At 67.0% G+C, this 57,039-nt stretch carries 51 protein-coding genes and 1 tRNA gene (2 of these 52 only partly in view); 30 read left to right on the top strand and 22 right to left on the bottom strand.

All coding sequences use genetic code 11. The annotated features are described in order from the left end of the window. The 5 genes from ACPXCG_RS02770 to ACPXCG_RS02750 all read right to left on the bottom strand — a co-directional run. On the bottom strand, positions 1–148 hold the 5' portion of the coding sequence (locus tag ACPXCG_RS02770) for a 2-aminoethylphosphonate ABC transporter permease subunit (RefSeq protein WP_425788857.1). It extends 746 nt beyond the left edge of the window; 148 of the gene's 894 nt are visible here — the first part of the coding sequence; the start codon lies at positions 146–148; its stop codon lies beyond the left edge, outside the window. Beyond that, positions 145–1,302: an ABC transporter ATP-binding protein gene (locus ACPXCG_RS02765; protein WP_425788855.1), complete on the bottom strand. Its 1,158-nt coding sequence runs from the start codon at positions 1,300–1,302 to the stop codon at positions 145–147. The genes ACPXCG_RS02770 and ACPXCG_RS02765 overlap by 4 nt, the downstream gene beginning before the upstream one ends. Position 1,303: 1 nt before the next feature. Further along, positions 1,304–2,365 carry a 2-aminoethylphosphonate ABC transporter substrate-binding protein gene (locus ACPXCG_RS02760; protein ID WP_425788853.1) on the bottom strand — a complete coding sequence of 354 codons (1,062 nt, stop codon included), beginning with the start codon at positions 2,363–2,365 and terminating at the stop codon, positions 1,304–1,306. A 77-nt stretch (positions 2,366–2,442) separates the two neighbouring features. After that, entirely contained in the window at positions 2,443–3,126 is a 684-nt protein-coding gene (locus ACPXCG_RS02755; protein ID WP_425788851.1) for a phosphonatase-like hydrolase, read from the bottom strand. A 22-nt stretch (positions 3,127–3,148) separates the two neighbouring features. After that, complete coding sequence (locus tag ACPXCG_RS02750; RefSeq protein WP_425788849.1) at positions 3,149–4,285, bottom strand: TIGR03364 family FAD-dependent oxidoreductase; 1,137 nt, start codon at positions 4,283–4,285, stop codon at positions 3,149–3,151. A gap of 99 nt (positions 4,286–4,384) precedes the next feature. On the opposite strand from ACPXCG_RS02750, the gene ACPXCG_RS02745 reads away from it, so the two are divergent. The 4 genes from ACPXCG_RS02745 to ACPXCG_RS02730 all read left to right on the top strand — a co-directional run bounded on the left by ACPXCG_RS02745 (position 4,385) and on the right by ACPXCG_RS02730 (position 7,721). After that, entirely contained in the window at positions 4,385–4,945 is a 561-nt protein-coding gene (locus ACPXCG_RS02745) for an HD family phosphohydrolase (RefSeq protein ID WP_425788847.1), read from the top strand. Then, the gene (locus ACPXCG_RS02740; protein WP_425788845.1) at positions 4,939–5,643 is read left to right on the top strand and encodes a GntR family transcriptional regulator; all 705 of its coding nucleotides are present in this window, start codon (positions 4,939–4,941) and stop codon (positions 5,641–5,643) included. Before ACPXCG_RS02745 ends, ACPXCG_RS02740 begins: the two co-directional genes overlap by 7 nt. A 65-nt stretch (positions 5,644–5,708) precedes the next feature. Next, positions 5,709–7,343: a PucR family transcriptional regulator gene (locus tag ACPXCG_RS02735; RefSeq protein ID WP_425788843.1), complete on the top strand. Its 1,635-nt coding sequence runs from the start codon at positions 5,709–5,711 to the stop codon at positions 7,341–7,343. A 9-nt stretch (positions 7,344–7,352) separates the two neighbouring features. Further along, a complete protein-coding gene (locus ACPXCG_RS02730; protein WP_425788841.1) occupies positions 7,353–7,721 on the top strand; it encodes a TraR/DksA family transcriptional regulator in 369 nt (122 codons plus the stop codon). A gap of 318 nt (positions 7,722–8,039) precedes the next feature. Here the strand turns inward: ACPXCG_RS02730 and ACPXCG_RS02725 are convergent, their stop codons facing one another. Together ACPXCG_RS02725 and ACPXCG_RS02720 are read right to left on the bottom strand one after the other, a co-directional pair. Further along, entirely contained in the window at positions 8,040–10,211 is a 2,172-nt protein-coding gene (locus ACPXCG_RS02725) for a glutamine synthetase III (protein ID WP_425788839.1), read from the bottom strand. Between the two features lie 206 nt (positions 10,212–10,417). Next, positions 10,418–11,449: an NAD(P)-dependent alcohol dehydrogenase gene (locus ACPXCG_RS02720; protein WP_425788837.1), complete on the bottom strand. Its 1,032-nt coding sequence runs from the start codon at positions 11,447–11,449 to the stop codon at positions 10,418–10,420. A gap of 101 nt (positions 11,450–11,550) precedes the next feature. Here ACPXCG_RS02720 and ACPXCG_RS02715 point away from each other — a divergent pair, with 101 nt between their 5' ends. Next, a complete protein-coding gene (locus tag ACPXCG_RS02715) occupies positions 11,551–12,147 on the top strand; it encodes a TetR family transcriptional regulator (RefSeq protein WP_425788835.1) in 597 nt (198 codons plus the stop codon). A gap of 87 nt (positions 12,148–12,234) precedes the next feature. Here ACPXCG_RS02715 and ACPXCG_RS02710 read toward each other — a convergent pair whose 3' ends face one another. Beyond that, a complete protein-coding gene (locus tag ACPXCG_RS02710) occupies positions 12,235–13,389 on the bottom strand; it encodes an FUSC family protein (RefSeq protein ID WP_425788834.1) in 1,155 nt (384 codons plus the stop codon). Between the two features lie 61 nt (positions 13,390–13,450). On the opposite strand from ACPXCG_RS02710, the gene ACPXCG_RS02705 reads away from it, so the two are divergent. Further along, the gene (locus ACPXCG_RS02705) at positions 13,451–13,984 is read left to right on the top strand and encodes a MarR family winged helix-turn-helix transcriptional regulator (protein ID WP_425788832.1); all 534 of its coding nucleotides are present in this window, start codon (positions 13,451–13,453) and stop codon (positions 13,982–13,984) included. A gap of 44 nt (positions 13,985–14,028) precedes the next feature. Continuing rightward, on the top strand, positions 14,029–14,694 hold the full coding sequence (locus tag ACPXCG_RS02700; RefSeq protein WP_425788830.1) for a nitroreductase family protein: 666 nt from the start codon (positions 14,029–14,031) through the stop codon (positions 14,692–14,694). Positions 14,695–14,702: 8 nt separating this feature from the next. Here ACPXCG_RS02700 and ACPXCG_RS02695 read toward each other — a convergent pair whose 3' ends face one another. From ACPXCG_RS02695 to ACPXCG_RS02685, 3 genes are all read right to left on the bottom strand, one after another. Continuing rightward, positions 14,703–16,202 carry an MFS transporter gene (locus tag ACPXCG_RS02695; protein WP_425788828.1) on the bottom strand — a complete coding sequence of 500 codons (1,500 nt, stop codon included), beginning with the start codon at positions 16,200–16,202 and terminating at the stop codon, positions 14,703–14,705. A 63-nt stretch (positions 16,203–16,265) separates the two neighbouring features. Continuing rightward, positions 16,266–16,892 carry a vitamin K epoxide reductase family protein gene (locus ACPXCG_RS02690; protein WP_425788826.1) on the bottom strand — a complete coding sequence of 209 codons (627 nt, stop codon included), beginning with the start codon at positions 16,890–16,892 and terminating at the stop codon, positions 16,266–16,268. A 4-nt stretch (positions 16,893–16,896) separates the two neighbouring features. Then, entirely contained in the window at positions 16,897–17,634 is a 738-nt protein-coding gene (locus ACPXCG_RS02685; protein ID WP_425788824.1) for a DsbA family protein, read from the bottom strand. Between the two features lie 414 nt (positions 17,635–18,048). On the opposite strand from ACPXCG_RS02685, the gene ACPXCG_RS02680 reads away from it, so the two are divergent. From ACPXCG_RS02680 to cobF, 4 genes are all read left to right on the top strand, one after another. Next, positions 18,049–18,121: transfer RNA gene (locus ACPXCG_RS02680), tRNA-Arg, on the top strand. A 414-nt stretch (positions 18,122–18,535) separates the two neighbouring features. Next, complete coding sequence (locus tag ACPXCG_RS02675; RefSeq protein WP_425788822.1) at positions 18,536–20,023, top strand: hypothetical protein; 1,488 nt, start codon at positions 18,536–18,538, stop codon at positions 20,021–20,023. 37 nt (positions 20,024–20,060) lie between these two features. Beyond that, positions 20,061–20,882 carry an SDR family oxidoreductase gene (locus ACPXCG_RS02670; protein ID WP_425788820.1) on the top strand — a complete coding sequence of 274 codons (822 nt, stop codon included), beginning with the start codon at positions 20,061–20,063 and terminating at the stop codon, positions 20,880–20,882. A gap of 7 nt (positions 20,883–20,889) precedes the next feature. Further along, entirely contained in the window at positions 20,890–21,645 is a 756-nt protein-coding gene (cobF, locus tag ACPXCG_RS02665) for a precorrin-6A synthase (deacetylating) (protein WP_425788818.1), read from the top strand. Positions 21,646–21,861: 216 nt separating this feature from the next. Here the strand turns inward: cobF and ACPXCG_RS02660 are convergent, their stop codons facing one another. Next, positions 21,862–22,602 carry a 3'(2'),5'-bisphosphate nucleotidase CysQ gene (locus ACPXCG_RS02660; RefSeq protein ID WP_425788816.1) on the bottom strand — a complete coding sequence of 247 codons (741 nt, stop codon included), beginning with the start codon at positions 22,600–22,602 and terminating at the stop codon, positions 21,862–21,864. A gap of 25 nt (positions 22,603–22,627) precedes the next feature. On the opposite strand from ACPXCG_RS02660, the gene ACPXCG_RS02655 reads away from it, so the two are divergent. Then, a complete protein-coding gene (locus ACPXCG_RS02655) occupies positions 22,628–23,530 on the top strand; it encodes a DNA-formamidopyrimidine glycosylase family protein (RefSeq protein ID WP_425788814.1) in 903 nt (300 codons plus the stop codon). Positions 23,531–23,532: 2 nt separating this feature from the next. On the opposite strand, the gene ACPXCG_RS02650 is transcribed toward ACPXCG_RS02655, so the two are convergent. Beyond that, positions 23,533–24,849 (bottom strand): cytochrome P450, encoded by a 1,317-nt coding sequence (locus ACPXCG_RS02650; protein ID WP_425788812.1) that lies wholly within the window; start codon positions 24,847–24,849, stop codon positions 23,533–23,535. 99 nt (positions 24,850–24,948) lie between these two features. Here ACPXCG_RS02650 and ACPXCG_RS02645 point away from each other — a divergent pair, with 99 nt between their 5' ends. Then, positions 24,949–25,620 (top strand): response regulator transcription factor, encoded by a 672-nt coding sequence (locus ACPXCG_RS02645; RefSeq protein WP_425788809.1) that lies wholly within the window; start codon positions 24,949–24,951, stop codon positions 25,618–25,620. On the opposite strand, the gene ACPXCG_RS02640 is transcribed toward ACPXCG_RS02645, so the two are convergent. Beyond that, on the bottom strand, positions 25,599–27,071 hold the full coding sequence (locus tag ACPXCG_RS02640) for an ATP-binding protein (RefSeq protein ID WP_425788807.1): 1,473 nt from the start codon (positions 27,069–27,071) through the stop codon (positions 25,599–25,601). The genes ACPXCG_RS02645 and ACPXCG_RS02640 overlap by 22 nt on opposite strands. 115 nt (positions 27,072–27,186) lie before the next feature. Between ACPXCG_RS02640 and ACPXCG_RS02635 the strand changes: the two genes are divergently transcribed. The 5 genes from ACPXCG_RS02635 to ACPXCG_RS02615 all read left to right on the top strand — a co-directional run bounded on the left by ACPXCG_RS02635 (position 27,187) and on the right by ACPXCG_RS02615 (position 32,413). Then, a complete protein-coding gene (locus ACPXCG_RS02635; RefSeq protein WP_425788805.1) occupies positions 27,187–28,851 on the top strand; it encodes a thiamine pyrophosphate-binding protein in 1,665 nt (554 codons plus the stop codon). Between the two features lie 11 nt (positions 28,852–28,862). After that, positions 28,863–29,525 (top strand): SRPBCC family protein, encoded by a 663-nt coding sequence (locus ACPXCG_RS02630; RefSeq protein ID WP_425788803.1) that lies wholly within the window; start codon positions 28,863–28,865, stop codon positions 29,523–29,525. Further along, the gene (locus tag ACPXCG_RS02625) at positions 29,522–30,553 is read left to right on the top strand and encodes a 3-oxoacyl-ACP synthase III family protein (RefSeq protein ID WP_425788801.1); all 1,032 of its coding nucleotides are present in this window, start codon (positions 29,522–29,524) and stop codon (positions 30,551–30,553) included. Before ACPXCG_RS02630 ends, ACPXCG_RS02625 begins: the two co-directional genes overlap by 4 nt. Beyond that, positions 30,550–31,590 (top strand): pyridoxal phosphate-dependent aminotransferase, encoded by a 1,041-nt coding sequence (locus ACPXCG_RS02620; RefSeq protein ID WP_425788799.1) that lies wholly within the window; start codon positions 30,550–30,552, stop codon positions 31,588–31,590. The genes ACPXCG_RS02625 and ACPXCG_RS02620 overlap by 4 nt, the downstream gene beginning before the upstream one ends. A 73-nt stretch (positions 31,591–31,663) precedes the next feature. Continuing rightward, positions 31,664–32,413, top strand: a complete 750-nt coding sequence (locus ACPXCG_RS02615) for an SDR family oxidoreductase (RefSeq protein ID WP_425788797.1) — start codon at positions 31,664–31,666, stop codon at positions 32,411–32,413. A gap of 39 nt (positions 32,414–32,452) precedes the next feature. Here the strand turns inward: ACPXCG_RS02615 and ACPXCG_RS02610 are convergent, their stop codons facing one another. Further along, entirely contained in the window at positions 32,453–33,127 is a 675-nt protein-coding gene (locus ACPXCG_RS02610) for a hypothetical protein (RefSeq protein ID WP_425788795.1), read from the bottom strand. A gap of 19 nt (positions 33,128–33,146) precedes the next feature. On the opposite strand from ACPXCG_RS02610, the gene ACPXCG_RS02605 reads away from it, so the two are divergent. Next, positions 33,147–33,680: a hypothetical protein gene (locus tag ACPXCG_RS02605; protein ID WP_425790461.1), complete on the top strand. Its 534-nt coding sequence runs from the start codon at positions 33,147–33,149 to the stop codon at positions 33,678–33,680. Between the two features lie 3 nt (positions 33,681–33,683). Here the strand turns inward: ACPXCG_RS02605 and pgi are convergent, their stop codons facing one another. The 3 genes from pgi to ACPXCG_RS02590 all read right to left on the bottom strand — a co-directional run bounded on the left by pgi (position 33,684) and on the right by ACPXCG_RS02590 (position 36,588). After that, positions 33,684–35,375, bottom strand: a complete 1,692-nt coding sequence (pgi, locus tag ACPXCG_RS02600; RefSeq protein WP_425788793.1) for a glucose-6-phosphate isomerase — start codon at positions 35,373–35,375, stop codon at positions 33,684–33,686. Between the two features lie 43 nt (positions 35,376–35,418). Further along, entirely contained in the window at positions 35,419–36,198 is a 780-nt protein-coding gene (locus ACPXCG_RS02595; protein ID WP_425788791.1) for a class I SAM-dependent methyltransferase, read from the bottom strand. A 108-nt stretch (positions 36,199–36,306) separates the two neighbouring features. Continuing rightward, positions 36,307–36,588, bottom strand: coding sequence for a chorismate mutase (locus tag ACPXCG_RS02590; RefSeq protein WP_425790459.1), 282 nt, complete (start codon positions 36,586–36,588; stop codon positions 36,307–36,309). Between the two features lie 111 nt (positions 36,589–36,699). Between ACPXCG_RS02590 and ACPXCG_RS02585 the strand changes: the two genes are divergently transcribed. Beyond that, positions 36,700–38,571 (top strand): hypothetical protein, encoded by a 1,872-nt coding sequence (locus ACPXCG_RS02585; RefSeq protein WP_425788789.1) that lies wholly within the window; start codon positions 36,700–36,702, stop codon positions 38,569–38,571. Between the two features lie 6 nt (positions 38,572–38,577). On the opposite strand, the gene ACPXCG_RS02580 is transcribed toward ACPXCG_RS02585, so the two are convergent. Continuing rightward, positions 38,578–40,176, bottom strand: coding sequence for a hypothetical protein (locus ACPXCG_RS02580; protein WP_425788787.1), 1,599 nt, complete (start codon positions 40,174–40,176; stop codon positions 38,578–38,580). 238 nt (positions 40,177–40,414) lie between these two features. On the opposite strand from ACPXCG_RS02580, the gene ACPXCG_RS02575 reads away from it, so the two are divergent. Continuing rightward, complete coding sequence (locus ACPXCG_RS02575) at positions 40,415–42,928, top strand: UvrD-helicase domain-containing protein (protein ID WP_425788785.1); 2,514 nt, start codon at positions 40,415–40,417, stop codon at positions 42,926–42,928. Positions 42,929–42,999: 71 nt separating this feature from the next. Here the strand turns inward: ACPXCG_RS02575 and ACPXCG_RS02570 are convergent, their stop codons facing one another. Beyond that, a complete protein-coding gene (locus ACPXCG_RS02570; protein WP_425788783.1) occupies positions 43,000–44,097 on the bottom strand; it encodes a M23 family metallopeptidase in 1,098 nt (365 codons plus the stop codon). Between the two features lie 424 nt (positions 44,098–44,521). Between ACPXCG_RS02570 and sucC the strand changes: the two genes are divergently transcribed. The 4 genes from sucC (at position 44,522) to ACPXCG_RS02550 (ending at position 47,814) form a co-directional block, all read left to right on the top strand. Then, complete coding sequence (sucC, locus tag ACPXCG_RS02565; protein ID WP_425788781.1) at positions 44,522–45,685, top strand: ADP-forming succinate--CoA ligase subunit beta; 1,164 nt, start codon at positions 44,522–44,524, stop codon at positions 45,683–45,685. 11 nt (positions 45,686–45,696) lie between these two features. Further along, entirely contained in the window at positions 45,697–46,587 is an 891-nt protein-coding gene (gene sucD / locus ACPXCG_RS02560; protein ID WP_164306437.1) for a succinate--CoA ligase subunit alpha, read from the top strand. A gap of 83 nt (positions 46,588–46,670) precedes the next feature. After that, entirely contained in the window at positions 46,671–47,357 is a 687-nt protein-coding gene (locus tag ACPXCG_RS02555) for a hypothetical protein (protein ID WP_425788779.1), read from the top strand. Beyond that, a complete protein-coding gene (locus ACPXCG_RS02550) occupies positions 47,350–47,814 on the top strand; it encodes an RDD family protein (RefSeq protein ID WP_425788777.1) in 465 nt (154 codons plus the stop codon). Before ACPXCG_RS02555 ends, ACPXCG_RS02550 begins: the two co-directional genes overlap by 8 nt. On the opposite strand, the gene ACPXCG_RS02545 is transcribed toward ACPXCG_RS02550, so the two are convergent. Next, positions 47,802–48,278: an SRPBCC family protein gene (locus ACPXCG_RS02545; protein WP_425788775.1), complete on the bottom strand. Its 477-nt coding sequence runs from the start codon at positions 48,276–48,278 to the stop codon at positions 47,802–47,804. The two genes, ACPXCG_RS02550 and ACPXCG_RS02545, sit on opposite strands and share 13 nt — an antisense overlap. Before the next feature lie 124 nt (positions 48,279–48,402). Here ACPXCG_RS02545 and ACPXCG_RS02540 point away from each other — a divergent pair, with 124 nt between their 5' ends. The 4 genes from ACPXCG_RS02540 (at position 48,403) to ACPXCG_RS02525 (ending at position 51,664) form a co-directional block, all read left to right on the top strand. Beyond that, positions 48,403–49,854, top strand: a complete 1,452-nt coding sequence (locus ACPXCG_RS02540) for a carboxyl transferase domain-containing protein (RefSeq protein WP_425788773.1) — start codon at positions 48,403–48,405, stop codon at positions 49,852–49,854. Beyond that, positions 49,851–50,249, top strand: a complete 399-nt coding sequence (locus ACPXCG_RS02535) for an NUDIX domain-containing protein (protein WP_425788771.1) — start codon at positions 49,851–49,853, stop codon at positions 50,247–50,249. Before ACPXCG_RS02540 ends, ACPXCG_RS02535 begins: the two co-directional genes overlap by 4 nt. Before the next feature lie 124 nt (positions 50,250–50,373). Continuing rightward, complete coding sequence (locus ACPXCG_RS02530; RefSeq protein ID WP_425788769.1) at positions 50,374–50,994, top strand: nitroreductase family protein; 621 nt, start codon at positions 50,374–50,376, stop codon at positions 50,992–50,994. Between the two features lie 43 nt (positions 50,995–51,037). Beyond that, positions 51,038–51,664 carry a TetR/AcrR family transcriptional regulator gene (locus tag ACPXCG_RS02525; protein ID WP_425788767.1) on the top strand — a complete coding sequence of 209 codons (627 nt, stop codon included), beginning with the start codon at positions 51,038–51,040 and terminating at the stop codon, positions 51,662–51,664. A gap of 168 nt (positions 51,665–51,832) precedes the next feature. On the opposite strand, the gene ACPXCG_RS02520 is transcribed toward ACPXCG_RS02525, so the two are convergent. Beyond that, the gene (locus ACPXCG_RS02520; protein WP_425788765.1) at positions 51,833–55,408 is read right to left on the bottom strand and encodes an indolepyruvate ferredoxin oxidoreductase family protein; all 3,576 of its coding nucleotides are present in this window, start codon (positions 55,406–55,408) and stop codon (positions 51,833–51,835) included. 231 nt (positions 55,409–55,639) lie between these two features. On the opposite strand from ACPXCG_RS02520, the gene ACPXCG_RS02515 reads away from it, so the two are divergent. Further along, positions 55,640–57,039, top strand: partial view of a carboxyl transferase domain-containing protein gene (locus ACPXCG_RS02515; protein ID WP_425788763.1) — the 5' portion only. Its footprint extends 217 nt past the window's final position; 1,400 of the gene's 1,617 nt are visible here — the first part of the coding sequence; it begins with the start codon at positions 55,640–55,642; the stop codon falls past the right edge of the window.

Below are 57,039 nucleotides of genomic sequence, written 5' to 3'. Positions count from 1 at the left end.
GGACCAGCGGGTAGACCGCGATCAGGAGGACGATCAGCAGGGGCGGCGCGACCCAGGCCGCCGGACGCCACCGGTTCGGAGACGTATTCGGCTGCAGATCAGCCTGTTCGATCGGCGGCGTCCGCGCCAGAACATGACTCGTGCTCATCGTGCCGTCCCCGCGGCCTCCACCAGCACGCCGGTGGGGCTCGGAAACCTGACACCGACACGCGATTCGGTCGGATGGTCCGCCCGACCGGTCACATCGGCCTCGAGGAGCTGATCGGGCAGCCCGTCGACGGCGAGCGTGAGCCGTGTCGTCGCGCCACGCCACACGGACCCGGTCACCCGGGCGGCCAGTGAGCCGGCGGCCCACAAGGCGGTCACCTCCAATTCGTGTGGACGGATGCACAGCGATGCACTGGTCCCGGGCGCCCAACGCCGCGCAGGCGCCGGTGCGCTCGCGGTGAACATCTTGTCGCCCACCGAGACCAGCGCCGTGGTACCCGACACCCGGCCCACGGTGCAGCCGATGAGGTTCGCACCGCCGAGGAAAGCCGCCGTGAAGCTGCTGGGAGGGCGCGACCACAACTCATCCGCGGTACCGATGTCGACGAGTTGCGCGTCCCGCATCACCGCAACCCGGGACGCGAGCGCCAGCGCCTCGGACTGGTCGTGCGTCACGTACAGCATCGTCGTGTCGGGCAGCGCATCCCGCAGTCGTTGCAGCTCGATCACCATGGACTGGCGCAACGCCGCGTCGAGTGCGGCGAGCGGTTCGTCGAGAAGCAGCACATCGGGCCGGATCGCCAGCGCCCTGGCGATCGCCACTCGCTGCTGTTGTCCGCCGGAGAGCTCACGGGGCAGTCGGGACGCGTAATCCGACATGCTGACCATCGCGAGGGCGTCCGAGACCCGTTCGGTGATCCGCGCTTTGGGCATCCGGCGCGCCTTCAGGCCGAACGCGACATTGTCACGTACCCGCATATGCGGGAACAACGCGTATGACTGCACCACGACACCGATGCCGCGTTTGGCGGGTGGCAGATCGGTCACGTCCCGGCCCGACAGCCGGACCCGTCCGGCGCTGGGCCGCACGAATCCGGCCAGCGCCTTGAGCGCCGTCGACTTACCCGATCCGCTCGGCCCGAGCAGAGCGATCGTCTCACCGCGCTCGACCCGCAAGGTGAAGTCGAGCAGGGCGTCGGTGGACTTCTCACCGCGCCCGTAGGTGACGGTCACGCGGTCGAAGGCGATGCTCGGCTGCGCCGGGGCGACAGTGACGGACGCGCGTGCGGTCGGGGTCGTCAACGGGTTGGACATCTCAACTCCCGGTGGACTTCTGGTACGCGGAGACGTCGGCATCGAGCGACGTGAGTACCGAGTTCCAATCGGGGTTCCACACGGTGACCCCCTTGATCACCTCGGACGGGGTCGGGGTGGTGCCGTCGGGAGCCGGCGGCGTCACGTCGGTGCGCACCGAGACACCGAGCGCCTGGGTGCCCACGGTCTGTTGGACGTCCTTCGAGAGCAGGAACTCGAGGAGCTTCTGGGCGTTGTCGGCGTGCGGCGCTCCCTTGGTGATGCCCGCGAAGTAGGGCAGTGACACGGTGGTCCGCGACCCGTCGGGCATGGCGGGGAAGAACAGGTTGAACTTCGACCCGTCGTCGCGGATCGATGCCAGGTTCATCTGCACGTCGCCGTTGGCGACCATCAGTTCACCATTGCTGACCTTGGGCTGGAGCTTACCGGTCGAGCTCGACGGACCGACGTTGTTGACCTGCAATTTCGCGAGGTAGTCGAGGGCGGCCTGATCGCCCATGAGGTGTTGCAGCAGGAGCAGAACCGCGGTGCCGTCACCGGCTTGGCCGGGTGTGGAGTACTGGATCTTGTCCGTGAATCGCGGTGCGAGGAGGTCGTCCCAGGTCTTCGGCGCGGGCGTCGCCGACGGATTCGCGATGAACGACAGGTAGTTGTCGACGATGGCGACATACTTGCCGCCGGCGTCCTTGTCGGCCTTGTCCACCGCCGTGGTGTCCACTCCGCTGTCGGCGAGTAGGCCCTCGCCCGCCGCCTTCTGGATGAACGGCGGCAAGGTGACCAGCAGGTCTGCCTGCGGATTGGACTGCTCCTTCTGGACGCGCGACACCACCTCTCCCGAACCGGCTTCCACGATGTTGACCGAGATCCCGGTCTGCTGCCGGAAGGTGTCGAACTCGGTCTTGTACCAGCTTCCGAGCCCGTCGGCGGTGTAAACGGTGATGCTCTTGTCGCCGGACTCGGAGGTTCCGGTACCGCCACAGGCGGCGGTGACGGCGACGGTGGCCGTGGTCAGGGCGAGAACCGCGGCACGCCAGGTGCCACGTCGAAAGACGGAGAGGCGCATGCTGTTTCCTTCATTCGGGTGATGAGGTTGAGGTGATCGGGGGCCGACGCGCCGTTGCGTGCGGTCCCGGGGCTGGATCAATGGGTGAGCAGCTCGCCGAACTGGCTCACGGAGTCGACGATGTGGGTGGCGCCGGCCGCGTTCAGGCGCGTTTCGTCGTGGGCGCCGGTGAGGGCGCCTGCCACGATCTCGGCGCCTGCTCGGATGCCGCACGTGATGTCGTTGGCGGTGTCGCCGAGGACCGCGACCTGGCGGACATCGTCGATCCGCAGGTCGATCACCGCGGACAGGATCATGTCCGGGAACGGGCGGCCGCGGAGGGTGGCCGACGGTGCGACCGCGAGGTCCGCGAGGTCTACCCAGCCGAGCGCGGTCAGCAGCCGCCGCTGTGTCTCGGCACTGAAGCCGGTGGTCAGTGCGACCTTGATCCCGGCGGTACGCAACGATTCGATGGTGTCGGCGGCTCCGCCGATCTCCCGCACGCCGCCATCGGAAAGCGATGAGGCGTAGGCATTCTCGAATGCCGTGTTGGCGAGTTGGGCACGCACTTCGTCACCGCCGACCAGATGGCGGAAGACGACGATCTTGGACTGGCCCATCGTGTCGACCACGTACTGGCGCGCCCGTTGGTGGCCAGGGCCCTCCGCGGGGAGCCCGGCGGCCTCGGCCGCCGCATCGAAGGCGGCCAGCACGAGGCCGTCGTCGGCGACTGTGGTGCCTGCCATGTCGACTGCGGCCAGGCGGATCTTCAGGTCGGACAAGGGAATACCTTTCGAGTCGGGCTCAGAGGTTCATCAGGTCGGCGGTCTGCTCGCCGATGGCGGGGCCGAGCGTCATCCCACGGCCGCCGGGACCGGTGACCACCCAGACGCCGGGCGACACCTGCTCCCGGAATGCGATCGCGGCCGGGTCGAGGCATTGTGAATAGACGCCCGACCACCGGCGGGCGATGCCGGGCAGCGGCCGTCCGAGCAGGGATTCGACGACCTGCCGGAGATGCTCGTAAGGCCCCTCGTCGACATCGAATCCGAACACGGCGTCGTCGTCGTACTCGTGGGTGTCGCCGATCGTCAGACCGCCGTCGAGCCGTTGCACGCAGAGCAACTGCATGTGGTGCTCGGCCGCGACCGGAACCTGGGATTGGTTTGCGGTGAGCACCTCGAGTGCGTCGCCGGCGAAACCCGGGTAGTACCGGAAACTGTCGGCGTCGGCGATGGCGGTGGTCAGTTCCTCGCCGAGTGGAGCGGTCTGCATCATCTGCAGGCGGACGCGTCGGACCGGCGGCGCCGAACCGAGCAGTTCACGGGTGAGGCCACCGTGTGACGCGCCCGGACAGTGGATGACCGCGTCGCCACGATGAGTCGTGCCGTGGTCGTCGCGCACCGACACGCCGGACTCTGCCGATTCGACCGACCGGACCTCGCGTCCGGGCACGAAATCGTATCGACCGGTACCGGCCAGATGGGATCGGAGAGCGGGTAGCGCGATGCGGGACTCGACTGCACCGTCACGAGAACAGTGCAGCCCGGCGCGGAAGTCGCCACGCAGCGCGGGATTGATCCGTCGCACGGCTTCCGGGTCGAGCAGGGTGAAGCTGCGATCGGCGGCGTCGGGCCGGGTGGACACGTCTTCGGCCACGGCGAGCTCCGCGGCGCTCCGGACCAGCGTGAGTGACCCACACGGTCGGAACCCGATCCCGGGTACCTCGGTCCCGATCTTCTCCCAGAGATCGCGGGACCGTTGCGCCGCAGCGAGTTCGCCCGGTGCGCGCCCGGAGACCCACACGAGACCGAAGTTGCGGACCGTGGCGCCACGCGCCTCGCGTTCGCGTTCGATCTGCACCACCCGGTGCCCGCGAACGACCGCCGACCAGGCGTGGGCGGTGCCCAGGATTCCGCCGCCGATGACGATGATCTTCATGCGGACCAGTGTGCAATCTTTGGTCTAGACCAAACAGGATCCTCCGTGGAAACACTCGGTGAACTTTTGGTCTAGACCAGAAACGCTATGCTCGGGTACATGTCGTCTTCCTCCGAGGCCGCTGCTGAGGTGACCGCTGTGCTCCGATCCCTGCGTGGCGTCTGGGATGAGCCGACCGTCGACGAGTTCGACCACGCGATGCAGGCCGGATGGCATGCACGGGTCGACGGCGCGTCCGACGAGCTGGTCCTCGCCGCGGTTCTCCACGATGTCGGCCGGAGCCCGCTCCTGCCCGGGCCGGAGCCACACGACCGGATCGCCCGTGAATGGCTGACTCCCCGCTTCGGGGCGCGGGTGGGCTGGCTGGCCGGGGCGCACGTCGCGGCGAAGCGATTTCTTGCGGACACCGAATCCGGCTATGCCGCCGGACTTTCCGAGACCTCGGTGGATTCGCTGGCGCACCAGGGCGGAGCGGGGGGTGTCGATGCTGCGTGGACGACGCACCCGTGGTGGCCCGATGCCGTCCGGTTGCGTCGATACGACGACGCCGCAAAGGTTGTCGGGGCACCCGGCATGGAGATCGGCGAAATCGGCATCCTGGCGGGGAGAATTGCCGATCGATCGGCGGTCGAGCGGCGGTCGAGGGGAGTGCCATGGTGACCGTCGAACCCCGCAAGTACTACCGGGTCCGGACCGAGCTCGAGCGAATGGTGTCCGCCCTCGAGGAGGGTGACGCCGTTCCGCCCGAACGTGCGCTCGCCGAGCAGTTCTCGGTCGCGCGGGAGACGGTGCGGCAGGCGTTGCAGGATCTGCTCGTCGAAGGACGGATCGAGAGGCGAGGTCGTCGGACCGTGGTGTCGTCGCCGAAAATGGTGCAGCCGTTGTCATTACGGTCCTACACCGAGGGGGCGAAGGAACACGGACGGGTGCCGGGACGCATTCTGGTGACCTTCGAGGACATCGTTGGTGATGAGTCGATGTGTGAGGCGCTGGGTATCGCGCCGGGTTCGCCGGTGATGCACCTCGAACGGGTATTGCTGGCGGACGGCGTCAAGCTGGGTCTGGAGAGCACTTATCTCGCCCAAGCGAGATTCGGCGACTTTGCGGCGACCTTCGACCCGCAGACGTCGCTGTACGCCGCAATACGTGCGGAAGGCGTCGAGTTCGCCAGTGCCGAGGAGCGCATCGAGACCGCGCTGGCTTCCCCACGGGAGGCCGATCTACTGGAGACGACGACCCTCATGCCGATGATGCTGCTCCGCCGGCGCTCGCTCGATGTCGACGGGATGCCCATCGAGGTGGTGCGGTCGCTCTACCGTGGCGACCGGGTCGCGTTTGCGGCCGTGTTGCATCGCTGACCGATTCGCGCCGAGTCATCGGGAACCTGTCCGATCACACAATGTGTAGGGCGATAATTGGCCGTATGACCACACCTGCGGGCGTATCCCTCGGTCAACTGCTCCTCGCCCTCGACAGCACGGTGGCGAACCTGGTCGGCGCTCCGAGCGGCCTGGACCAGCGTCTGTCGTCGGCGGCACTCCTCGACGTCGACGACATCCTCCTCGGCCTGGGCCGCGCGGCCCGAGGCGCCGAACTGTTCCTGTTCGTCGGCGTCCCCGACGACGCCGTGCTCACGTGGCTGTCGGGTCTCGGCGCACACCGGCCGGTGGCCATCCTCTGCAAGGCGCCGTCCGAGCGTGTCGTCGAACGTGCCGAGACGACCGGCGTCGCCGTCATCGCGATCGATCCCCATGCGCGCTGGGAGCGGATCTATCATCTGGTCATGCGCGTCCTGGAGGGCGCGCCCGGGCCCGGCTCCGGTATGGCAGGTGAGTCGATGCGATCCGGGGCGATCGGCGATCTCTTCGAACTGGCGGGCGAGGTCGCCCGGCGAACCGGCGGACTGGTCAGCATCGAGGACGAGCGGTCCCACGTCCTCGCCTACAGCAGCGCCGGGGACGAGGCCGACGAGTTGCGTCGGCTCTCGATCCTCGGACGCGAAGGGCCACCGGAGATGCTCGCCTGGCTGCGGCAGTGGGGGGTGATGGACGCGGTACGGACCGGCACGGACGTGGTCGTCGTCGACGAGCGGGCCGATCTGGCGCTGCGCCCCCGGCGCGCCATCGGCATCCGCAGGCCCGCGGCGGACGGACCGGAAGAGTTCCTCGGTGTCGTATGGCTCCAGCAAGGACGCACGGCGTTGACCATCGACACCGACGAGGTGCTTGCCGGGGCGTCGGCCGTTGCCGCACGGATGATCTCGCGACGCAAGACCGCGGGCACCGCTCACGACGACGTGGTCCGGCGTCTCCTGGGTGCGCGGGGGGAGATCGTCGACGCGGATTACCTCGGCGCGCAGCTCGGTATCGCTGTCGACCTCCCGATGACGGTCGCCGGTTTCGCCACGGCAGACGACGACGAGGGCCCGGCCGCGATGCTCCAGGGGGCCGGGGAGGTGTCGGCACTCACCTTGCACGCGAGCGCGTTCAGTCCACTGTCGGTGACGTCCACGATCGGATCTCGCGCGTACGTCGTACTCCCGCAAGTGGATCCCGACGCGACCCGCACCTGGGGGAGATCGGTGGTCGCGGCGGCGGAACGCCAGTTCGGCGTCGCGCTACGGGCCGTGATCGCCGGTCCGGAGGATGGTCTCGCGTCGGTGCCTGCGCTGCGCGCCCAGGTCGATCGCGTCCTCGACGCCGCCGAACGCGAAGGAGAGCTGATCGCCGATGTGACCACGGTCGGCGAATCGCAGACGGGCGTTCTCCTCGGCGAGATCGTCGCCCACCTCACCGCGAACCCGGAACTGATGGACACCCGGGTCGTCGAGCTCGCCGAGACGGACGAGCGCACCGGCAGCGAGTTCACCTCGTCGTTACGCGTGTACCTCGACCGGTTCGGCGATGTGCGCTCGGCAGCAACGACTTTGCACATCCACCCGAACACCCTGCGGTATCGGATCCGTCGGCTGCAGGAGCTCACCGGAATGGACCTCGACGACCCGGCGACCAGGCTCGTCGTCGCGCTGTCGTTGCGTGCCGGCGCGGCGGCACGGTGAGGTGTCCAGATGGTCACTGAACCCGACGGCGCTCGGGCAGCGCTGAGCGCCGACCGTGCCTCCACGCTGGCGCTCATCGAGTCCTTGTCGGCCCGATTGGAGTCGGTCATCGAGGCCACTGCGGATTCCAGCTCCGACGACGAGCACGACCCCGAAGGCACGACACTCGCCGTCGAGCGCGGACAACTCGTCGCGCAACTGGACAGATCGCGGGTGCGGCTCGAGGAGATCGATGCGGCGTTCGGCCGCCTCGATCACGGGACCTACGGCCGCTGCGAGAGCTGCGGTGAGCCGATCGGCTCGGAGCGTCTCGACGCGCTGCCTGCCGCGCGGCACTGCATCGCCTGCGCGGCGCGTAATTCCGCCCGACGTTGGTGATCTCGACAGCAACCCATTTCCCGCCGACAGCAACCTCGATCCCGCCGACGGCAACCGAATCTGCGCCGACAGCAACCCGTTTAGCGCCGACAGCACCGTAGCGGTTGGGCGAACGAGCGGCCTGACGGCATGGTTGTGCGTGATGGTCGCTCCACGGCCTCCCACTCGCGCGATATCGGGGTTGCCGTCGGCACGAAATGGGTTGCCGTCGGCGCTAAACGGGTTGCCGTCGGCGGGAAACCGGTTGCTGTCGGCGGGCGGGGAGACGACAGTGCCCACCGGTGAAGTTCCGGCGGGCACTGTCACAAGTCGACGAGCTCAGAGGATGGTGAGCATCTCGTGGTAGGTCGGTAGGGGCCAGAGATCGTCGGCGACGATGCTCTCGAGCTTGTCCGCGACGGTCCGGACATCGACCATCGCGGGGATCAGCGCCTTCAGCGCGTACTCGGCCTCGCCCTCGACGCTGTCGGCGTGAAAGCCACCGATGGCCTCCTCGAGCGTCAGCATCGCGGCGTAGAGATCCTTGGTGCTCTTGGTCACCGACATCAGGACCGGGTGGTCGGTCTCGACGCCGGCGGCCTTCAGACTGGCCGCGGTGCCGGCGAGTTCTCCCTGGTAGCGGTTGGCGGCAGGGAGGATCATCGTCTTGGCGATCTCCAGGGTCTCCTTGGCTTCCACCAGGAGCGCGAGTGAGTACTGCTCCAGCACGACCTCCTTGCGTGCCTTCAGCTCACGATTGCTCAGGATTCCGTACGCGCTCATGACCTCCTGGATCGCGGGCTCGTCGTACTGCGCCATCGCGTCGACGGTGGTGCGCAGGTTGAGCAGGCCTCGCGCCGCCGCCTCCTCCTGCCATTCGTCGGAGTAGCCGTTGCCGTTGAACACCACCTTGCCGTGCTCGACGATGATGCCTTCGAGCACCTTCTGTACCGCGGCATCGAACTCCACGCCGTCGGCGAGCTCCTTCTCGAGGAAGTTCGCGACGTAGTCCAGAGATTCGGCCAACATGGCGTTGATGGCGATCATCGGATCGGCGATCGACTGGTTGGAACCCGGGGCGCGGAACTCGAAACGGTTGCCGGTGAAGGCGAACGGGCTCGTCCGGTTGCGGTCGCCGGCGTCCGCCTTGAGTGGTGGCAAGGTGTCGACGCCGAGTTCCAGCACGCCGGTTTCCTTGCTGGCCTTGGCGCCGCCCTTGGCAATCTGGTCGAAGACGTCCATCAACTGCTCGCCGAGGAAGATCGAGATGATGGCCGGCGGTGCCTCGTTCGCGCCGAGGCGGTGATCGTTGGACGCCGAGGCGATGGACGCGCGGAGCAGTCCGCCGAACTTGTGCACGCCACGGATGATGGCCGCGCAGAACACCAGGAACTGCTCGTTCTCGTGTGGGGTGTCGCCCGGGTTGAGCAGGTTGCCCTGATTGTTGTTGCCGAGCGAGAAGTTGACGTGTTTTCCGGAGCCGTTGACCCCGGCGAACGGCTTCTCGTGGAGCAGACAGACCATGCCGTACCGCTCCGCGACGTTCTTCATCGTCGTCATCATCAGCTGCTGGTGGTCGTGGGCGAGGTTGGACTTCTCGAAGACCGGTGCGAGCTCGAATTGTCCGGGGGCCACCTCGTTGTGGCGAGTCTTCGCGGGGATGCCCTGTTTGAACAACTCCCGGTCGAGCTCGATCATGAAGGCCAGTACGCGATCGGGGATGGCCCCGAAGTAGTGATCGTCGAACTCCTGTCCCTTGGAAGGATTGTCGCCGAACAGGGTTCGGTTCGTGGTCATCAGGTCGGGCCTGGCGAAGTAGAAGTGACGGTCGATGAGGAAGTACTCCTGCTCGGCGCCGGCGTACGAAACGACGGTGTCGACCTCGGCGTGGCCGAACAACTTCAGCACTCGCATGGCCTGCTTGCTCATCGCCTGCTGGCTGCGTAGCAACGGGGTCTTCTTGTCCAGCGCCTCACCGGTCCACGAGATGAAGATCGTGGGGATGCAGAGCGTATTCCCGTTGGGGTTCTCCATGATGTAGGCCGGGCTGGTCACATCCCAGCCGGTGTACCCGCGGGCCTCGAAGGTGCCACGCAGACCGCCGTTGGGGAAGCTCGAGGCGTCGGGCTCGCCCTGTAGCAGCGTCTTGCCCTGGAACTCGGCCAAGGAGGCTCCCGAGCCGTCGGGTTCGAGGAACGAGTCGTGCTTCTCCGCGGTGAAGCCCGTGAGCGGATAGAAGACATGGGCGTAGTGCGACGCGCCCTTCTCGATCGCCCAGTCCTTCATGGCCGATGCGACGTAGTCGGCCATGGTGGGGTCGAGCGGCGCACCCTTGTCGATGGTCGCCGAGACCGCCTTGAAGACGTGCTTGGGCAGGCGGGCCTTCATCGCAGACAAAGTGAAGACGTTGCGCCCGAAGGTGTCTGCCAACGGTTCCGGGAATCCATCGGTTTCCACCGAGTAGTTCGTCACTGCCTCGATGGCTTGACGGCGGGACATGCTGCCACTCATTGTCGCTCCTGGGATCGTCACCTCGTCCTCGGCGTCGGGAGTGCATCGAGGACGTTTCGTGGTGGTGCAAGCGATACGACGCTATGAGCAGGACGTACCCGGGTCGTTTCCCCTGTGTGACGTGCGTGAAAACAGGCGTCACCAATGTGAACTCCGCACGGGATCACGGCCGTGGGGCGCTGACGGCGGACGCGTAGACGCGTGCGTCAGGGCAGATCGGACATGTCGAGTACGAACCGGTAGCGGACGTCGTTGCGTGCCAGCCGGTCGAGGGCGTTGTTCACTTGCGCCGATGGCAGAACCTCCACGTCGGCGGTGATGTCATGGACGGCGCAGAATTCCAGCATGGCTTCGGTCGCGGGTCGGCCCCCGCTGCCTGCCGAACTCAATTTCTTGCGCCCCACCAGCAGGTCGGTGGTCTGGACGGTGACCGGTCCGAGGTACCCGAGGTGACTGAGCGTGCCGTCCATGGCGACCAAACGGAGGTAGGGCCCGAGGTCGTGGGGAGCGGAGATGGTGTCGATGAGTACGTCGAACCGATTCTGGGCGGCCGCCATGTGGGTGGCGTCGGTGGAGATGACCAGATCGTGGGCGCCGAGTCGAGATGCGTCGGCGGCTTTGTCTTTCGATCGGCTGATCACGGAGGTCTCGGCACCGAGCGCGACGGCCAGTTTGACGGCGAGATGGCCCAGCCCGCCCAGGCCGGCCACGGCCACGCGCGTGCCGGGTCCCACACCGAGGCTGCGCAGCGGCTCCCAGACGGTGATCCCGGCGCAGAGCAGAGGCGCTGTGGCGGCCGGGTCGAGACCTGCCGGTAGCTGGTAGACGAATCGGTCGCGGACGACATATTCGCGGGAGTAGCCGCCCAGCGTGGTCGATCCGTCGTGACGGTCGGTGCCGCCATAGGTCAGAGTCGGGAACTCGTGGCAGAAATTCTCCTGACCGGCCCGGCACATGGCGCACACCCCGCACGAGTCGACGATGTTGCCGACCGCGACCGGGTCGCCGACGGAGAATCGAGTGACGTCGCGTCCGAGCTCGGTGACGGTGCCGGTGAACTCGTGCCCTGGTACGAGGGGGGTGTCCGCCCCACCGCGATGGTCGCGGACGGCGTGCAGGTCGGTGTGGCAGACCCCGCAGTAGTCCACCCGCACCGCGACGTCGTCGGGGCGCAGGGCTCGCCGCTGCAGCGGCTTCCGCACCAGTCGCCGTGTGGTCTCGTCCGCTTGCCATCCCACCGTCGTTCTCACTGCGCCTCCAATATAAACAGAATGTTCGGTCTATTTTAGAATAGCAGCGTCTGAAATAAACAAACTGTTCTGTTGCTAGCGTCATGACCATGACCGACCGGCCTCGCACCGCCCGTGGCGCCGCGACACGTGAGCGGATCCTCGAGGTGGCAACGCGTGAGTTCGCGGAGCACGGGATCGCCGGGGCCCGCATCGAGCGGATCGTGGCGGGTGCACACACGAACAAGGCGCAGCTCTATGGCTATTTCGGCAACAAGCAGGGCCTGTTCGACGCCATTTTTTTCGGGTCACTGGAGCGGATCACGAACGTTGTCCCCATCGATGCCACCGACCTCCCGGACTGGGCCGTGCGACTCTACGACGAGTACCTCCGCCGCCCGGACCTCATCCGTTTGGCCACCTGGGCGCGCCTGGAACGACGCCCCGCCGGTCACCTCGTCGACGACGCCGACCGTTTGGACGACCACAAACTGCGCGCCATCACCGAAGCGCAGGCCGCCGGCATCGTGCGACCGGGTGACCCGTTCGACGTGATGGCCATGGTCATCGCCATGTCCATGGCATGGTCGCCGGTCAGCAATGTCTATGCAGCGACTGCCCAGGAGCCGCGCGACGTGCATGACCGTCGCCGCGCTCTGCTTCGCCAGACCGTCACAGCGGCACTGACAACGGTCGGCAACGGCTGAACGGCCGGCGGGGAACATCCTGTGCTGCGGTTCATCGAACTCTTCGGCGTGGGTGACTCACGTTGCGATGAGTCACGTTCCTTCCGCTCATGTCGAGATCTTCGCCGGCTGTCGAAGGCGCCCGACGTCGGGCGCCGTGATCGTCAGAGCGGCGACCACAATCCCGATCACGACACCGATCAGCGTGTCGGTCACCCGGTCGAGGGCGGCAGACGGCGGGAGGTCGGCGCTGAGCCCGGTCAGGAGCAGGGCCATCGGCGTCACCGCCACCGACGCGACCGCATAGTTGACGGGAGCGGTGATCTCCGCCGCCAACTGACAGATGACGATGACGACCACGGCGCCCCAATAGTTGATACCGAGGCCCAGTAGCACGACGGCGATGATCGCGCCGCCGACGTTGCCGAGCAGCCGCTGCACTCCCCGCTGAACGGTGACGTGATACGACACGCCCTGCATGGCGGCGATGGCGCCCATCGCGGCCCACATCGGATGGGAGAGTCCGGCGGCCGTGGCGATGGCTGCGCTGGCCGCCATCGCCACGACGATCCGCAGACTGTTGGCCACCAGATCGTGCCGAGGTCGACGAGTCAGGGTGGTCCAGAGCGATTCGTACTGAACCGGCGTGTTGTCGGTGGTAGGGCGCAGCTGCGTCGGGCGGATGCGCGACCACGTGCCTCGCAGGAGCCACGGCGCCAGGGAGGCCACCGCGCCACAGACGGCGCCGATGACCGTTGCGGTCAGGGTGCGGCGCAGATCTGAGGCACTGTCGACAAATCCCATCGAGCCGGTGGCCGCGAAGACGAAGATGATCGCGCCGGGTCCGGCCATGCGCAAGGTGCCGACGAGCAGTGCCGCGCAGCCTCCCAGGATTGAGATCGTTGCGATCTGCACCGTGATCGACGCATCGGTCAATCCGAGGGCTGCGCCGATCCCGACTGCTGCGACGATCCCGATGCCCAGCACGCCGAGGCGCCCCACCCGCACGCGGTACGGATCCGGGCGACAGAACGCCGACGTCACTGCCCCCAGTGCGGCGAAGCCTGCGACGTCGCGACATCCGAGTAGTCCACTCACCACCAGGACGATGGCGACCGCGATGCCGACCCGGATCGGGGCCGCGACACCGGCCCGACTCATGTCGAAGGTCGAGACAGAGGACCGCCACACCGAGGGGTGCACGGCATGAACGAGGGCGGACTGCCGATGACGGACGTGGTCGCCCAGGGTGCCGGTGCTCATGGAGAGGTACTTTAGCACTGTTTTATTAGTAAAATAAAACGCGCGGACCTACCATGTGGACGTGAGCACCCCACCAGCGCCGGGAACGCAGCGGGCCGACCGCACCCCGGACACGCCCGATCTCGTCGACCGCATCCAGCAGGAATGGGCGCAGGCGTACCCACAGTTCGACGTTGGCCCGATCGGGGTGCTCGGCCGTATCCAACACATCGCGACCGCCAGCAGTCACCGGCTCGACCGGCATCTCGAACCACACGGCGTCACCCGATCGGAGTACGACGTGCTCGGCGCGCTGGCGCGCTCGGATCGACCCCTGCGCGCGAGTGATGTCGTGTCGACGACCCTGCTCAGCGGCGCGTCGATCACCAAGATCACCGAGAGTCTCTCGCGGCGGGGTCTGCTGGAACGACGTAAATCCGAACGCGACGGGCGGGTGGTCCTGCTGGAACCGACCGCCGACGGCCGGGCTCTCGTGGAAGCCGAGTTGCCGCGCCGCCTCGCCGACGACGAACACGCACTGTCGGGCCTCGACCCGGCCGAACGGGAGATGCTCGCCACCCTCCTGCGCAAGGTCTCGGCGACGGTCGGTGGCTGAGGTGGCCGTCCTCCCGGGGTGCCGTGAGGGGCATAGTGGGCTCCATGGAGTTGAACGACGTCATGCGTGCCACGTTCGCCGCTCGCGAGTTCACCGACGACCCGTTGCCCGACGAGGTGCTCTGGCGCATCCTCGACAACGCGCGGTTCGCGCCGAGCGGAGGTAACCGGCAGGGCGCGCACATCGTCGTGGTGCGCGACACCGACACGAAGCAGAAGCTGAGCGAGCTGGGGAAGCCGACGGTGCGTCGCTATGTCGCGCAGCGGAATGCCGGCGAGAGCCCGTGGAATCCGGTACACCCCACGGCCGTCCCACAGGACGTGATCGATACGACCGCGGTGCCGGACAGTTTCGTCGAACCCATCCGGACAGCTCCTGTGGTGCTGGTGGTCTCGGTGGATCTGTCGATGGTGGCGGCCATCGATCAGGATCTGGATCGGGTGGGCGTGGTCAGCGGCGCGTCGGTCTATCCGCTGGTGTGGAACATCCTGCTCGGCGCCCGTCAGGAAGGCTACGGCGGCACCATCACCTCGATGGCGGTGCTGGCCGAGGATCAGGTTCGGGAGATGTTGGGGTTGCCCGGGACATACGCGATTGCCGCGGTGATCCCGATGGGACGGCCGGTGCGTCAGCTCACCAAGTTGCGTCGTCAGCCGGTCGGTGAGTTCGTCACGCTCGAGCGCTTCGACGGGCCGCCGCTGACGCCCTGACCGTCGGATCAGGCACGGCGGATCCCGGTGGCCGCAGTCGGGTCGGTAGGACCTGTGGAGTCGGTCGGCCGCGACTGCCGGACGGACACGACTGCAGCGCCGACGCCTGCCATCGCCAACGCGGCGAACCCGAAGGTGAGGAACCGTGCCGAGGTGACCTCGGGGTCTCCCGCCGCGCCGACAGCGGCACCGATGCTCACGAGGAGTCCGGCGGTGGCCGAGCCGAAGGTGTTCGCAACCATCTGCACGGTGTTCACGCCCGCCGAGGCGCGTGCCGCCTCGTTCTCGTCCGTGGTGATGGTCATCGCCGCCGTCGCGATGTGCGGGAAGGCCATGCCGATGCCGGTACCTGCGATGAACAGCGCGATGAACCATCCGACGATCACCGCACTGCTCGCCGTGAACTGCAGCAGCCCATAGGTCGCGAGACCGACGGACAGGACAGCGGGACCGGCGATCCGTACGGCCGTTGCCCGTCGGCCGTGCGCCCACGTCGTGCTCGCGATCTGCGCGGTGGACCAACCCCAGGACAGCGCAGCGCCGAGCATGCCGGCGACGAGCGGTTCCATCCCGGCGATCTGCTGACCGAACAGCGGGATGAACGCCTCCGAGGTCGATCCGATGGCCAGGACGGCGATCGAGACGTAGATCCATTTCAACGGGTTGCGCGCGGTGTAGGTGAGCCGGGGGAGCAGTCCGACCCGGCTTCGTCTGTCGGCCAGCACGAATCCCAGGGCGGTCACGATCGCCACCGCGACCAGGATGCTCACCGTCCGGGTGCCGTCGATCACGCCGGCCACCGAGACCGCGACGGTGGCTCCGACCAGCAGGATGAGCGACACGATGGGGAGGGGCGTCGGATCGGGGTCGTCGCGCGCACGTGCCGGGAGGGCTCGCAGCGCGAGAGCGGTGATGATCGCGGTGGCCAGCGCCAGAAGCCAGAACGACCCCCGCCAGAACCCGACCTGGGCGAAGAGGCCGCCGAGGACGGGCCCGATGAGATTGCCGACCCCCCACATCGCGGAGGTCAGGCCGACCGCACGAACCCAGAGACGCTCGGGCAGTGCCAGGCGGATGACCGCGAACGCCAACCCGGTCAGGAGTCCGCCACCCAATCCCTGGATGGCTCTGCCGCCCAACATGATCGGCATCGTCGGGGTCAGCGCGCAGACGAGGGAGCCGACACCGAAGGTGGCGAAGGCGATCAGGTATGCGTTGCGTGCACCCCATCGGGTGAGCGTGCGGGTGACGAGCATCGACGAGAAGACCGAGGTGATCAGGAAAACGGTCATCACCCACGCGTAGAGACGTTGACCGCCGATGTCGGCCACCGCACTCGGCAGGGAGGCGGCGGTCAGATAGGTGTTGATGGCGAACACGGCGATACCGCCGGCGAACACCGCCACCGCGGCCCGGTGCTCGCGGGCGAAGAGTTCGCGCCAGCTACCCGTGGGCGGTGTGGGCGACCTGTCGCGACCTGACGGACGCGATCGACCACGGTTCGGCATGATCCGAGGATTGTCGGAACCGTCGGCGGCGGTCAAATCGCGGGCCGGAGGGCCGCGATGCGATCAGATCAGCGTCGACCAGTAGTCCCAGAACTCCACACCGATCGCCACGATCACGATGGCGTACCAGACGACGAGCAGCGGCCACAGCCACGACCGGACGACCCGGGCCCAGGGTGCCTCGCCGAGGGACCGCCCGATGGCGAGGATCAGGATGATCGGCGTGATCACCCAGACGACCATGCAGTAGGGGCACAGGGCGTGAATCCGGTAGAGGCTCTGGAAGATCAGATAGTGGATGAACACGACGCCAGCCGCGGATCCCAGCGCGAGGCCCGCCCAGAACCACCGTGGCAGGTCGATGCGGGCGATGGACTGAACGCCGATGACCACGACCACCGCGAAGGCGGCAATGCCGATGTACGGGTTGGGAAAACCGAAGAACGCGGCCTGATCGGTCACCATCACCGACCCGCAGGAAAGCACCGGGTTGATGCTGCAACTGGGTCGGTAGGACGGGTCCAGGAAGAGCTTGTACCGCTCGACCGACAAGGTGAACGCGGCGAGCAGACCGAGTGCGCCGGCGATCAGCAGGACGACCGCCGGGACCGTCCCGAGGCCGACTCGTGCGCCCCGGACTTCCGGCTCGGCGGCTTCCGCGGTGTCGACCGGTTGCGACCCGTCCGTCATCGGGTTATCCCGCCAGCGCTTGCTCGACGCGTGCCTTCAGGTCCTCCGGGGTGGTGAGCTGGAGGTCCTGGCCGTTCAACCGCACCGTCGGTGTCGAGTTCACGCCGGTCTTCGTGACGTCCTGGGTCTGCTGGGTGACCCAGTCCTTGAACTGGCCGTCGGTGATGCAGGAGTTGACGTTGGACGCGCCGGCCTCCTTGGCGATGCTGTTGAGCTCGCTGTCGGGCAGTCCTGCGCCGCCTTCCTCGGGCTGACGCTGGTAGAGCAGATCGTGGAATTTCTGCCACACCCCGAAGTCGCCGCCGCCCGCGGTGGACTCCGCGACGCAGGCCGAGGCGTTCGCCGAGCGCGTCGAGTACTGCGTGCTCGAGGAGTGGTCGAGGATCGCGATCGGGTGGTAGTCGACGGCCACCTGTGGGTTCTCGCGGAGCTCGGCGACGGTCGCGCCGAACGATTCCTCGAATTGCCGGCAGGCCGGGCACTGGAAGTCCTCGATGACGGTGAGGACGGCCTTGGGCTGGGTGCCGGCAGGCGCCTTGGTGACCCGGAATGCGCCCGTGTCGGTGGCGACACTCACCTGTGACCCGCTACCGGTGTCCGACTCGTTGGACATCACCGCCCACAAACCCACGGCCACGGCCACGGCGATCAGCACCACGACGGCGCCGACCCGGATGAGGATCGAGCGTCGTCGCTCCGCCTGACGCGGGTCGACGATCGGTTTGCGGGACGATTGACTCACAGTTCCTCCGGGGGTCGGTACGCAACGCCGTTTTCGATTTCAGCCGATCTGACGCACATCGGAATCGTCGACGGCCATGAGGGGCGCCTCCCGTGATCCGTTCGCCCCCGCGGCCAGGCGCGCGGGTGGCGTGATGTCGGGATCCGGGGTCGCTGCCACGCCGTCACTCTAACGGAGTCGGTCTGTGAAGACGGTAAGGAGCTGCCGGTGCGCGCCCGGGGCGGTTCGTCGTGGGGCCCGGACCTGCCGAAGTGGGGGCCTCGACCCGCCGAAACCGTGCCGATCCGCCGGGAACGCCGTGTCGTAGACTCCAAGGGTCCGATCGGCCCCGAGCGGCTCACCGGACCGTGACCGGCACGAACGTCGAGGAAGAAGCCCGCAGCGGGCGGTCGCCTCGACAACACCGTCGGTCCCGCCTCAGTAGCTCAGGGGATAGAGCATTCCTCTCCTAAAGGAAGGGTCGCAGGTTCGAATCCTGCCTGGGGCACCGTGACATCCCTGCCGGCCTCCGGCCGATGTGCGCCCACTGTGTTTGACAGATCTACGCGGGCGCACTTGTTCGGCTCGAGAAGTCGACCGAAGACCCCGATCGCACATCGCCGACTCACCGGGGTCGACCGGCGATCATGATTCACCGATACCGCCGCCGTACGTTCTTGATCTGACGGAAAAATTGATTGTTTTGCGTCGCCTGATGGGCGTCGGTGCCCTCTACCTGCGGGGTCTCTTTTCGGAGGTTTCGAGATCGCAATCCGGGTACTTTCGGCGATCACTTTCTCGGATTGTCATGTGCTATGTGCGTCATTGAGGCAAATTGTTGTTTTGGGTGGATTTTTTCGCCGTTTCGATGACAACCAGGTCGATGACAACGAGTTCGAGTGAGGCGAGGTCGAGGAAGGCAATGGCCACATCACACACACGTGCGAGGCTCGGTGGTCTCGTAGTCGGTTTCATCGCGGCGGCCGGCGTAGCGGTGCTGCTCGCGCCGCACGCGGGCGCCGATCCGCAGAGTGACGCACAGGCCGCGATTGCCGACCTGGAACAGCAGATCAGCGCGGGCGACGCGGATCGCGGTCAGGCCGACACCGGACTCGGTGCCGAGGACGGTGATCTGACGGCGGTCGGGGGCGGCTTCGAACAGGAGTTCGCCAACGGCACGGTGTTCTGGTCTCCCGAGCACGGTGCGCGAGTCCTCTACGGCGGCATCCTGTCCAAGTACACCGACGAGGGCGGCCCCACCGGCAGTCTGGGCTTTCCCAGCGAGAGCGAAGGCCCGGCGGACTATCGCCCGACCGGTCGTGGTGCGTCATTCGCAGCCGCCGACCAGCCGAAGATCTACTGGACGCCGAGCGGTGGTTCCTGGGTGGTACGGGGACCGTTCACGGTGGCCACCGACAAGCTCGGCGCCACCTTGGGTGCGCCGACCGCGGACATGACGACCTCCGGCGATGTCATGACCCAGGAGTTCGCCAACGGCACCTTGACGTACAACAGATCGACCGGAGCGTGGACGAGTGCACCCGAGGCGAGCTGGGCACAACAGCTCGCCGGGTCGAGCATCCCGGGTATGACGGACTCCCGAGGTGACGCGACAGCCGCCGACGACACGAACACGGCGGACTCCGACACCGACGGGTCGTCCTGGTGGTGGCTGCTCATCCCGTTCCTGCTGATCCTGGTCGGGCTCTTCCTGATCTGGCTGTTCCGCAAGGCACGGGGACCGAAGACACCCGATGTGCGCACGGATGATGTTTCGGCGGCGACCGCCCCGGACGCTGCCGTCGACGAGTCCGATGCCACCGAAGGTGCCACCGGAACGCCGTCGACACATCTCGGTGCGACAGCCGGTGTCGCCGCAGCGGCCGGCGGGGCAGTGGCAGCCGGTGCGGCGATCGGGGCGCGACGAGAAGGTGAGGCGCCGGACGCCGACGATGCCGACATACCCACGACGGATTCAGGAGAGGGAGCTGTCGTCGACAGCGCTGCCGAGGAAGCCGCTGCCGAGGAAGCTGCTGCCGAGGAAGCTGCTGCCGAGGAAGCTGCTGCCGAGGAAGCCGCTGCCGAGAATCCAGAGGCCGACACTGCCGACGAGGAGACCGTGGCCGCGGTGGCCGATGGGTCGGTGGTCGACGGGTCGGCGCACGGCCACGGTGACGGGGTCGGCTACTACGTCGCGAACGGTCAGCGCGAGCCCGTGCCGGTGGGCGCGCATCTCCCGCTCGACGATCCGAAGCAGGCCCCCGAGGGGTACCCGGTCAAGGTGAGCGCTGCCGACGGCGTCTACTACACACCGGATCAGCCCTCGTACGCCGAGATCGACCCCGAGGTCTGGTTCGCGTCGGAGTCCGCTGCCGAGTCCGCGAGCTTCTCGAAAGCGGTGCCGGACTGAGCACTGCGCCTTGAGGCCGGCACGCTACGGTGTGTCGGTGGCTGCTGCATCAGGTTCCAAGGTCGTTCTCGTCACCGGCGCCTCGAGTGGGATCGGGGCCGAGGTGGCCCGGCTCTTCGTCGAGCGCGGACACACGGTGTACGGCACCAGCCGCCGACCGGCGGCCGTGGCAGACCCGGTTCCCGGAGTTCGGTACGTACGCCTCGACAACGCCGACTATCAGAGCGCGATCGATTGTGTCGACGAGATCGGCGCGGTCGACGTGCTGATCAACAACGCGGGCGAGAGCCAGGCGGGTGCACTCGAGGACACCTCGATGGCTGCGATCGAGGATCTGTTCGCCGCCAACGTGTTCGGACCGGTGGCGCTCACCAAGGCGGTGTTGCCGGGGATGCGGGGCCGTGGCACCGGGACCGTGGTGATGGTCGGTTCCATGCTCTCCAGCTTCCCGGTTGCCTTTCGATCAAATTATGCCGCAACCAAATCCGCGCTCAAGGCCTTCGCATTGGCCACCCGGCGGGAGGTCGCGCCCTACGGGATCCGGATGATCTCGGTGGAGCCCGGGACCATCGCCACCGGGATCGGGGATCGACGCAGCATCCACATCGGCGACGACTCGCCCTATCGTCGCGAATACGAGGTCCTCGCGGCGGCCACCCGCAAGAACGAGGACGCCGGCATCGATGCCACGGCGATGGCCTCGGTCATCGTCGACGCGGCTCTGGTCGAGCATCCGAAGCCGTTCTACGCCAAGGGGAATAGAGCCGGGATCGTCTTCGCGCTACGGCGGCTGATGACCCGCCAGGCGATGCTGGACATGACCGCGCGCATACATGGTTTGCCCAAGGTGCGGATCTGACAGCCACATGCAACTCACACTGCGGGTCATCGGGATAGGTCCGGGCAACCCGCGCCAGATCACTCTCGAGGCGATCGATGCCCTCGGCGACGTCGACGCATTTCTCGTGCTGGACAAGGGCGACGACAAAGAATCGCTCGGCGCGATGCGGCGCGACATCCTCACGCGGTACGCCCCCGACGGTCACCGGGTCATCGAGGTCGTCGACCCGCCCCGCGACCGCGATCCCGCGGACTATGACGCCGAGGTGCGTCGGTGGCACGCCGCGCGCGCGTCGATCTTCACCGATGTGCTCACCACCGAGGTGCCCGACGGAGGTGTGGCGGCCTTCCTGGTGTGGGGCGACCCGGCGCTGTACGACAGCACGCTGCGCATCGTCGACGATCTGGCCGAACATTCCGGCCTGTCGCTCGTCGTCGAGGTGATCCCGGGGGTGACCAGTGCCAGTGCCCTCACCGCCGCTCATCGCATCGCGGCGAACCGGATCGGTGAACCCGTCCACATCACCACGGGGCGCCGTCTCGGCGACACCCCGCCCGGCGCGGACGCGAACCAGATCGTGATGCTCGACGGATCTCTGGCGTTCCGGCGGACCGCGGAGCCCGACGACCACATCTGGTGGGGTGCCTACGTGGGCACCGACGAGCAGATCCTCATCAGCGGCCGGGTTGCCGACGTCGCCGAGCGGATCGTCGCGGCGCGGGCCGAGGCGCGCGAACGCATCGGCTGGATCATGGACATCTACCTGCTCCGCAAAGGCTGACACCTCGCCGCCCACCTCGCCGATCGTGCGCACTTTCTCGCCGATCGTGCGCACTTTCTCGCCGATCGTGCGCTCAGTCGTTTACCCGACTCGATCATGTGCACGATCGACAAAATTGTGGGCACGATCGGCGCGGAAGTGGGCACGGTCGACGAAATTCTGTGCACGGTCGACGAGATTCTGGGCCCGACCGGTGGGTGGTCGCGGCCCGACCGATCACCAGATCTCGTCCAGCGCGGCGAGGAGATCGTCGCGAATCTCCTTGCGGCAGATGACGAAATCGGGCATGTACGGGCGGGGCTGGTTGTAGACGATGGTCGACCCGTCGAGGCGGCTGCAGTGCAGATCGGCCGCCAGGGCAACACCAACCGGAGCGCAATTGTCCCACTCGTACTGACCACCGGCATGCACATAGGCGTCGACGTCGCCGCGCACCACCGCCATCGCCTTCGCGCCCGCCGATCCGATCCCGATCATGTTCAACGACAGTCGCCGGGACACCCAGGCACTCTCGTAGGAGCCGCCATAGCGCGATGCCGCCATCCGTCCGGTGAGTGCGCTGCTCGGCGGTTTCACCGCATCGGATCGGAAAACCTCACCGACGGCGGGCAGTGCCACCGACGCTGTCGTCACCACGCCGGACTCGGTGAGCGCGACGTGCACGGCCCAGTCGGCGGTGCCGGACGAGAACTCGCTGGTGCCGTCGAGCGGATCGATGATCCAGACGCGGTCGGCTGTTGCCCGGTCGCCGACGTCGGCACCCTCCTCGGACAGGATCGCGTCATGTGGTCGGTGCCTGCCGAGGACGTTCGCGATCCACGCTTGCGCCATCGCGTCGCCGACGTCACCGAGATGGCGACCGCCGAGCAGTCCGCCATGACGGACACCCATGAGGATCTCGCCCGCACCTTCGGCCACGCGCGCCGCCAGTTCGGCATCGGAAAGGCGGGAGATCATCCTCCTACTAGAGCACACTGGACACATGCCTGAGCTCCCTGAGGTGGCGGCGGTGGCTGCCTACGTGGACGGCCGAGCGGCCGGTTTTCCGATCCGGCGGGTCGACGTTGCGTCGCTGGCCGTCCTGAAGACCGCGGATCCGCCGTACACGGCGTTGGCCGGGCGACTGGTCGAATCGGTGGGTCGGATCGGGAAGTACCTGGTCATCCGAACGGTCCCGGGCCCCGACAGCACGAACGGCGACGCTGCTCCGGATCCGGTGATCAACCTGGTGATCCATCTGTCGCGTGCCGGCTGGCTGCGTTGGAGTGAGCAACTCTCGCAGACGCCGCCGCGGCCGGGCGGGAAGGGGCCGATCGCCGTGCGTGTGCACTGCGGCCTGCCGGGCGAGGGATTCGACGTCACCGAAGCGGGCACGCAGAAGCGGCTGGCGGTGTGGGTGGTGCGCGATGTCGGTGAGGTCGACCGGATCGCCTCGCTCGGGCCGGACGTCCTCGCGATGTCCCGTGACGAGTTCGGCACCCTCTTGGCCGCGACGTCGGGCCGCATCAAGAACGTCCTCACCGATCAGCGCACGATGGCCGGGATCGGCAACGCCTACTCCGACGAGATCCTGCATGACGCCCGGTTGTCGCCGTTCGCGTCGGCCAAGTCGCTGACCGACACCCAGGTCGAGTCGCTCTACACGACGATGCGGTCGGTGCTCACCGACGCCATCGGTCGGCTCGAGGGGCAAGAGGTCGCTCGGCTGAAGTCGGAGAAACGAACCGGGCTGAAGGTGCATGCGCGTACCGGCCTGCCGTGCCCGGTGTGCGGCGACACGATCCGTGAGGTGTCGTTCTCGGACCGCTCGTTTCAGTATTGCCCGACGTGTCAGACCGGAGGGAAGGTGCTGGCCGACCGCCGGATGTCGCGTTTGTTGAAGTGAGGTCAGGTCATACGCCGGTCCAACCGGGTGACCGTGGCAACGAATCCGGCATTGTCGGTCAGGCCTGCGTCGCGACCTTCCATGTCATCATCGCCCACCGTCCACGAGAATCTGCGGACCATGTCGTGGAGGACTGTGAATGCTTCAACTCGGGCGAAATGCATCCCGATGCATTTGTGCGCACCGCCGCCGAAGGGCATCCAGGCCATCCGGTGCGACCGATCCTCGGCGCGGTCGGGACAGAAGCGCTCCGGATCGAATTGGTCGGGCTCGCTCCAGACGTCGGATCGCCGATGGTTGGCGCCGATGAGGGAGATGACGAATGTCCCCTCGGGGATGTGATAACCGCACAGAGATGTGTCGCGCAGCGCTGCACGGGGTATCACCGGGACCGGCGGACGGAGCCGAAGTGCTTCGCGCATCACCAGATCCATCGACGCCATGTCCGCCAGGTCTGAGTGGTCGGGATGTTCAGGCAGTGCCATCGCCTCGTCACGCACCCGCTGCTGCCACTCGGGGTGACGTCCAAGTTGGTAAGCCATGGACGTCATCGCGATGGTCGCGGTGTCGTGGGCGGCGAACAGCATGAAACGCATGTGGTCGATAACCTCGCGGTCGGTGAGTAGTTGGCCGTCGGGGGACCGGGCCGAGCAGAGCGCCGACATCAGGTCGGGTCCGGGATCGGATCGTCGCGTTGGCAGGAGGTCGCCGAAGAAGTCGTCGACGACCTGCTTCGCTGTGTGTCCGCGTCGCCATCGCAGTCCTGGGACGGGCAGGCGAACCAATGCACTCGCGGCCTCGATCAGCTCGACGAAGCTCCGGTTGATGCGATCGGCCTGGTCTTGTGTGAGCGCCGTGCCGACGAAGATCTGCAGTGAGATGTCGAGCGCGAGGGCCTTCAGCCAGACGCGCATGTCCACGTCGTCGTCGACTGGCAAACGATCGACCGCCGAGACGATGATCGGTTGCATCGTGCGCTGATACTTCGACAGATTCTCGCGAGTGAAGGCCTCCTGCATGATGCGGCGATGAGCGTGGTGTTCGGCGTGATCCATCAGCAGGATTCCGCGCTCGAAGAGGCCTCCCAACGCGAAGCCGTAGACTGGCGCATTGGCGAATGCGCGATCCGGGTCGCGGACCAATTGCCATGCTGCTTCGGGCCCCTGCGCCACGACGACGTCGTGGCCGAGCGCGCTGGTCAGCGCGATGTCGCCGAATTCCGCACGGAGCGACTCGGCGAGCCCGGTCGGATCACGCCGGAGTCGGATGGTGCTGCTCAGCGGGATTCCGCGCCGACCACAGACTGGGCGTAGGCTCATATTCGGGTCGGGATGGGACAGGTGACGGATTCTCATCGAGGCCTTTCGGTGTCATGCCGGGCTTCCGTGGGACGGTCGGCGTGGAGCGAGGAAAATTCAGTGCGAGTGCTGGTTGTCGACGACGATGTGCGCGCGGCGGAAACCGTGCGTCGGGTGCTGGCGAGCGAGGGATGGAGCGTCGTTGTCGCCGCCGACGGTGCCGAGGGCCTGTGGCGGGCCACCGAGGAGCAGTTCGATGTCGTCGTGCTCGACATCATGCTGCCGAAGCTCAACGGATTTCTTGTCGTACAGCAGATGCGTGAGCGAAATGTCTGGACGCCGGTGTTGATGCTCAGCGCCAAGGACGGGGAGTACGACCAGGCCGAAGCCTTGGATTACGGGGCCGACGACTACCTGGTCAAGCCGTTCTCGGTGGTCGTCCTCAAGGCTCATCTGCGGGCTGTGATGCGTCGGGGCGGTCGGGAGCGGCCGGCGATCCTCACGGCCGGAAGCCTCACGCTCGACCCAGCGGAGCGAAAGGTTGCCCGCGGCGACACCCCCGTCGCATTGACTCCGCGGGAGTACGCCCTGCTGGAGTTCCTGATCCGGAACAAAGAGACGGTGGTGTCCAAAAGGCTGATCCTCACATCGATTTGGGATGAGAACTATGAGGGCGACGAGAACATCGTCGAGGTGTACATCCGATATCTGCGCAAGCGCATCGATACTCCCTTCGGGGTCCGGTCGATCGAAACCGTTCGCGGGGCCGGCTATCGGCTCTGCGAGGTCTGAGGACTGGGGGAGACATCCGCCGGTCCGTCGGTGGTGATCGTCGGCGGCGTCGGTTCGCTGTCGACGGGCACGGACAGTGGCAGCCTGATGGTCACAGTTGCTCCGCCCGTGTCGCTTTCGCCAATGCTCGCGGACCCTCCATGTGCGTGGACGATCTCCGCGACGATGGCCAGACCGAGGCCGGCGCCGAACTGATTGCGGCGATCGACGTCGAGCCGGGCGAACCGCTGGAACACGACGTCGCGATCGCGGACCGGTATGCCGACACCGTCGTCGGCGACCGTCACGACGGCATCATCTCCTTCGGCACGCATCGACACGGACACCGTGGACCGGGCGTGCCGGACTGCGTTGTCGAAGACGTTCCGCAGTGCCCGGGTGATCTTGTCGCTGTCACCGACCATCCTGATCGGCTTGACGTGCAGCCGAATTCGAGCCGAACCGAGTGAGCGGACGCGTCCGACCTCGGCGGCTACCACGTCGTCGAGGTCGATCTCGTCGAGGTTCAGGGTCAGCCCGTTCTCGTCGGCACGGGCCAGCATGAGGAGATCGTCGACCATCACCTGCATCCGCTTCGCCTCCGGCAGCAGGATGGTCCGGACGGTCGGCAGGTCGAGGGCGGAATCGGTGTCGTCGGCGAGGTCGAGGATCCCGACGATGGTCGTCAGCGGACTGCGCAACTCATGGGAGGCATCAGCAACGAAGCGGAGTTGGCCATCCCGCGCGTTCTGCAGTCGTGACAGCATGTCGTTCATCGTTGTCGCGAGGGTGCTGATCTCGTCGTCGGCCGACGGCACCGGTACCCGCTGTTCGAGAGCGGTCGCGGTGATCTCGTTGACCCGCTTGGTCATCCGGGACACCGGACGTAGGGAACGCCCGACCAGGAGGTACACTGCACCGGCCGCGACGACGACGAGAAGCGGGATCTCGGCCGCCAGGATGATGCCGGTCACCCACTCGCTGTGCCGCACGCCCGTGGCGCGGTCGAGGGCCAACACGGTGTAGTACTCGTCGTCGTGCTCCGCGCCGACCGCACTGGCGCAGAACTCCCCGGCAAATCCGGATATCTGGACGTTGTCGAAGTAGCGGTAGGTGCGCGGCGCCTGGTCGACGTCGATGATCGGTCGGCTCGGCGCACCCGGAGATGATCGGACCACGCGGCCGCTCGCATCGATCACCTGAATGACGTCGACGCCGGCGCCGGGTGCCAGGTCGTCCATGTCGACGCCCTGGATGCCGCTGCGGTCGATCGCGGACGCGATCTGATAGGCCTGCCGACCGGTGGATCGGTACATGGCTTCGTTGTTGGCCCGGTGCAGCATGAACAACATGGCCATTCCGCCGATCGCCAGGGCTACGGTGACCACGGCGGCGGCGATGATCGTCGACTGCGCGCGCACACCACCGCGACGTCGAATGACATGCGGCAAGCCTTTTCGCGTGATCGCCACGATCTGGTGACCCTTCGGTGTGAATCGATGCACCACGAGCGTATTCCCGTGCCGACGTCGATGGCCAGAGCGCATTTTCAGCAAACCTTCAGCGCGCGGGACGCATGGTTGACACATGGCGCGAACCCGGTCGACTGCGAGGCATCTCATGCAGGTGCTCCATGATCACGGCGTGCGCCTCGCGTATGGCGTCCACGGCGCCAACATCGAGGACATGTATGCGGCTGCGCAGGAAGTCGGGATCCGCCCCGTGGTCGCCAAACACGAGTTCGCCGCGGGGGCGATGGCGGACGGGACGACCCGGATCACCGGCCGGCCCGGTGTGGTGATGACGACCTCTGGCGGCGGAGCGATGAACGTCGTGCCCGCGTTGGCCGAGGCGTACGACAGCCGTGTGCCCTTCTTGGCCCTGATCGGTAGTGCACCAACGGGTTTGGTGGGCCGTGGCGCATTTCAGGATATGCTGAACCCGCCGGACACGATCGATCTGATCGCGTTGATGGCCGCGGTGAGTGGATCGTGCGCCGCGGTCTCGTCACCGGAGACGATGGCTGCCGCACTCGCCACCGCGTGTCACACACTCGACCGCGGGCTACCCGCCGTACTGATCATCCCGAAGGATGTACAGGCTGCCCCGATGCCCCGTTCGGCGCCGGCCCACCCGGACGTGCACCCGGAACCGAGCGCATCGACCGACGACGGCCCGATCGAAGCCTTGGCCGAACGGATGGCAGCGACGGCGACGGCGCCGGGGCGCGTCTGCCTGTGGGTCGGTGAGCAGGCGTCCTGGGAGCGGCTCGGTACGCAGATCGGTGAACTCGCCGAGTTCGTCGGAGCGGTCACGGTCGCATCACCTGGAGGGCGTGACGTGTTCTCCGCCGGCGGTGGTTTCGCGGGGGTCACCGGCGTGATGGGGCACCCGAGCGCGCACGCCGCCATCCGCGCGGCGCAGATGGTCGTCGCGATCGGCTGCCGGATGTCGGTCACCGATCGGGCCGGACTCGACGACGTACTCCGTTCGATCGACCTGACCTCCATCGGACGTCACAATGCCCGTTTCGGGGATTGTGCACAGATCACGACGGACGATCTCGAACACTCGATACGGATGCTCGGAAAGTTGGTGGGCGCGAAGATGTCGCGATCACCGGAGATTCCGGCCATCGCCATCGACCACCTACCGGTGCCGCGCGCGCAATCGACCCGACCGAGTGCGCGAACGGTCATCGAGTCGATCGGTGCGCAGCTCCCACCGGTGTGCGCGGTGTTCGCCGACGCGGGCAACGCCGGGGCCGCCGCACTCCATCACCTGCCGTTCTCGCCGGCGCAGCGGTTCACGGTCGCGCTCGGCATGGGCGGGATGGGTTACGCGATCGCGGCCGGTGTGGGTAATGCCGTGCGGTGCGCGGTGGCCGACGACCGGTCGCGCTCGATCGTAATCGCCGGTGACGGCGCGTTCTTCATGCACGGTATGGAGATCCACACGGCAATCGAGCACGACGCCCCACTCACCTTGGTCATCCTGAACAACGACGCGCACGGGATGTGCGTGACCCGCGATCGGCTCTACTTCCCCGAGGCGCCCACCGTCAACCGATTCCGGCCGACCGCCATCGCCGCGGGGGTCGACACCATGTTCGCCGATCTCGTCGTGCGCCACGTGACGGACATCGACGAACTCGGGGAATGCTGCGCCGAGCTCTTTGCCGCAGACGGCACGAATTGCGTGGTGATCGACGTCGATCCCGAAGAAGTGCCCCCGTTCGCCCCGTTTCTCTGAAAGGACTGCGCATGACCGTGACAACCCCGCTCGCCGACCTCGGCGATGATGCGACGACGCTGCCCGGGATCACCAGGATCGAGAGCCATCCTCGGCAGGTGGCCACTCCGGTGCTCGTCGACCGGCTGAGGTCCGTCTACCCCCATCAGCAGATCTACGGTGACTACTGCCCGGTTCAGGGGTACGTGGACGCACCACCGCGCGAGCTCTACAGCTGGCTGTCGGACACGCGGTCGCTGGAGGAATGGACCTACAGTCTGCGCGGGTTCGTCCCCACCGACGAACCCGGCCTGTGGGTCGGCCGCGACCGCCTCGGTGACCACACCGAGATCTACGCCCGTACGATCGCCAATCCCCATGCGATGACGGTCGACTATCACTGTGCGTGGGATCAGGGCAAGCATCTCTGGATGATCTATCTGATGCGGGTGGTGGACGCCCAGGTGGTGCTGGACAAACCGGGGTCGGTGGTCCTGTGGCACAACTGCCACCACCCGTTCTACGACGAGAATCCGTATCCCGAGACGGCGCCTCCGGAGCGTCCGGTGTGGGTGGGGGACTTCTGGGACATGTTCTCCGCCGGACACCAACTCGAACTCGAGAACCTCACGGCCATCGCCGAGTACCGGTCTCGCAATGGCCTGCCCATCACCCCGGAATGGATGCGATCATGACATATCCTGCACCACAGGCGATGCTGCTCGACCTGGCCACCTATCTGCCGGAAAAGCGAGTGCCCGCAGACTATTTCGCACAGTTCGCGGAGAACGACGATCTCACCGGCAACATGATGTTCCGGGCGCCCGCGTTCCGGCATCACGCGGCGGACGGTGAGACCTCGGCCGACATGATGCTGGCCGCGGCACGCGTGCTCACCGAACGGCATGGCGACGACTTCTTCGACGACGTGGACGTGGTGCTCACGCACAGTCAGCTGCCCGAGGTGCCGGTCCGCGGCTGCGGTGGTGAGGTGGCGCATCGACTCGGACTGCGACCGTCGACAGTTCTCGACGTACACAACGGCGGGTGCGCGGCGTTCATCCACATGATCGATCTCGCGTCAGCCCTGCTGCGCGCCAACGGCGGTCGACGGGCACTGCTCGGACTCGCGCAGAACAGCGCGGCCCAGGTGTTCACCCAGGAACAGGTACGCGGCAAGGCGCAGGCCGCCATCCCCGGTGACGGTTCGGCGGTAGCCGTTCTCACCCTCGACGGCGATCGCGGCAGTCCGGTCCTCGGCCTGACCTGCCGGTCGTATGGCCAGTACTCGGGCGACATGACCGGGGTTTCCGAGCCGCAGCGCAAGTACTGGGAGGCCGGTCCGGGACAGATTCACATCGGATTCACCGAGGCGAAAATCGCGAAGGTCCTCGCCCGCGGCAACCGGATGGTGCCCGAGGTCGCGATCGAGGTGGCCGACACCATCGGCATCCCGCCCGCCGATCTCGACTGGTTCGTCACCAATCAGCCGAACCGGATCTTCTTACGCAATTGGCGTGAGGCGCTGGAGCTCCCGGAGGATCGGCACCCCGACACCTTCGACGAGTGCGGCAATCTGTTCGCAGTGGGTATCCCGGTCACGCTCGACACGGCGATCGCCGATGGTCGGATCCGGGAGGGCGAGGTGGTGATGACGGCCGCGTTCGCGCACGCCGGCGACTTCGCTGCTGCCGCCGCCCTCCGCTGGGGTGGGCGTCCATGAGTCCGCCGCTCGATCCCGCCGGCGAGCCCTGGCCGCTTGCCCGGCTCGACCTCAATGAATCCGCCTATGCGCCACTGCCCGCCGTGGCCGCGGTGCTGGGCGAGGTGATGGCCGAGGCCAATCGGTATCCCGATTTCCTGCCGGATCGGACTCGCGGCCAGATCGCCGACCACCTCGGTGTACCGCACCGGCAGGTGACCGTGGGCGCGGGCGCCACCGGTGTCGCATTGTCCGCCTTTCAGGTCTGCATGCGCCGGGCCGCGGAGGCCGGCATCCGCGCGCCGTCGATGGTGACGGCGGTTCCGACCTTCGACGGATATCCGATTCTCGCGGAGATGGTCGGTCTGCGTGTCGACGGAGTCGCTCTGGCGGACGACGGCAGCGTCGACCTCGACGCGCTGCGCGCTGCGGTGAGCGACGACACGGTGGCGGTGGTGGTGTGCTCCCCACACAACCCGACGGGCTCGACCGTCGCGCCTCAACCGCTGTACGACTTCATCGATTCGATGCCGGCGCAGGTGCTCACCTTGGTCGACCAGGCGTACGTCGAGTTCTGCGACAACCCGCCCGATCTGCACCTGCTCGTCGACATCCGCGACGACGTGCTGGCGCTGCGGACCTTCTCCAAGGCCTATGGTCTCGCCGCGCTGCGGGTCGGATTCGGTATCGGGGACGGCGGCGTGGTGTCGGAGGTACGCCGTCACGAGGTGCCGTTCGCGGTCGGGCCGGCGGCGGTGGCCGCGGTTCCGGTCGCGCTCACGGCGGAAGCCGAACTCGCGCAGCGTGTTCGATCGATGAAGGCGGAGCGTGAGCGCTTGGCCGACATGCTCGCGGCAATCGGCTGCCCGACCTTGCCGAGCGAGGCCAATTTCCTGTTCCTGCCGGGCGCCGAGGGTATTGCCATCGGCCGACTCCTGCGGAGTTGTGGCGTGGCGACCAAGGAGTGCGGAAACCACGGGATGCGGATCACGGTCGGCGACCGCGCCGGCACCGACTACGTGGTCCAGGCCCTGCGGTTGACGGCCCTGACCGCCTGAGGCGAGCGCGCGGCACCTCGTCGGTCGGGTTGCGAATCGGCGCCCCGCTCCGCGGCAGGTAGGTTGGTGAGCCGTGAGCGCGACGACACGGCAGAAGATCTTGATCACGGGTGCGAGCTCCGGGCTCGGCGAAGGCATGGCGCGACACTTCGCCGGCAAGGGGCGCGACCTGGCCCTCTGCGCACGCCGCCTCGGCAGGCTCGATACGCTGGCCGACGAGCTGCGACCGACGGCGGGCCGAGTGGCCACCGCTCGACTCGACGTCACCGAGACAGATTCCGTCCCAGGTGTTTTCACTGCTCTCGCCGACGAGATCGGCGGACTCGACAGGGTCATCGTCAACGCCGGGCTGGGCAAGGGGGCGCCGATCGGAACGGGAATGGCGTCCGCGAACATCGAGACGGTGCAGACGAACCTGGTCGGCGCCCTGGCGCAGGTCGAGGCCGCGATGGAGATCTTCCGGGCGCAGGACCACGGACATCTCGTGCTGGTCAGCTCGATGAGTGCGGTCCGCGGGCTGCCCAGGGCGCAGGCGGCCTACTCGGCGTCCAAAGCCGGGCTCGCCACTTTGGGACAGGGATTGCAGGCCGAGTTCGCGGGTTCCGCGATCACCGTCTCGATCCTGCTCCCGGGATATATCGAGACCGACATCAACCGGGGAGTCAAGACGGCCATGATGACGGGCACGGAGCAGGGGGTCACGGCGATGGTGTCCGCCATCGAGAAGGAGTCCGCGTGGGCGCCGGTGCCGCGCTGGCCGTGGATACCGATCGCCGCAGCGCTGCATCATCTGCCGTCGGTGATCACCCGCCGGATGGTCTAGACGACACGGGTCCCAGGGGTCAGAGATCAGGGCCGGAGATCAGCCCGGTGCCGGTGCAGGCGGACCTGCCGCCGAGGGTGGTGGGCCGGCCGGCGACCAGACGACCGGCGACGATTTGTAGTCGAGCGCGGGATCTCCCGTCGTATCAGCCCAGTAGATGACCTGACGGAGTCGCTGACCCGGGTCGGCCACCGCGACCAGGCAGGTCGCATACGATTCGCCACGCTGCATCCGCTGCGGCGGCGTGCTGACCGGGCACTTCGCCAAACCCGGGGTGGGGGACATGGTCAATGCCGGGGTCTTGCCGTCGGCGCTCGCACTGAGCCCCATCACGCCCGGCGCCCCTGCCGCCCTGGTCGCGAGCGATGTCACCGTCACATAGAAGAAGTACGGGGCGCCACCCTTGGTGGTGTCCTCGGGGACGCCTTCGGCCGGGGTGATCCCGGTGACCGTGTACATCGCCAGTGGCCCGGTCTCGGCGAACGCATCCGCGGGCAGGACGGCATTCGCGCCGAACGTCAGTCCGGTCCCGGGTGCGGAACGGGCGCTCTGGCCGGCCGGCACGGTGACCGCGGTGCTGGTGGGAACCGAGGTCGGTGGCTCGACCTCGGCCGTCGTCGACGTCGCGCATGCCGCGGTCGTCAGCGCGGCCACCAGGCACACCACGGGCAACACGCGGCGGGTCGCATACATCACCGAGGGTGAGAGTCTCACGTTGCGTAAGGTAACCGATGTGTCGGCAAAGCAGGGGCAGGTTGTGGCCAATGGCGCGTTTCAATTGTTCGGTGAGCGCCGTCGTGACGAGATCCGTGGCCTTCTGACGGACATCTTCGGGCGAGACGACGTGACCGCGCTCGGCGCGGACTGGCGTGGCATCGTCTATTTCACGCTCGACGACGACTCGGAACTGTCCGTCGACACGGTGGTCGGCTTCGATGCGTCCAGCGGCAGCAGCGGTCCGCTGACCTCGGTGGACGAGGTGCTCGAGGCCGTGCGCACCGGAGACATCGCGGAGGCGGTCGACGTCGCCAGTTTCGATGCGTGGCGAACGGCCACCGGGCAGCGGTCGGTCGACATGGGTGATTGTGTGCCGCCTTCGGTGTTCGAGTTCATGGGTGGCGATCCGGCGGAACGGTCCACGGAGCCACAAGATCTCATCACCTTCATCGCGGTGGCCGCAGCCCTGATGGGCCGCATGGAAGCCCTCGGTGTGGAGCCGGGTGACGAGATCCCTGACGAAGTGTTCGACGAGACGCGCTGGCAGTGATCGCTACCGCGCCCGGCCGCGATGCGCGCGATACCACCGGACGAGTTCGTCGGTCGACGAATCCTCCTGCTGCGCAGGGGATTGTTCCTCGACGATGATCCCGAGTAGTTCCTTGGCCTGCGTCTTGCCGAGTTCGACGCCCCACTGATCGAACGGGTTGATCCCCCAGATCATCCCCTCCACGAAGACCTGGTGCTCGTACAGGGCGATCAGCTGCCCGATGACCGACGGGGTCAACCGGGGGGCGAGGATCGACGTGGACGGCCGGTTTCCGGGCATCACCTTGTGTGCCACCACATTCGGTGGGACGCCCTCGTCGGCGATCTCGTCGGCGGTCTTGCCGAAGGCCAGCACCTTGGTCTGCGCGAAGTAGTTGCTCATCAGCAGGTCGTGCATGGAGCCGGTTCCGTCGGCCGTCGGTAGATCGTCGGTGGGTTCGGCAAACCCGATGAAATCGGCCGGGATCATCCGGGTGCCCTGATGGAGCAGCTGATAGAAGGCGTGCTGGCCGTTGGTGCCCGGTTCACCCCAGAACATCTCGCCGGTGTCGGTGGTGACGTGATGGCCGTGTGCGGTCACGGATTTGCCGTTGGACTCCATGGTCAACTGCTGCAGGTACGCCGCGAAACGGGCCATGTCGTCGGAATAGGGGAGCACCACGCGTGACTGGGCATCCCAGAAGTTGTTGTACCAGAGCCCGATCAAGCCCAGGATGACCGGCGCGTTCTGTTCGAGAGGCGCGGTGCGGAAGTGCTCGTCGACGATGTGGAACCCGGAGAGGAAGTCGGCGAACCGCTCTTTGCCGATCGCGGCCATCACCGACAGGCCGATCGCCGAGTCCACCGAGTAGCGGCCGCCGACCCAGTCCCAGAACCCGAACATGTTGACGGTGTCGATGCCGAACTCGGCCACCGCGTCCGCATTGGTGCTGACGGCGACGAAATGCTTGGCCACCGCGTCGTCGCCTGCGCCGAGTTCTTTCAGGAGCCAGGTACGCGCCGCAGCCGCGTTGGTCAGTGTCTCGAGAGTGGTGAATGTCTTGGACGCGATGATGAACAGCGTGGTCTCCGCGTCGAGCCCGGCGAGGGTGCCGACCATGTCGGCCGGGTCGACGTTGGACACGAAGTGGCAGTGGATGCCGGCATCCACGTAATGACGAAGCGCTCGGTAGACCATCACAGGACCGAGATCGGAGCCGCCGATGCCGATGTTGACGACATCGGTGATGGGCTTACCGGTGTGACCTTTCCACTCACCGCTGCGCAGCTTGTCGGTGAACTCGCCCATGGCGGTGAGGACTTCGTGGACGTCGGCGACCACGTCCTGGCCATCGACGTGCAACGTCGCATCGGCCGGCAGGCGTAGGGCCGTGTGCAGGACCGCGCGATCCTCCGAGGTGTTGATGTGCTCGCCGGCGAACATGTCGTCGCGACGGTCCTCGAGCCCGACCTCACGTGCGAGGCTGGCGAGCAGTTCGAGGGTCTCGCGTAGCACCCGATGCTTCGAGTAGTCGATGTGCAGATCGCCGACGTCGACCGTCAACTCCCGCCCGCGATCCGGATCCACCGCGAACACCTCGCGCAGATGCATCGCGTACACGTGCGGCTGATGTGCGGCGAGGGCCTGCCAGGATTGGGTCGCGGTGATGTCGTCGTGGTCGCTGGTGTCGAAGTCGCTGCCGGAGACGTCGCTCATGGCTTTCACCCTATGTGGTCGGCGGGCCCGACGGGGCCCGACGTCAGCGGTCGGTGATCGGCGGCGGGACGATTCCGCAGGCGAACCAGGCGCGAGCACTCAGCGTGAACGGTCCGTCCGGTAGATGCGGACGGCAGAGCTCGCGTACCCGCTCCTGCTGGTCGGTGGGCAGGGCTGCCAGATGTGCGCCGGCCGGCCCGACCCCGAAGGTGAACGGCTGCCAGAAGTCTTCGAAGTCCGTGTAGTCGGCGTGGGCGATCAATGCGCCGTCGACGACGTCGCGCAGACCGATCCGGCGGAGACGGGTGGCGATGTCGCCGCGACCGACACCCACCCGCATACGCTCGCCGACGACGTCGGGGTCGAGTTCCCGGGCGCCGGCCCAGAACGTCTCGAGCATCGTCATGCCGCCCTCGTCGAGGTCCCACATGCATGCGGCGACGACCCCGCCCGGCCGCGTGACACGCGACATCTCCCGCAGGCCCTGGTCGGCGTCGGTCATGAAGCCGACGACCAGGCACGAGTACGACGCGTCGAAGTCGTCGTCGGGCCAGGGCAGCGCCTCGGCGGTGCCCTGACGGACGTCGGCAGCGGGATGTCGCTCGTGGCAGGCAGTGACGAACTGGGCAGCGGGGTCGATCGCGGCGACGTGCTGCTCGCCGAGCCGCCGGGCGAGCACACCCGTCAGACCGCCCGGTCCGCAGCCCACGTCGAGGACCCGCTCTGCCTGGTCAACCCCGGCCACGTCGACCAGGGCGGGTGCGAGCGTCCGGGTGTAGCGGCCCATGAAGCGGTCGTACCCGTCGGCGGGCGACGTGAACATGAGGTCCACTCAACTCCGACCCGAGCGCATCGTCAATCGTGCCGGTCGTCGTGGTCCGGGAGCAGTTGCAGGAGTTCGCCTTGCGGTGGCGGTTTCGTGTGCGTCGCCTCAACGCCCGAGCGGGCCGCGCCCCAGACGCAGCAGCAGCATCGCCAACGTGTGGCCTTCCTGCCCGAGTTCGGCGAAGCGGTCGAGGACCTTCACCTCACGACTGTGGACCAGGCGGGGCCCACCCGATGCCATCCGGGCGGCCCCGATCTTCTTGGACACCGCCGAGCGGCGTTTCACCGCCGCCAGGATCATCGCGTCCATGCGATCGATTTCGCCTCGCAGCACATCGATGTCGCCGGGCAACGTCGTGACGTCGGCGGACAGGTCGTAGGCATCCACGTCGAAGCCGGTCGTGGTGCCCGCATCGTCGCCGACCTTGTCGTCGGGGGTGTTGGCGTCAGTCACCCGATCGATTTTGCCACGGGTCCGATGGCCGTGAGACTGGAGCCCATGCTGAGCAGGGGGACAGTGTCGTCGGTTGCCATCGCGTTGATTCTCGTACAGCTCGTCGTCCGCGGCTGGTTGGCAGCCACCGGTAACTTCTACTGGGACGACCTGGTGCTGATCGGCCGCGCATCGACGCTCCCGATCCTCAGTTGGGATTATCTCGGGCACAGCCACGACGGGCATTTCATGCCCGCGGCGTTCCTGCTGGCAGGCCTGTCCACGGTGATCGCGCCGGTGAACTGGCTGGTGCCGGCCATCAGCATGATCGTGCTGCAGGCCATCGCCTCGTTCTCCGTGTGGCGGATGATCCGGGTGATCGCCGGCCCGCGAGCCGGGTTGGCGGCACTCGCCGCCCTGACCTTCTACCTGTTCAGCCCGATGACCGTGCCGGCGTTCGCCTGGTGGGCAGCCGCGCTCAACACATTGCCGATGCAGGCGGCGATGGCCTGGATCGTCGCGGACGCGGTGCTGTTGACGAGGTCGCGTGGCCGCCGACGCGACGCCCGGATGATCGTGATCCGGTCGTCGGTGGTGTTCGTGATCGCTCTGACATTCTTCGAGAAGTCGCTCTTCATCCTTCCGGTGGCGTTCGTCGCGGCCGTACTCGCCGCCCGTTTCACCGAACGCCCGGATGACAACGCCGTGCCGCGGACCGAGACCGCGGCCGATTCCGGTCCTGATCGCCCGGACAGTGCTCTGATCAGGGCATTCACCAGTGCGCGCGCACTGTGGGCGTCGCTGGCGGTCATCTTCGTGGCGTGGGCGGTGGTGTTCTTCTCCGTCTCCGACGCCACCGCGGGGCAGCACTCGGCGACGCAGACGCTGAGGCTGGTGTGGCGGTCGATCAACGACGCGGTCATCCCGTCGCTGGTCGGCGGCCCCTGGGAATGGGAGCGCTGGGTGCCGAGCCCGCCCATGGGATTCGCGCCGGTATGGATGATCGTCCTGGGCTGGGTGGTCCTCGCCGTGCTGGTGTGGTGGGCGGTCACACGTCGTCGGGGCGCGGTGGCGGTGCTGGTCTGTACGGCCGTCTACGTTGTCGGCGCCCAGCTCCCGGTGTTGTGGAACCGCTCGAGCGCCAACACCGCACTCGAACTGGCGCAGACCATGCGGTACCTCCCCGACGCCGCCCTCGTGATCACCATCGCGATCTCCCTGATCGCCGCGTCGCCGGCGACGGCACGTGGTGAGGCCGTACGCCACGGCGGTTCCCCGGAGTCACGACGACTGGCTCCGGTCATCGTGCCGCTGGCCGGTGCGCTCGCCGTGGTGTCGGCGGTGATCTCGCTGGTGTCCTTCTCGACGTCGTGGCGCGACGATCCGACCGGCGACTATCTCGCCAACGCGAAGCGCTCGCTTGCCGCGAACCGGGATCATCCGATGTTCGACCAGTCGCTCCCGTTGGAGGTGCTCCTCCCGGTTGCGTATCCGAACAATCAGATCAGTCACACGTTCGGACGGGTGCAGGACCGCCCGGATTTCGCGGCCACAACCGACCGGCTGAACGTTCTCGACAAGGCGGGCAACATGGTGCCCGGCGCCGTCACGCCCGCCCGCACAGTGCGGCCGGGCCGGGGGTCGTGCACCCGTCCCGAGGTGGCGGGTCCCCGGCGGCTCGTACTCGATGGTCCACTGCTGCAATGGCGTTGGACCGTCGCGGTCAGTTACTGCGCCGACATGGACGGTGACGTCGACATGGGGCTCGACGGCGGCCGCACGGTTCGCGTGCCGGTGCGCGCCGGATTGCACGTCGCCTATGTCCAGCTCGAGGGGCGGGGTCGGCACGTCAGCGTGCGACCGGTGACGCCGGGGCTCTCGCTGCACACCGGGGAGGGCCGGGTCGGTGAGGTCGCCGAGGCCAGACTCGTCGGCTGAGCCTGCTCAGGCGTCGTCCAGAGGAGTGGAGAACACCTTCAGCTTCTCGGGGCTGACGCCCTCGGTGAGCGCCAGGATGCGCAGTGCGGTGGCGACCTCGTCCTCGGCGGCGACGTAGGTGATCTCGCGATCGCCGGCGGCGGCCAGCTGTTGCTTGAGTTGCTCGGTCAGGAGCGCGGTGCCCGGCCAGCTCGGATCCAGCCGACCCAGCTCGACATGCTGCGCGTATCCCGGTCCGAACGAGACGAAGAGATTGCCCTCCGGGCCGACGCCATCGAAGATGTAGTCGCCCTGCTCGACGCCGTAGCTGCTGGGAAAACCGGCCACCTGATCGTTGTAGCGGGCGGCGTCGAATTTCTTGGCACCGGTGCGCACCAAGGTGATCGGCAGGGTGGACGACTTCTCCTGGCTGTCGATGTACTCGTTCAGCTCGTTCGCGCCGACGTCGACGAACGGCAGGAACCGGACCGACGTGTCGGTTCTGACCCCGCGCGAACCTGGTGGGAGGTTCGTTGCGGCACAGGTTGTCTCGGCCCGGCCGCCGAACGGGGTGCCGACGATCCGGGTGCAGATCCCACCGCGTTCGCCGGGTCTGAGGTTGTCGACGGCGAATCGCATGGTGATCCCGAAGTTGACGTGACCGGCAACACCGCGCATATCGGTCGCGACGTCGGGGTCCAGTGCCCCGTTGACGGCGATGACGAAACCGCAGGAGGCCGGTGTGCAGCTGCCGCCGGCGCGGCTGTTGACGGCATTGTCGGTCAGCGGCACCGCCGGGGCGGGCACGCTGGTCAGCTGCGGGACCAGGGATCGCTCTTCGGTGAAGAGCGTGTCCAGCTCGCCGGTGGGGAGCAGCGTCACGTCGGTGTCGACGGTGACCGTGGTGTCCGAGCGGGTGAACTCTCCCTTGAGGTGGGTGACCCGCTTGGTCGTCGGGTCGAAGGTGGTCTGCATCGAACCGACCCGGACCTTGTCGTCGCCGATGGCGGTGATGACCGGATCGGTGGTCGGCCAGGACCGCGCGTCGGGCAGTCCCTTGTTGGGTGCGGGCAACTCCAGACCGAACTCGGGTGTCTTGACGCGTTCGGTGTTGCCGATCCGGCCGGCGAGCAGAGCCGGAGACAAGAGGTAGCCGAGGTCCGGCAGACCCGAGTAACGCAGGTTGGACCACTTGTTGTCGGTCACGCCGAGGTCGAGTTGGGTGGCGACGGGCGCGGTCCCGAACAGGTCGGACCACAGTTTCGCCGGGCCGTTGACGTAGCGGTAGTTGCCGATCTGGCGGTACTCCGCGGTCGACGAGTCGTAGGTGACGGTGCCCGCGGCGTTCTTGGTCGATGCCACCGTGAGGTCGGTGAAGTCGACCGTCCGGGCCTTGGCGCCGGTGCCCGTGCCGGTGGTGGTGAGTGATCCCGAATACCGGGCACCCGGGCTGCTGCCCAGTTGGAAGGCGACGTCGTCGAGTTCCTGCTGGGCGGTGAAGGCCGCGGTGGGAGCGCCGGACCCGTCGGTCGGGAACGGTACGACGGCCGCCACGAGCGCCGCGATGAGCGCGAGCAGCCCGACGCCGGACACCAGCACGGGGACGGTGTTGGACTGACGTTTCATCGCAGACCCCTCTTCACATGCCGCGAGCACGCGCGACAACCTCCGCATGACAGCAGACCACGGCGAAGGCGGTCGGCAACATGCGCCGGATGAATGACCCCCGGGGTATCGACTCCCCGATTTCGGGCATATCGTAGCCGCTCGCGGATGCCGGAGCGGTCGAGCGGCCGACGCGTGATCGTTTGGAGCGGGCGAGCCGATCCGGTCGTGTCGCAGCCCCGGAGTAACCTGAACCCCGATGACAAGCTCCACCCGCGAAACGGCCCAGACCTCCCAGGACTCCGGCACCGGAAGCGCGTCCGACGACCACACCGCCCGTCTTCTCGACGGCCTCAACCCGCAGCAACGGGCGGCGGTCCTGCATGCCGGTGGGCCGTTGTTGATCGTGGCGGGCGCAGGTTCGGGCAAGACGGCGGTGTTGACGCGAAGGATCGCCTACCTCCTGGCCGAGCGGGACACGACGCCCGGCCAGATCTTGGCGATCACCTTCACCAACAAGGCCGCCGCCGAGATGCGCGAACGCGTGATCGATCTGGTCGGCCCGCGTGCCGCATACATGTGGGTGTCGACGTTCCACGCCACCTGCGTGCGGATCCTGCGTGCGCAGTCGGCACTGCTCGGATCGCGGAACTCGAACTTCTCCATCTACGACGCGGATGATTCGAAACGGTTGCTGGGCATGATCATCCGTGACATGCAGCTCGATCCGAAGAAGTTCAGTCCGCGCGGTGTCTCGGTGAACATCTCGAATCTCAAGAACGAGCTCATCGACCCCGATTCCGCGCTGGCCGCGGCGTCCGACGCCGAGCCCTCGGTGTTGGTGGTGGCGCAGGTCTATGCGGAGTACCAACGCCGCCTGCAGACCGCGAATGCCTTCGACTTCGACGATCTGATCGGCGAGACCGTGGCACTTCTCCAGCGGCATCCGGAGGTCGCGGAGTATTACCGCCGCCGGTTCCGCCACGTGATGGTCGACGAGTACCAGGACACCAACCACGCTCAGTACGTTTTCATCCGCGAGTTGGTCGGCGACGAGGACTCCGATTCGCCGGTGGCGCCGTCGGAATTGTGCGTGGTCGGCGACGCCGATCAGTCGATCTACGCGTTCCGCGGCGCGACGATCCGCAACATCGAGGAATTCGAACGCGACTTCCCGAACGCCGAGAGCATCCTGCTCGAGCAGAATTATCGCTCCACCCAGACGATCTTGTCGGCAGCGAACGCCGTCATCGCGCAGAACACGAACCGGCGCGAGAAGCGATTGTGGACAGATTCCGGAGACGGCGAGCTGATAGTCGGCTATGTCGCCGACTCCGATCGTGACGAATCGTTGTTCATCGCAAAGGAGATCGAGGATCTCACGGACTATTCGATCGGCGGGTCATCGAGCCATTCGTACTCCGACATCGCCGTGTTCTATCGCACCAACACGGGGTCCCGATCGCTCGAAGAGGTCTTCGTCCGGCACGGCATCCCGTACAAGGTGGTCGGCGGGACGAAGTTCTACGAGCGCAAAGAGGTGCGCGACGTCGTGGCCTACCTGCGGGTGGTGGCCAACCCCGACGACTCGGTCAGTCTGCGACGCATTCTCAACACCCCACGCCGAGGTATCGGAGACCGGGCCGAGGCATGCGTGGCGGTGCACGCGGAGAATCGGGGGATCGGGTTCTACGAGGCGCTCGTCGAGGGCGCGGCCGGAAACGTACCGCTGCTGAACACCCGTGCGGTGAAGCAGATCGGCGGATTCGTGGACCTCATCGAAGGGCTGCGCAACGACTTTCTCGCGACCTTCGGGGCGGCGGGTGAGGCGAGCGAGGATGTCGCCGTGGTCGACGCCACGGAAGAGGGCGCCGACATCGGTGAGCTCGTCGACGCCATCGTCGAGCGGACCGGTTACCGGACCGAGCTCGAGGCGTCCCGCGATCCGCAGGACGGCGCCCGACTCGACAACATCAACGAATTGGTGGCGGTGGCAAGAGAATTCAGTGCCGATGCCGCCGGGTTGTCCGCCGACGACACCGCAGATGTCGACGACGAAGGGCTCGACGAACGTCCGGACAACGACGGCGAACCCGAGCCGGGATCGCTCTCCGCCTTCTTGGAGAAGGTCTCGCTGGTCGCCGACGCCGATCAGGTGCCCGACGAGGGCGAGGGCGTGGTCACCATGATGACGCTCCACACCGCGAAGGGTCTCGAGTTCCCGGTCGTGTTCGTAACCGGTTGGGAGGACGGTCATTTCCCGCATCTGCGCGCGCTCGGTGATCCTGCCGAGCTCAGCGAGGAACGACGGCTCGCCTACGTCGGGATCACGCGTGCCAAGGAGCGTCTGTACCTCACCCGGTCGGTGATGAGGTCGTCCTGGGGTCAGCCGGTGTCGAATCCGGAATCGCGCTTCCTGCAAGAGATCCCGCAGCATTTGCTGGATTGGCGACGCACCGAACCGCGTCGCTCGGCCAGTAGGCACCTGTCCTCGAGCGGTGGCGTGTTCGGTCGTGGTGACTCGGGCTTCGGAGGCGGTGGCTTCGGCGGCGATCGTGGACGGTCGTCGTACTCATCGGATCCGACGCGGGGCCGGAACAAGCAGGTGCACTACGAGGTCGGGGACCGCATCAGCCACCCGAAATACGGCATGGGTAAGGCAGTGGGCAAAGAGGGTAGTGGTGCAACCGAACGCATCACGTTCGATTTCGGCGGCAACGTCGGACGGGTCACGCTGCTGACCGCAGGAGGGCTTCCGGGCGACAAGCTCTAGGCCCGTCTGGCTCCCGGCCCGTCGTGTGCACGCGCGGAGGGCGACAACCAGATCGCCCCGGGTGCCGTCGGTCAGCCGCTGAAGTTGGCGAGCTTCACGCCGTGCTCGGCGAGCCAGGGCGCGGGATCGATCTTGGTGTTCCCGCTTTTCCAGACCTCGAAGTGGCAGTGCGGGCCAGTCGAGAAACCCTCGCTGCCGACGAGTGCGATGACATCGCCGGCGGTGACGCGCTGGCCCTTCTGGACCAGCACACCCGACGATGCCATGTGGCCGTACATGGTGATCGTTCCGTCGGCGGCCTGGACCTGCACCCAGTTGCCGTAGCCCGATGCGGGACCGGCCTCGACGACGACACCGTCGGTGGCGGCGTGGATTGGGGTGCCAAGGGGCGCGGCCAGGTCGATGCCGCCGTGGAAGCTACCCCAGCGATTCGAGTACGTGGACGTGAAGTCGTACTTGCCGAGCGGGATGGGCGACTCGAACAGCGGGCGGCGGAGAAGGTTCTCGCGCTGCTCTTCGGCGGCGGCCCGCTGCTTGCCGACGGCCAATTGGTCGGTGAAGGTGTCCATGTCCTTCGCCGGGGCGGCCGCGGCGACGCCGGGCCCGAGGTCGGGTGCCTCGCCGGTCGTGTCGACGTTGGCGGCATTGGTCGGTGTGGTGGGCGTGCTGTCGGTGGAACCGACCTGTGCCACCGCGGCGACGGCGGCACCGGCCGCCATGGCGATGAGTGCAGCACGGCCACCCTTGAGGGCGGCCGGGGGAGCGCTGATGCGGTGCTTGCCACCGCGGCGGACAGAGCCGCCCTGGGGTGTGCGCGTGCGGAAGGGCTTGTCGTCGGAGATGTGCAGCGGGCGCTCGTCGCTGCCGTCAGTGCTCGCGAGCGAGAAGCTGTCGGGGCGGGCGCCGTCGACGTCGAACGGCTCGTCGTGTTCGTAGGCGTCGAACTCGCTCTCCGGGATCAGGATGTCCTGGGTGATCTCGGAGCGGGTCGGATGGTAAGAGCGGCTCCACGTACCCGAGTCCCACGTCGTGTCGCCGTCGGTGAAGTCGTCGATCGGGATGATCGTGGTGACGTCCGTGGCGGAACGGTCTTCGGTGAAGCGGGCTGAGGACTGCCCGGTGGTCGTGACCGGTCGGTCCGGATTCCCGCGTCCCGTCAAGTCGTCCACCTCATCTCTTTGCTAACGAGGACTACCGGATTGACGACCGTAATCCTTTTGTGACCAACTGACAGCCGACGGTAACGAATTGATTGCGACAAGTGCAACGGCACGAGCCCAAAACCTGCGGATATGTGAGCTGCATCACCGGTCGGACACCCCGATGCCGACCATGGTGAATTCTCGATCCACGTGGGTGCACGCACAGATGGCCTCGCCCCCTCGACAACCGGTCCATCAGATCACGTTCCGATCGGGCTGCGATCAGCGGGGTGGTGAGGTGCGTGAGGCCACCGAGCGAGTGATCTGTCGCACAAGCGGTGGGTGCGCCGACAGGGGCCATACGCGGCAGGTTTAAAGTCCGATATGGCCCGCAATACACCCCTGCGGTGTTACATCCTTCTGCGGACAAACCTACGAGATGGTGAGCTGAATGGATCTCTTCGAATACCAGGCGAAGGAACTTTTCGCCAAGCACGAGGTACCCACCTCGGCCGGCCGCGTTACCGACACGGTTGCCGGGGCACGGGAGATTGCTGAGGAAATCGGCAAACCGGTGATGGTCAAGGCCCAGGTGAAGGTCGGCGGCCGCGGCAAGGCGGGCGGCGTGAAGTACTCCGCTGACGTCGACGCCGCGGTGGCGAACGCGGAGTCGATCCTCGGCCTCGACATCAAGGGACATGTCGTCAAGAAACTGCTGGTCGCAGAGGCGAGTGACATCGCCGAGGAGTACTACATCTCCTTCCTGCTCGACCGCACCAACCGCACCTACCTGGCGATGTGCTCCGTCGAGGGTGGAGTCGAGATCGAGGTGACCGCCGAGGAGAATCCCGACGCTCTCGCCAAGATCCCCGTCGACGCCGTCAAAGGTGTCGATGTCGCATTCGCGCGCAGCATCGCCGAGGCCGGCAAGTTGCCGGCCGAGGTGCTCGACGCCGCGGCTGTGACCATCCAGAAGCTGTGGGAGGTCTTCATCAACGAAGATGCTCTGCTGGTGGAGGTCAACCCGCTGGTTCGCACCCCCGACGATCAGATCCTCGCGCTCGACGGCAAGGTCACCCTCGACGCCAACGCCGACTTCCGTCAGCCCGGGCACGAGGCCTTCGAGGACAAGGACGCCACCGATCCTCTGGAGCTCAAGGCCAAGGAGAACGACCTCAACTACGTCAAGCTCGACGGTCAGGTCGGCATCATCGGCAACGGTGCCGGGCTGGTCATGTCGACCCTGGACGTCGTCGCGTACGCGGGTGAGGCCCACAAGGGCGTCAAGCCCGCCAACTTCCTCGACATCGGTGGCGGCGCCTCGGCCGAGGTGATGGCCGCGGGTCTCGACGTGATCCTGGGTGACGAGCAGGTCAAGAGCGTGTTCGTCAACGTGTTCGGTGGCATCACCGCCTGCGACGCCGTGGCCAACGGTATCGTCGGCGCGCTGAACAAGCTGGGCTCGGACGCGAACAAGCCACTGGTCGTTCGTCTGGACGGCAACAAGGTCGAAGAAGGCCGCAAGATCCTGGCTGATGCGAACCACCCGCTGGTGACGCTCGCCGAAACGATGGACTCCGGCGCCGACAAGGCCGCCGAACTGGCGAGCAAGTGAGGAATTGAGCCATGTCGATCTTTCTGAACAAAGCGAACAAGGTCATCGTCCAGGGCATCACCGGCGGTGAGGGCACCAAGCACACCGCGTTGATGCTCAAGGCGGGCACCAACATCGTCGGCGGCGTCAACGCGCGCAAGGCCGGCACCACGGTGAGCCACGACGGCGGCGTGGAGCTGCCCGTGTTCGGCACGGTGGCCGAGGCGATGAAGGAGACCGGCGCCGACGTCTCGATCGCGTTCGTGCCGCCGAAGTTCGCCAAGGATGCCATCATCGAGGCAATCGACGCAGAGATCCCGCTGCTGGTGGTCATCACCGAGGGAATTCCGGTGCAGGACAGCGCCTACGCGTGGGCCTACAACGTGTCCAAGGGCAACAAGACCCGGATCATCGGACCGAACTGCCCCGGCATCATCACCCCCGGCGAGTCGCTGGTCGGCATCACCCCGGCCAACATCGCGGGCACCGGACCCATCGGCCTCGTGTCGAAGTCGGGCACCCTGACCTACCAGATGATGTACGAGCTGCGCGATATCGGCTTCTCCACCGCGATCGGTATCGGCGGCGACCCTGTCATCGGCACCACGCACATCGACGCGATCGAGGCCTTCGAGAAGGATCCCGACACCAAGGTGATCGTGATGATCGGTGAGATCGGTGGCGACGCCGAGGAGCGTGCGGCCGACTACATCAAGGCGAACGTCTCCAAGCCCGTCGTCGGTTACGTCGCGGGATTCACTGCGCCGGAAGGCAAGACGATGGGCCACGCCGGCGCCATCGTGTCCGGCAGCTCGGGCACCGCGCAGGCCAAGAAGGAGGCCCTCGAGGCCGCAGGCGTCAAGGTCGGCAAGACGCCGAGCGAGACCGCCAAGCTGGCCCGGGAGCTCTACCAGAGCCTCTGACATCCAGCACGACGCATCTGCGGCCGTTGTTCCCGTTTGCCGGGAACAACGGCCGCAGTTCGTTCGGGGGCTACGATTCGTTTGTGGGCCAGGACAACGAGGTACCGCGTGCGGTACTGGTCGCGGCGGCAGTCGGGGCGGTGGCGCTTGCCGGTCGGGCGACGGTGGCCTCGGCGTCCGTCGTGGCATCGGGTATCCGTTTCGGCCTCCGCCTGCCGGTGATCGGTGCACTCGGAAGGCGAGGAGTGGATCGACTGGCGGCGGGTGGTGAGCAAGTGCTCGACGCGCTCCCGGAGGCCATCGATCGGGTGCGAGCCCTTGTCGCGGTGATCGTCTCCGCCATCGTGGCCGAACTCGACCTGACCACCCTGGTGCGGGAGAACGTCGATCTGAACGAGGTCGCCGCCGGCCTGGACATCGCGGCAATTCTCGACCGTGTCGATCTCGACGCCGTGATCCGTGACCGGGTGGACCTCGACGCGGCGGTGGCGAATGTCGATCTCGACGCGGTGGCCGGTGGTATCGACATCGACGCGATTGCAGCGCGAATCGATGTCGACGCGATCCTGAGTCGGGTCGACCTCATCGGTCTGGCCAACGAGATCATCGAGGGTGTGGACCTGCCCGACATCATCCGTGAGGCGAGTACCTCCGTGACCTCCGACGTGATGACGGACGTGCGCAGCACAAGTGAGCGTGCCGATGACGCGGTGGCCGGGATCGTCGGCCGGATTCTGCGGCGCGCGCCGGAGGTGCCGCCCGATGAGTGACGCCCTGCCTCCCCATGCACATCCGCCGGCGATACACGACAGCAGCAAGAACGCGGGGATCGTCAGCCGCGGGGTTGCGGCATCTCTCGACCTCCTGGTGGTGCTCGCGATCCTGAGTGGCGCCTACCTCGGCTTTGCCATGGTGCGGCTCCTCTTCAGTATCCGCGACTTCTCCTTCCCGCAGCCCAATGCAGTGTTCACCGCAACGGGTTTCATCGCCGTGTCGATCGCCTATCTCGCGTTGTGCTGGGCGGTATCGGGGCGCACGCTCGGGTCGGTGGTGATGGGCCTGCGTGTGGTGAACCACAAGGGCGACCGCATGCGTCCCGTGGGCGCCCTGCTGCGTGCGCTGTGCTGCGTGTTCTTCGCCGTCGGGCTGGTCTGGGTGGCGGTGGACCGGCGACGCCGATCGGTGGCCGACGTCGTGCTGCGGACCCGGGTGGTCTACTCGCGCTGAGCGGGTCCGATCTCTGATTCGGATTTCAATGCGGCCAAACCCTTTTCGAAGTCCTTCCCGATCAGCTTGTCGAACAGTCCCAGCGGACCGGCGATCCGCGAGAACAACGAGTGCGGTCCGGTCATCGTCCAGGTGATCTCGGTCTGCGCGCCACGTGGCGCCAGGGTGAACACACTGGTGCTGGTCGACTTCATCGGCTTCTCGAACGCGACGGCGACGCCGATCCGGGTGGGTTCCGTGACGTCGGTGATCTCCATCGTGCCCTTGCCGGCCTTGCGGTTTCCCGACCAGGAGTACGTCGCGCCGACACCGCTGTCGGCCCCCGCATACTCCCGTGTGAGGTCAGGGTCGAGGCCCTCCCACGGCGACCACCGCTTCCACTGGTGGAAATCGACGATGAGCGGGTAGATATCCTCAGGCGCCGCGGCGATCGTGGTGGTTCGCGTCACGGTGTAGTCGGACATGGTGAGCTCCTGTCAGGGTGAGTGTATTCCGCGATTATGACCGCCGCGGGCGCCACGAATCACCGGTCCGGGCCGATTGTTTCCGAACGGTCGTCCGGCGGGCGGGCCACACTACGATGTGAGGGTGACCGATCGCCCGCGCGCCGATGCCAGCAGTCTGGTCGAATCGCTGTTCGATCACGGCACATTCGAGAGATGGGATGCTCCCGTCGGCTGGGAGCCGACCGACCCGCGATATCGGTCCTCGCTCGCCCGGGCGCGTGAGCACACCGGGCTGGATGAATCGGTGATCACCGGATCCGGTCGCGTCCGCGATGTCCGGGTGGCCGTGGTGGTCAGCGAATTCGGCTTCCTCGGCGGGTCGATCGGCCGGAGCGCCGGTAAGCGAGTGGTCGCGGCGATCGAACGGGCGACACAGGAGAGGATCCCCGTGCTGGCCCTCCCGGCGTCGGGTGGGACCAGAATGCAGGAAGGCACGGCGGCGTTCCTGCAGATGGTTGCGATCACGGGCGCGGTCAACGCGCACAAGGCTGCCGGGCTCCTGTACCTGGTGTACCTCCGACACCCGACGACGGGTGGGGTGTTCGCGTCGTGGGGTTCCCTCGGGCACGTGACCTGGGCGGAGCCGTCGGCGCTCGTCGGGTTCCTCGGTCCCCGTGTCTACCAAGGGCTGTACGGCGAGCCGTTCCCCGCGAACGTCCAGACGTCGGAGAATCTGCAGCGACGAGGGTTGGTGGATTCCGTTGTGCCGACCGACCGTCTTGCCGCCGTCGTCGGAGAAACGCTCGCGGTGCTGTCCGCCACGGCGCCGGGAGCGAACCGGCAGGGGGACGCGCAGACCGACCCGCGCTCGGACCCTCCGAACACCGGCACGGCCTGGGACGCCGTCGTCGCGACCAGGGCGCCGGATCGGCCCGGACTGAAGGAGCTCCTGGCGGTGGATGGCGCTGTCGTGCTCCGTGGCAATGCGCCGTTGTGGTTGGCGCTCCACAGGTTCGGCGGCAATTCGGCGGTGGTGATCGGGCACGACCGGCGGATACAGGCGGGCGGGGAACTGATCGGTCCGGTCGATCTCCGAGTTGCGCGACGCGGGATGACCATGGCGACCGACCTGGGTTTGCCGGTGGTCACCGTCATCGACACCCCGGGTGCCGAATTGTCGGTGACAGCCGAAGAGTCCGGGCTGGCCTCCGAGATCGCCCGCTGCACAGCGGAACTCGTGGCGGTCCCGGTTCCGACCGTCTCGGTTCTGCTCGGGCAGGGTGCGGGTGGGGCGGCGCTGGCCATTTTCCCGGCGGACCGCAGGATCGCGGCGACCGATGCGTGGCTGTCGCCCCTGCCGCCGGAAGGTTCCAGCCTCATCGTGCACCGAGACACCGACCACGCGGCAGAGTTGGCTGCCGACCAGGGGATCGTCGCAGGCGCATTGTTCGCCGACGGCACCGTCGATCGTCTGGTCGAGGTGATGGCACCCGACGGGATGGCTCGTCTCCGATCGGCGATCGCCGCGGAACTGGCTTGCGGACCGACACCGTCGTACTCCCGTCGAACTCGCGTCCCCAGAGTCGGCAGGTGACCCGGCGTGTCGTCGGGGTCGGAGCCGTCGTCTGGGATTCCGCCGACCGGCTGCTACTGGTACAGCGCCGGTATCCGCCACAGGCCGGCCGTTGGAGCGTGCCGGGCGGCAAGGTCGAGCCAGGGGAGACGCTCCCCGCTGCGGCCGCGCGTGAGGTCGAGGAGGAGACGGGTCTCATCGTGGAGGTGGGGGCACAAGCGTGGGTGGTCGACATCCCGGGCGACGACGACGTGCTGTACGAGGTCCACGACTTCGTGGCCGAATACCGTTCGGGCACGATCCGGGCCGGCGACGACGCTGCGGATGCCCGATGGGTCGCAGCGTGCGAGCTGAACGAGTTGCCGCTGACCGACGGGTTGGTCGACCACCTCCGTCGGTATGGCCTGCTCCGGTGAGATTCCCGAGCCGTGCCATCGCGGCAGGTCGGGCGGCCGGCATCGACATCGTCGCCTCGTGCGGCCAAGCTGGAGAGTGGTCTCACGATGGCCGACCGGCATTTTCGACAATGGAGGATCTCGCATGACGGACCTGTTACCGCTGGACCCCGATGAACTGCTCACCACCACACGTTCGGTGCGCAAGCGTCTCGACCTGGAACGTCCGGTGCCACTGGAGATCGTCACCGAGGCGCTGGAGGTGGCGCTGCAGGCGCCGTCGGGAAGCAACAGTCAGGGTTGGCACTGGATCGTGGTGACCGAGCCGGACATCAGACAGAAGGTGGCCGACCTCTATGCGAAGTCGTTCGCCGCGTACTCGGCGAACCAGCCCAGGGCCGACGACACCGCCCGCCGCGTCGCGTCGAGCGCGCAGTACCTGGCCGACACGATGGGGCAGGTGCCGGTTCTGGTGATCGGTGCGATCTACAGCGGAGGCGAACTCCCGGCGGGCAACCAGGCGGGTCTCTGGGGTTCGTTGCTGCCGGGCGCGTGGAGTCTGCAGCTCGCGCTGCGTGCTCGCGGATTGGGATCTGCCTGGACGACTCTGCACCTGACCTATGAACGTGAGGTCGCCGAGCTCCTGGGCATCCCGGACTCCGTTCACCAGGGGGTGCTGCTGCCCGTCGCGTACTACACGGGTACCGACTTCAAGCCGGCCGGCCGCAAACCCCTCGACGACATCCTGCACGTCAACGGCTGGTGACGGCCATGATGTGACCGACGCGGCGGTAGAGTGCGAACTCATCATGACCACGTCGCCAACCTCGTCATCCGAGCAGCCTGCGCGCACCCGTCGCGGGCAGGCGAAGGCGGCGCGGCGGGCCGAATTGCTCGAGGCCGCCGCGCGCCTGATGGCGGCCCGTGGCTTTGCCGGGGTGACCCTGGAGGACATCGGCGGAGCGGTGGGCGTCAGTGGCCCGGCGATGTACCGTCATTTCTCGTCGAAGACCGACCTACTCGACGAGATGCTCGTCGACATCAGTCAGCGACTGCATGACGGCGGCGCGGAGGTCGTCGCCCGTGACGGTGCACCTGAGCAGACGCTGCACGATCTGATCCGCTTCCACATCGACGTGCTCGTCACCAAGCCCGATCTGATCGCAGTGCAAGACCGCGACCTGTCGTCGCTGACACCGGCCGCGAATCATCGGGTGCGATCCCTGCAGCGGCGCTACGTGGAGCAGTGGGTCGACGTGCTGCTGGCCGTGTACGTGACCGCGGGCGTCGGTGCGCTCGACCGCGATGAGGCCCGGGTGCGAGTGCATGCCACGTTCGGTCTGCTGAACTCGTCGCCGCGTCTCCCGGCCTACCCGGAACCGGGCCTGCGCGCCGTGCTCGGCGCGATGGCGTGGGCAGCGTTGCGGGCGGAGTGATCTCGTGGTCTCGATACGCCGGCTCGCTTCGCTCGCGGGCTACTCGACCGGCGGTTGGGGTTCGTCGGGTCGCTTCGCTCGCGGGCTACTCGACCGGCGGTTGGGGTTCGCCGGTCGAGTAGTGGAGGAGCGTAGCGACGGAAACGTATCGAGACCAATCGCGCACGGTCAGATCCCCAGCGCCGCGCGCTGTTTGACGACCTCCTCGCGGTAGTGCTCGACATTGCCCATCTTGATGCTCTCGTAGCCGCGGACCAGGTCCGGCAGGTCGGCGAGTGCGACAGCGGACGGCAGCTGTTCGGTGCCGATCCGGCCGCTCGACAGCCCCGCGAGGATCGCCTCGACGATCTCGCGGTACTCGACGATCAATGCGCGCTCGGTCCGGCGGATCTCATTGTGTCCGAACGGGTCCAGCTTGGTACCGCGCAGGCGCTTCATCTTTGCGAGACCGGCCAGCGGCCGATCCGCCCAGGCCCCGAGCGATATCTTCTCGCGCATCCCGAGATGACGCAACGTCGGCGGATGCAGCCGCACGGCGACCTCGGCGTCGTCGCCGAATTGCTCGGCGATTCGTGAAGCGAAAGCCGCATCCTGCGTCAGCCGGGCCACCTCGTACTCGTCCTTGTAGGCCATGAGCTTGTAGAGGTTGCGGGCCACGGCGCCGGTCAATCCATCGCCGTGGCCGGCCCTGTGCACCCGCTCCACCAGCTCGAGATACCGACGCGCATAACGCTCGTTTGCGTAGGCGATCAACTCGTCGTATCGGGCCGCGATCGCGTGGGCGAGGTCGTCGTCGACAATATCCAGCGCCGTGACCGCCGACGCGGCACGGTCGCTCGGGATGATGTCCGGTGACGACGAACCGTGCAGAGCCGCGAGCGCGTCCGTCACGGCATCCGGGTCGTCGACGATCTGCCGACCACGGCGGAAGGCCTGCGTGTTGGCCTCCACGGCGACGCCGTTGAGTTCGATGGCACGCTCCACGGACTCTGCCGAGATCGCCAGCGCACCTGCCTGATATGCCGCCCCGACCATGAGCATGTTGGCGTACTGCTCGTCGCCGAACAACCCGGTCGAGAGCGCACCCGGGTCGAGGTAAACCGCACGTGACACCTTGGCGTCGATTGCGGAGTGGACCTGGTGGGCGGCCGGGAAGCCGACCGAGGTGTCGATGACCATCGCGCCCGTGGGGATCTCGGTCGTCGAGACCACGGCCACCGTCTTGTCCGGCGCCGCGACCTTCAGGTTGACGGGATCGGTGCCGACGAGGGGATCGCACACCAGGTAGAGGTCGCAATCATCGGAGGCGACCTTGGCGGCCTGCTCGATGACTCCCGGCGACACCTTCACATCGCTCACCACCGCACCGCCCTTCTGGGCGAGGCCGGTCATGTCCACGGTGCGGGCGGCGTGCCCGTCCAACACCGCCGCGGTGGCCAGGACCTGCGACACGGTCACCACGCCGGTGCCGCCGATTCCGGTGACCCGCAGGGTGAATGTGTCACGGAGTTCCGGGACGTCCGGCGTCGGCAGTGCCGTGTCGGCGATGTCGTCGGCCCGCGCGCTTACGCGGCGTGTTCCGGGCGTGACGGTCACGAAGGACGGGCAGTCGCCCTTCAGACACGAGAAGTCGAGGTTGCAGGAACTCTGGTCGATCCGGGTCTTGCGGCCGAACTCGGTCTGGACCGGATGAACGGAGAGACAGTTCGACTTCTCGCCGCAGTCGCCGCAGCCCTCACAGATGCGCTCGTTGATCATCACGCGCTGATTGGGGGTCTCGACGGTGCCGCGCTTGCGCTTCCGGCGTTCCTCCGCAGCGCAATGCTGGTCGTGGATCAGCACCGTCACGCCGTCGACCGCGGCCAGTTCGGTCTGTACGTCGAGCATCTCGTCCCGGTGACGTATCTCGACACTTCCGGGGAGTGCGAGGGCTTTGGTGCGCTTGGGATCGTCGGAGGTCACCACGATTCGGGCGACGCCCTCGTCGATCAGCAACGACGTCAGACGGGGCAAGCCCATGGCGCCCACGGGATCCTGGCCGCCGGTCATCGCCACGGTTCCGTTGTACAGCAACTTGTAGGTGATGTTCTCGCCCGCCGCGACCGCCGCGCGCAGGGCCAGCGATGCCGAGTGCATGAAGGTCCCGTCGCCGACGTTCTGAACGAAGTGGTCGGCGGTCACGAATGGCGCCATTCCCAGCCACTGTGCGCCCTCGCCGCCCATCTGGGTGACGCCGGCGATGTCTCCTACCTGACGGGGGTCCATCAGCAGAACCATGGCGTGACAACCGATCCCGGCTCCGACGAGTGTGTCGTCGGATACCTTGGTAGAGCTGTTGTGCGGGCAGCCGGAGCAGAAGTAGGGCGTGCGGACGGCGAGCGGCAGTTCGATCCGCCCGCGCCGCTGCGATTTGCGGTCGAGCCAGTTCTGCGCGGCGTCGATGTGATGGTGGTGCGCGAGGCGTTGGGCGAGGCCGCGGGAGACGGCGTCGACGTCGAGTTCGCCGAATCTCGAGAAGAGCGTCGAGCCGTCCTCGTTCGTCTTGCCGACGATCCGAGGAGCACGAGGGTGTCGGAAGAGAATGTCACGCATCATCGTCTCGATGAAGTCGCGTTTCTCCTCGATCACGATGACCTCGTCGAGTTCGCCGGTTGCGGTGTCGAACATGAAGCGGTTCAGGATGTCTCGCTCGATCGGGTACACCATCCCGAGCTTCAGGATGCGGACGCCGAGACGGCACAGATCGTCGTCGCTGATGCGCATCAGGCGCAGCGCCTCCCGGAGGTCGAGATAGGTCTTGCCTGCGGCGACGATGCCGATGTGGTCGTCGGGGCTCGACACGGTGATCCGGTTGATCCCGTTGAGGCGCGCGTACTCGAGCGCACGCGGGATGCGGGTGGTGAGCTGATTCTGTTCCAGCTCCATCAGATTCGCGCCCAGCAGACGACCGCTCGGAACGTGTGGGCTGGTGCCGAGGTCTCCGTAGACCGGCATGATCCGGGCCGGATCCACCATGGCGGTGGAGGCGCCGTCGGCGACGTGCGCGGAGATCTTCATCGAGGTCCACAGGCCGCTGGCTCGACTCATCACCGCGGCGTGCACGCCGAGATCGAGGATGTCCTGGGAATCGGCAGGGTAGAGGATCGGCATGTACAGATCCGCGAGCGCCATCTCCGACGCGCACGGGACCGTCGAACTCTTCGCGCCCGGGTCGTCGCCGACCAGTGCGACCGCTCCACCGGCGGGGTGCGTGCCGATCAGGTTGGCGTGCCGCAACGCATCGGTGGCGCGGTCCAGGCCTGGAGCCTTGCCGTACCAGTAGCCGACCACCCCGTCGCGGGCATGTCCCGCGGCGTCCGGGGCGAGATGCCCCACCTGCCCGGCCACCTGGGAACCCATCACCGATGTCGCCGCGATCTCCTCGTTCAGCCCGGGGCGGTGGACGATGTCGTAGGGCTCGAGGTAGGTGCGGCGACGGGCGATCTCCAGGTCGTAGCCGGCCAGCGGCGAGCCCTCGTAACCGGAGATGAAGGAGGCGGTCCGCAGATTCTGCAGCCGATCGATGCGAGCGCGGTCGCGGACCATTCGGACCAGCGCTTGGATGCCGGTGAGGTAGATGGTGCCCGACTCACGCGTGTAGCGGTCGTCGAGGGAGAATGTCGCGCCCCCGGGAATCGGGGCGCCGCGTGAACCGGCTTCGGTGTGCGCACCTACTCGGCGCGCGCGGTCGTCTGCGAGGGTCATGGGGTTACCTGGCCTTCTTCATATGTCGGTCCACGAAGCCGGTGGGTGGTGGCGTCGCGGGCGTCGGTTATGTGGGCCCGTGGGTGGTGGGCCTGACACCACAGTACGAAATTTCGTGAGCCGCGTCACGTCGGCTGCGAGAATGTGATGAGTGTCGGGAAGGGCACGTGACAAGTCGCACCGGGCTGACGTACGATGCGGTTCAGTTAATCACCACTAACTGAAAGGTCGATGGTGACCAGCACGTTCAGCACGGAAGTCACGAGCGGGTCCGGCGAAGAGCCGGTCGGGTCCCGTGTCGCCCATCTCCGCAACATCGGCCGACTCAGGGAACTCCTCGCCGCAGCGCGGCGAGGAGGCGGCGAGAAGGCGCGCGACCGGCACATCTCCCGCGGCAAGCTCTTGCCCCGCGATCGGGTGGACGGACTCCTCGACGTCGGTTCACCCTTCCTCGAGGTCGCTCCCCTCGCGGCGACAGGGATGTACGACGACCGCGTGCCGTCGGCCGGTGTGGTCGCGGGCGTGGGTCGCGTCGCCGGGCGCGAATGCATGATCGTCGCCAACGACGCGACGGTCTCCGGCGGCACCTACTACCCGATGACCGTGAAGAAGCACCTGCGCGCACAAGAGATCGCCGCGGCCAACCGGTTGCCCTGCATCTACCTCGTCGACTCGGGCGGCGCGATGCTCCTGCAGCAGGACGAGGTGTTCCCGGACCGGGATCACTTCGGCCGGATCTTCTACAACCAGGCGACAATGAGCGCCGCGGGCATCCCGCAGATCGCCGCGGTCCTCGGATCGTCGACGGCCGGCGGCGCCTACGTGCCGGCGATGAGCGACGAGACGGTCATCGTGCGCAATCAGGGCACGATCTTCTTGGCCGGCCCGCCGCTGGTGAAGGCGGCCACCGGTGAGGACGTGACCGCCGAGGAGCTCGGCGGCGGTGCGATGCACTCGTCGATCTCCGGGGTCACCGATCATCTCGTCGACAATGACGAGCAGGCCCTGGCGAAGGTCCGCGACATCGTCGCCACCCTGGGCCCGCGTGATGCGGCGCAGTGGGAGACGATCGCCGCTCGCGAACCGAAGCGGCCGCAGACCGATATCTACGACGTGGTCCCGACCGATTCGCGGACCCCCTACGACGTCCGCGAGGTCATCGAGATCCTCAGTGACGCCGGAGAATACACCGAGTTCAAGGCGAACTACGGCACCACGTTGGTCACCGCCTTCGCCCACGTGCACGGTCACCCGGTCGGCTTCGTCGCGAACAACGGCGTGTTGTTCAGCGAATCCGCGCTCAAGGGTGCACATTTCATCGAGCTCTGCGATCAGCGGCGGATACCGCTGGTCTTCCTGCAGAACATCACCGGCTTCATGGTCGGACGCGCCTACGAGGAGGGCGGCATCGCCAAGAACGGGGCGAAGATGGTCAACGCCGTCGCCTGTGCGCGGGTACCCAAGCTGACCGTCATGGTCGGCGGCTCGTTCGGCGCCGGCAACTATTCGATGTGTGGCCGTGCGTATTCGCCGCGTTTCCTGTGGATGTGGCCCAACGCTCGCATCTCGGTGATGGGCGGCCCGCAGGCGGCCGACACGCTGGCCACGGTCCGTCGCAACCAGGTCGAACG

The organism is Gordonia sp. DT218, from assembly GCF_049847105.1.
Taxonomy (GTDB): domain Bacteria; phylum Actinomycetota; class Actinomycetes; order Mycobacteriales; family Mycobacteriaceae; genus Gordonia.
This window is presented reverse-complemented; position numbering and strand designations above follow the sequence as displayed.

What these genes read in the sequence shown, in the direction of transcription:
- ACPXCG_RS02765 (WP_425788855.1), bottom strand. Translation starts at nt 1,302, where the DNA reads ATGTCCAACCCGTTGACGACCCCGACCGCACGCGCGTCCGTCACTGTC.
- ACPXCG_RS02760 (WP_425788853.1), bottom strand. Translation starts at nt 2,365, where the DNA reads ATGCGCCTCTCCGTCTTTCGACGTGGCACCTGGCGTGCCGCGGTTCTC.
- ACPXCG_RS02750 (WP_425788849.1), bottom strand. Translation starts at nt 4,285, where the DNA reads ATGAAGATCATCGTCATCGGCGGCGGAATCCTGGGCACCGCCCACGCC.
- ACPXCG_RS02745 (WP_425788847.1), top strand. Translation starts at nt 4,385, where the DNA reads ATGTCGTCTTCCTCCGAGGCCGCTGCTGAGGTGACCGCTGTGCTCCGA.
- ACPXCG_RS02740 (WP_425788845.1), top strand. Translation starts at nt 4,939, where the DNA reads ATGGTGACCGTCGAACCCCGCAAGTACTACCGGGTCCGGACCGAGCTC.
- ACPXCG_RS02735 (WP_425788843.1), top strand. Translation starts at nt 5,709, where the DNA reads ATGACCACACCTGCGGGCGTATCCCTCGGTCAACTGCTCCTCGCCCTC.
- ACPXCG_RS02730 (WP_425788841.1), top strand. Translation starts at nt 7,353, where the DNA reads ATGGTCACTGAACCCGACGGCGCTCGGGCAGCGCTGAGCGCCGACCGT.
- ACPXCG_RS02725 (WP_425788839.1), bottom strand. Translation starts at nt 10,211, where the DNA reads ATGAGTGGCAGCATGTCCCGCCGTCAAGCCATCGAGGCAGTGACGAAC.
- ACPXCG_RS02715 (WP_425788835.1), top strand. Translation starts at nt 11,551, where the DNA reads ATGACCGACCGGCCTCGCACCGCCCGTGGCGCCGCGACACGTGAGCGG.
- ACPXCG_RS02710 (WP_425788834.1), bottom strand. Translation starts at nt 13,389, where the DNA reads ATGAGCACCGGCACCCTGGGCGACCACGTCCGTCATCGGCAGTCCGCC.
- ACPXCG_RS02700 (WP_425788830.1), top strand. Translation starts at nt 14,029, where the DNA reads ATGGAGTTGAACGACGTCATGCGTGCCACGTTCGCCGCTCGCGAGTTC.
- ACPXCG_RS02695 (WP_425788828.1), bottom strand. Translation starts at nt 16,202, where the DNA reads ATGCCGAACCGTGGTCGATCGCGTCCGTCAGGTCGCGACAGGTCGCCC.
- ACPXCG_RS02690 (WP_425788826.1), bottom strand. Translation starts at nt 16,892, where the DNA reads ATGACGGACGGGTCGCAACCGGTCGACACCGCGGAAGCCGCCGAGCCG.
- ACPXCG_RS02675 (WP_425788822.1), top strand. Translation starts at nt 18,536, where the DNA reads ATGGCCACATCACACACACGTGCGAGGCTCGGTGGTCTCGTAGTCGGT.
- cobF (WP_425788818.1), top strand. Translation starts at nt 20,890, where the DNA reads ATGCAACTCACACTGCGGGTCATCGGGATAGGTCCGGGCAACCCGCGC.
- ACPXCG_RS02660 (WP_425788816.1), bottom strand. Translation starts at nt 22,602, where the DNA reads ATGATCTCCCGCCTTTCCGATGCCGAACTGGCGGCGCGCGTGGCCGAA.
- ACPXCG_RS02655 (WP_425788814.1), top strand. Translation starts at nt 22,628, where the DNA reads ATGCCTGAGCTCCCTGAGGTGGCGGCGGTGGCTGCCTACGTGGACGGC.
- ACPXCG_RS02650 (WP_425788812.1), bottom strand. Translation starts at nt 24,849, where the DNA reads ATGAGCCTACGCCCAGTCTGTGGTCGGCGCGGAATCCCGCTGAGCAGC.
- ACPXCG_RS02635 (WP_425788805.1), top strand. Translation starts at nt 27,187, where the DNA reads ATGGCGCGAACCCGGTCGACTGCGAGGCATCTCATGCAGGTGCTCCAT.
- ACPXCG_RS02630 (WP_425788803.1), top strand. Translation starts at nt 28,863, where the DNA reads ATGACCGTGACAACCCCGCTCGCCGACCTCGGCGATGATGCGACGACG.
- ACPXCG_RS02625 (WP_425788801.1), top strand. Translation starts at nt 29,522, where the DNA reads ATGACATATCCTGCACCACAGGCGATGCTGCTCGACCTGGCCACCTAT.
- ACPXCG_RS02620 (WP_425788799.1), top strand. Translation starts at nt 30,550, where the DNA reads ATGAGTCCGCCGCTCGATCCCGCCGGCGAGCCCTGGCCGCTTGCCCGG.
- pgi (WP_425788793.1), bottom strand. Translation starts at nt 35,375, where the DNA reads ATGAGCGACGTCTCCGGCAGCGACTTCGACACCAGCGACCACGACGAC.
- ACPXCG_RS02595 (WP_425788791.1), bottom strand. Translation starts at nt 36,198, where the DNA reads ATGTTCACGTCGCCCGCCGACGGGTACGACCGCTTCATGGGCCGCTAC.
- ACPXCG_RS02585 (WP_425788789.1), top strand. Translation starts at nt 36,700, where the DNA reads ATGCTGAGCAGGGGGACAGTGTCGTCGGTTGCCATCGCGTTGATTCTC.
- ACPXCG_RS02580 (WP_425788787.1), bottom strand. Translation starts at nt 40,176, where the DNA reads ATGAAACGTCAGTCCAACACCGTCCCCGTGCTGGTGTCCGGCGTCGGG.
- ACPXCG_RS02575 (WP_425788785.1), top strand. Translation starts at nt 40,415, where the DNA reads ATGACAAGCTCCACCCGCGAAACGGCCCAGACCTCCCAGGACTCCGGC.
- sucC (WP_425788781.1), top strand. Translation starts at nt 44,522, where the DNA reads ATGGATCTCTTCGAATACCAGGCGAAGGAACTTTTCGCCAAGCACGAG.
- sucD (WP_164306437.1), top strand. Translation starts at nt 45,697, where the DNA reads ATGTCGATCTTTCTGAACAAAGCGAACAAGGTCATCGTCCAGGGCATC.
- ACPXCG_RS02550 (WP_425788777.1), top strand. Translation starts at nt 47,350, where the DNA reads ATGAGTGACGCCCTGCCTCCCCATGCACATCCGCCGGCGATACACGAC.
- ACPXCG_RS02545 (WP_425788775.1), bottom strand. Translation starts at nt 48,278, where the DNA reads ATGTCCGACTACACCGTGACGCGAACCACCACGATCGCCGCGGCGCCT.
- ACPXCG_RS02530 (WP_425788769.1), top strand. Translation starts at nt 50,374, where the DNA reads ATGACGGACCTGTTACCGCTGGACCCCGATGAACTGCTCACCACCACA.
- ACPXCG_RS02525 (WP_425788767.1), top strand. Translation starts at nt 51,038, where the DNA reads ATGACCACGTCGCCAACCTCGTCATCCGAGCAGCCTGCGCGCACCCGT.
- ACPXCG_RS02520 (WP_425788765.1), bottom strand. Translation starts at nt 55,408, where the DNA reads ATGACCCTCGCAGACGACCGCGCGCGCCGAGTAGGTGCGCACACCGAA.